The organism is Allochromatium palmeri (genome assembly GCF_009720725.1).
Taxonomy (GTDB): Bacteria; Pseudomonadota; Gammaproteobacteria; order Chromatiales; family Chromatiaceae; genus Thermochromatium; species Thermochromatium palmeri.
In genome coordinates, this window is record NZ_WNKT01000035.1 from 1 (window position 1) to 41,581 (window position 41,581).

The window sequence follows — 41,581 nt, forward strand, 5'->3', positions numbered from 1 at the left end:
GATGGCGCCTCCTATCATCGCGCCGGGGCCGTGCGCGAGCTCGCTCAGGAGCTGTCGATCACCCTCCAACCGTTGCCTGCCTATAGTCCAGACTTCATGCCGGTGGAAGCGCTGTGGCGATGGTTACGCGAGGAGGTCACCTACCATCATTGTCACGCCACGGCCGAGGAATTGGTTCAACGGGTCAACCACTTTGTTCACACCATCAATGCCGATCCCTTCGCCATCGCTGACCGACTCTGGACCAAAACTACGCTCGATCCAGAGGAAGAGAAATTACGCATCCCGGCCTAGTCGAGGTTTAGTTGCTCGCGCCATGTTGCTCAGCTTGCTTGTGTTTTGGCTGATGTTCGATGCTTGGTCGAGTCCGGCCCAAGCCGACTGGCGTCCGCAGACAGGCGAACCCTGGCCCGCGCCCGAAGCCCCCATCAGCCATCATGAACGCACCCTGGAGTCGTCGACGGGCCGCACCGTCCGAGCCCATCTGGCGCTGTTCGACTCACGCCGCTATCGGCTTGCTGTGCTCGATCTGGGGGCGGAGCTGGCGCCGGCCTCGGCCTGGCCGGAGCACATGCGTGCCGCCGGTCTACTGGCGGCGGTCAATGGCGGCTTCTTCCATGCCGACGGTCAGCCGCTCGGGCTGGTCATCGCCGAGGGCACGCGGCTCAACCGCTTCGAGACGGCCAAGCTCCTGAGCGGCGTGCTCTATGGCGACGCGCGCGGTATCCATCTGGAGCGTCGCGTGCGCTTTCAGCTACGCACAGGGATCGACGCTCTGGTGCAGTCCGGCCCCTATCTGGTCGAGCATGGTCGAGCGGTGCGCGGACTCTCGACGAACGATGTCAGTCGCCGCACCTTCATCGCCACCGACTGGCGCCGTCACTGGGTTCTGGGCGCTACGCGCGACGGCTTGACGCTCGCCGAACTGGCCGAGGCGCTGTCCACGCCCGGCGCGCTCGCGCCCTGGGCGGTGGAGCGCGCACTCAATCTCGACGGCGGCACCTCGACCGGTTTTTTGTTCGATCCCGGCGCCGGGCAGGCACCGATCCAAGTGCGCGCACGCCGTCCGGTGCGCACTCTCGTTGGAGTACGGGCGCGTTGATGGAACTACTGTGGTTGATTCCAGTCGTGCTGGTGGGGCTGGGCGTGGTGCTGTGGCGTCGCACCCGCGCCATGCACCGCTCTGGTCAGGACGGCGAGCGCCAGGTTGGAGCCGCCCTGGAACAGTTGTTTCCAGCGGTCGTCCATGACGTGATCCTGCCCACGGCGCGCGGCGGTCTGACTCAGATCGACCATATCGCTCTCACGCCCAAGGGGCTGCTGGTGATCGAGACCAAGCACTATCGCGGCACCATCCTGGGCAAGCCCGAAGACCGGCAGTGGGTTCAGCAGCGCGATGGCCGGCGCCGACTGTTCCAGAACCCATGCCGCCAGAACTATGCGCACCTCAAGGCTGTCGAGGCGCTGGAGCTCGGCGTGCCGATCCTGGAGCGGGTAGTCTTCACGGATTCAGCGCATTTCCCGAACGGACATCCAGACGGCGTGTCGCAACTGGCGACGCTGAAGGCCGACCTGGCTCCCTGGCGTCGCGGCCGGGTGTCGGCACGCTTGCGCCACGCCTGGACGCGCGTGCAGCAGGCAGTGCGTCAGGATGCCAAGGCCCGTCGCGCGCACCGACGTGGACTGCGTGCGCGTCATGGCTGGGATCGGCGTCTGGCGGCGGCGGGTGCCTGTTTCGTCCTGGCGGCTGTGTCGGCGCTCGGGTTATGGCAGTCGTCTGCCGGCTTGCCGGAGCCGATCAGACAGGTCAGTCACGGCTTGAGCGGTTCCGCGCTCAGCGAATGGCTGAGCCGCGCCTGGCCTGAGTCGCTGAGATTGGACGCTCAGCGCTGACGCCAGTGCGCCACCGCTACGGTTACGGACGTGCCATCAATGCCCTGATGGCGCTGCTTGGCGACCAGCAACTCACCGCCATCGGCCGCGAGCCGCGCGGCGGCTTCCGCGACGCTCGGGGTTCCGACCTCGCCGGCCACGCGCGCCGATGGCGTCGGGACCGCGACCCCGGCCAGTGCCTCGGGCGAATAGAACCGAAGCGGCCAGCCGCGTATTTGTGCCAGCTCCAGCAGGGCGGGTTCAGCGGATTTGCGCACATGACTGGCCAGACAGCGCACTACCACCGCGCCGAGCGGACTCAGGGCTGTGTCGATGGCACACTCCAGGGTTAGCCGTGCGATGCCTCGCTGACACCCCACGCCGATCGCAACCTCGATTCTCTCCGATAGACCTTCATCGCTAACCATGTCAGACCCTAATGTTCGTCATTGTCCCGCGCTCTTTCTCACCGCCTGCTCGTCCGGTCAGGGCAAGACCACGGTGGTCGCGGCGCTCGCCCGTCATCATCGCCGACTCGGACGACGGGTGCAGGTGTTCAAGACCGGGCCGGATTTTCTCGATCCGATGATTCTGGCACGCGCGAGCGGCGCGGAGGTCGGGCCGTTGGATCTGTGGATGGTGGGCGAGGCGCTGTGTCGGCGCAAGCTCTATGAGGCGGCGGGCGAGGCGGATCTGATCCTGGTCGAGGGCGCCATGGGGCTGTTCGACGGCTCACCCTCGGGCGCGGATCTGGCCGAGACCTTCGGGCTGCCGGTGGCGGCGTTGATCGATGCGCGCGGCATGGGTCAGACCTTCGGCGCGCTGGCGCTGGGGCTGGCGAGCTATCGGCCGTCGCTGCGCTTTGCCGGGATTGCGGCCAATCAGGTCGGCAGCGAGCGACATGCCGAGATGGTCGCCGCAGGGCTGCCGGAGTCGGTGCGCTATCTGGGGGCGATTCCGCGTCTGAGCGAGGCGGCGTTGCCGAGCCGTCATTTGGGCTTGGTCCAGGCCGCAGAGATCGCTGATCTCGACCGTCGGCTCGATGCGGCGGCTGATCGGCTTGCTGGGCTGGCGCTGGCGGAGATGCCTGAAATCGTGACCTTTGCGCCGCCGTTCGTGTCCGAATCCGGGTCCGCGTCCGAACCGCTGCAACCCTGGCTCGCCGGGTGTCGGATCGCCGTCGCGCGCGATGCGGCCTTCTCCTTCCTCTATGCCGACAATCTGCGTCTGCTCGAAGCGTTGGGGGCGGAGCTGAGTTTCTTCTCACCGCTGGTCGATTCGGGCGTCGACGCGGATGCCGTCTATCTGCCCGGCGGTTATCCCGAGCTGCATCTTCAGGCGCTTGCGGCCAATCATGCGATGAAGCGCGCCCTGCGCGCCCATGTCGACGCCGGTCGTCCGCTCTATGCCGAATGCGGCGGGATGCTCTATCTGCTGGAGCATCTGACCGACAAGACGGGGCAGGGCGCGGATCTGGCCGGACTGCTGCCGGGACATGCCCAGATGCAGGCGCGTTTGGCCGGACTCGGGATGCAGTCGCTCGACACGCCGCTCGGCTGTCTGCGCGGTCACAGCTTCCATCATTCGACCATGGAGACGCCGGTGGCGCCGGTCGCCTTCAGCCAACGCCAGCGTGACGGGCAGCCGGGCGAACCCGTCTATCGACTGGGATCGCTCCAGGCTAGCTATCTGCACCTCTATTTTCCGTCCGCGCCTCGGGCGGCGGCAGCGCTGTTTATTGATCAGCATTGAGAATGACGAATGACGCATGACCAAGTATCTCATGCGACTCGCTTTTTTGGCGCGTTGTGAATCAGGTAGACGGCTCCGGGAACAAACCCGGCAACCACCGACCGGCCAGATGCGCGGGAAACGCCAGTATCAGTGGGGCGCGACTCGTTTGGGCCGTCACGACGCCCGTGTCGATCAGCGCGGAGACGACCCGTCTCGCCTGCCGCTCCCCCGTGCCCACGAGGCCGGGCATCTCGCCGCGCGGCAGGGTGCCGCGATAAAGCAGCGCGTCGAGCACCAGACCGGCCTTGGGTGGCAAACGACCGAGCTGTATCGCGTCCCGCGCCCAGAGCTGGATGCGCTCGCGCAGTCTCTCGGGCTGGATCAAGCCGTCCATGAACTCCACCTGATCGATGCAGAGATCGAGGAAGAACACCGCGAAATCGGCTAGGGCCTCTTCGCTCAGATGTCCCCGGCCATCGAGATCATTGCGTCGCGGCAGGTCGCAAGCCGCGAGATGCTGTTTGTAGGTCTCGACATGGCGCGCCAGACCCCGCGCCACGGACCAGAGCGCGCCGCTGTCGAGTGCTTCGACCAGCACCGCATGGGACATCAGGCGGGCGACTCGGCCATTGCCGTCGATGAAGGGATGGATCCACAGCAAACGGTGATGTGCACAGGCCGCGGCCAGGATGGTGTCGGCGCGTCCCAGATTGGTGTAGACATGGGTGAAGCGATCCAGGAATCGGGGCACGGCACCGGGACTGACCGCGAGATGGCGACCGACGCGCACGTCCCGATCACGCCATCGCCCCGGTTCGACCCGGACGCGCGTCTCGCCATCCAGATCCCGAGTCCAAAGCAGCTCCTCCGGCAGTTCCATGCAGAACCGGCGGTGGATTTCTCGTATTCCCTCGGACGTGAGTGTGCGTTCTCGCAGTCCTCCTTCATCGATCCACTGCTGAACGGCGACATGCGCGCGTGCCTCACGCTGTAAGTCGCGCGTTTCGGGATCGCGGCTGTAATCCTCCCTGAGCGCTCGCTCGACATCGACTGGGTGTGTATTATGACCCTCGATCAGGTTGCTGTAGTAGCAGTTCATGGAACGCACGAGCGTGGCCAGCGACGAGAGCAGTCTCTCCGGCAAAGCACGCCGAAGGCCGGCGGCTTTTTGGGCGAGTTCAACCGTTCGGTCCAGGATCTCGCCGCGACGCCTGGCACCTTCGCGCAACAGCAACGGTTCCATCGAGACTGGGGACTCACCCCTGTCCAGAGTAATGACGTCCGCTTTTTCATCCGCTTTATTCATTGATATGAAAATTTATATATCAATATCTTGTGCTTAGATTCTAGCATGATTGAGTCCTGTACCATGTCCGCTTCGATCAGCCGCCCCGTCGCTATCCGGCCGCTGAGCATCACAGCAGCGGCAGCCGTCTATGTCAGTGGCGATTCGATCCAGGGCCGACTGCAACGGCGCTGTTCTCAGCCTGACAGCGCTGTGCGCAGTCGCAGACTGTTGGTGACGACAAACAGGCTCGATAGACTCATAGCGCCGGCGGCGAACATGGGATCGAGCTGCCAGCCGGTGAAGGGCCAGAACACCCCGGCGGCGAGCGGAATGAGCGCAACGTTGTAGCCATAGGCCCAGACGAAGTTGAGCCGGATGGTGCGCAGTGTCAGCCGCGCTAGTGCCACCGCATCGGCCACGCCGCGCGGGTCGCCACGCATCAGGACCACACTGCCGGACTCGATCGCAATGTCGGTCCCGGTGCCGATGGCGATGCCGACATCGGCCTGAGCGAGCGCCGGCGCATCGTTGATGCCGTCGCCGACGAAGGCCACGCGCCGTCCTTCGGCTTGCAGACGCGCGATCTCGGCGGACTTGTCGGCGGGCATGACCTCGGCCAGCACGCGCCCGATGCCGAGTTCGCGCGCGACCGACTCGGCAGTGGGGCGTCCGTCGCCGGTCAGCAGGGCGACGTCCAGACCCTGTGCGGCCAGTCGCCCGATGGCCTCACGGCTGCCGGGTTTGATGGGGTCGGATACGCCCAGTACCGCGATCAGCCGGCCATCGACGGCGATATGGATGAGGGTCGCCGTTGAGTTCTCACCGCTCACGCTCGCCGGTTCCAGATCCACCCCAAGCTGCTCCAGCCAGCGCCGCGCACCCACGACGATCATCTGACCATCGACACGAGCGCGGATGCCGAGTCCGGGATGCGCCTCGACCTCGCTGGGTTCAGTCAGACTCAGACCACGCGCCCGCGCCGCCGCGACGATGGCCGCGCCGAGCGGATGCTCGCTGTGCTGCTCGACCGAGGCGGCCAGCGCCAGCGCGGCATTCTCATCCAGATCGAAGGCCGTCAGCACGGTCAGCGCGGGTCGCCCTTCAGTCAGGGTGCCGGTTTTGTCGAACACCACCGTATCGACCCGCGCCAGCGTCTCCAGCGCCGCGCCCTGCCGAAACAGCAGGCCCAGACTGGCACCGCGTCCACTGGCGACCAGGATCGCGGTCGGAGTCGCCAGCCCCATGGCGCAGGGACAGGCGATCAGCAGCACACTGACGGCGGCGACGAAGGCTTGATTGAGCGCCGGCTCCGGTCCCAGCCACAGCCAGACGCCGAAGGTCAGGACCGCGATCCCCATGACGATCGGCACGAACACCGCTGCGATGCGGTCGGCCAGACGCTGGATCGGTGGTTTGCCGGACTGCGCTTCCTGCACGAGCTGGACGATACGCGCCAGCACCGAGTCAGCGCCGACATGCGTGGCACGATAGCGGAAGGCGCCGGTCTGGTTGAGCGTGCCACCGATGACCGCGTCCCCCGGTTCCTTGCGCACCGGAACCGGCTCGCCACTGATCATGGACTCGTCGACATGGCTCACGCCCTCAATCAGGGTGCCGTCGACCGGGAGGCGCTCGCCCGGACGCACCAGCAGCACATCGCCCGGCACCACGGCTTCAGCCGGAATCTCAGTCTCGCCCTCGGCCTCGAGCAGGCGCGCGGTCGGCGGCTGGAGATGGAGCAGACGCCGGATCGCCTGTGAGGTGCGGCCCTTGGCGATCGCCTCCAGATAACGCCCGAACAGGATCAGGGTGACGATGACGGCGGCGGCCTCGAAGTAAAGATGTGCGGTCCCGGCGGGAAAGAGCTGGGGCCGGGTCAGGACCAGCAGCGAATAGCCGTAGGCCGCGCCACTGCCGAGCATCACCAGGCTGTCCATGCCCGGACTGAACTGCGTGAGCTCCTTCACCCCCCGGCTGAAGAAACGCCGACCCGACCAGAACACGACCGGCGTGGCCAACAGCAGTTGCAGCCAATGCCAGACCGTCATGGGCGCCAGCCGCTCCATGAGGGCGTGCAGTCCGGGCAGGAGCATCGGCCCCATGCTGATGAGCAGCAGCGGCAGACTCAGGGCGGCGGCGAACAGCAGATCGCGCTTGAGCCGGCCGAGTTCACGTGCCTGCCGGGTCTCGTCGCTCTCCTGCGGCTGATCAGGCAGGCGCGCCTCGTAGCCCGCCGCACGGATGGTCTGGGCGAGGCGCTCGCGGCTCACCGTGGCCGGCAGATAGACGACGTTGGCCGACTCGGTGCTCAGGTTGACGTTGGCCTCCAGCACGCCCGGCAGTGATCGCAGCCGACGTTCGACGCCCGACACGCACGAGGCGCATTTCAACCCGCCGACGCCGAGCGTGACCGACTCGGTCACGGGCGTATAGCCGGCCGCACGCACCGCTTCCAGCAGCTCGGGCACCGAGGTCTGCTCGAAACGCACCAGGGCCAGCCCCGAGGCCAGGTTGACCTCGGCTGACTCCACGCCGGGATGATTGACGATGACACGCTCGACCCGCGCCACACAGGACGCGCAGTTCAGGCCACCGACACCGATTCGCAGTTCTTGAGTCATCAATCTCACTCCAATCATCGACGCACCTCAGCGACATCATCACCCGCTTGCCTTAAGGTTTTCTTAAGACGCGATGCATTAAGGTGATATCCGCTTGACCCAGCGACATCTCGCGCGACAGGCGCCGTGCTCCTAGTGGCTCGCTGCCGAGGCGGCTCAGTGCTCGACAGATTTGGCCTGACACGCGGGAAGCGGCAAGAAATTGATAAATAACTACGAAATGCGAACTCCGTCTAGCTAAAGCAAGTTTTTTATCACGATAATTGTCTGGCGGGACAAGGATTGATAATTATCATGGACTTTGCTGCGTTTGCAGCATGCTGGAAGCGCCGCTCGGCCGCGATGCGCGAGGAGTCTGCCTTTCTGCGGCCCCCCTAAATCCATGAGGAGGCACGCTAGATGAGCTGCGACGAAACCTTTACCGAATTCCTCACGCGCCGAGGTGTATCGCGCAGATCCTTCCTGGCTTTTTGCGCCACGACCGCCTCGGCGCTCGCCCTGCCCACCGAGGCGGCGCGACAACTGGCCGCCAATCTTGCGACAGCCAGGCGACCGAGCGTCATCTGGTTGTCCTTTCAAGAATGCACCGGTTGCACCGAATCCTTGACCCGCTCCGGCACGCCGACGGTGGAGGCGCTGATCCTGGATCACCTCTCGCTGGACTATCATCACACCCTGCAGGCGGCCTCTGGAGCGGCGGCCGAGCAGGCGCGACGCGACGCCATGGCGGCCAACTACGGAAGCTATGTCCTCGTGGTCGATGGATCCATACCCACGGCAGACGGCGGGGTCTGGTCGACGATCGCCGGTGTCACCAACCTGGAGATGCTCCGCGAGACCATGGAAGGGGCCGCCCTGGTGATCGCGGTTGGAACCTGCGCCGCTTATGGCGGTATTCCAGCCGCCGCTGCGGTCACTGCGCCCCGCCTGAATCAGAGCGGGGCAAGCAGTGTCGGCGATTTGATGGATGCCGGCACCATTCCGTCACTCCCCCTCGTCAACGTGTCGGGCTGCCCGCCGGTCCCGGACGTGATTTCCGGCACCATCGCTTACTTCCTCGCCTACGGGTCATTGCCCGAGCTGGACGATCAGAATCGCCCTCGGGCCTACTACGGCAAGACGGTGCATGATCAATGCCCGCGTCTCTCGCACTACCAAAATGGCGAGTTCGCCTTGGCCTTCGACGATGAGGGAGCGCAAAAGGGGTACTGCCTCTACCTGCTGGGCTGCAAGGGACCGGAGACCTACAACGCCTGCCCAACGGTGCGCTGGAATCTCAATACCAGCTTTCCGATGCACTCAGGTCACGGGTGTCTCGGCTGCTCCGAGGCCGCGTTCTGGGATCGTGCCCTGGCGGCGGACGGCAGCGGATTCACTGGAAGCTGCTTCTACCCCGACATCCGCCCCTGAGTCGACGGGGCTCCTGACTTCCAACCGCGCCGCCCGATTGCGTCCACGGGCGCGCGTGCCCGCCAGGCGCAAGGCGCTGGGCGGTCGTCATCGAACGGAGAGAATCCATGAGCACTATCGTCGTCGACCCGGTCACGCGCATCGAGGGTCATCTGCGTATCGAGGCGGAGACCGAGAACGGAATCATTTCCCGTGCCGCAAGCTCCGGCACCATGCTGCGTGGGATCGAAAATGTCCTCATCGGTCGCGACCCGCGCGATGCCTGGGCCATCGCTCAGCGTATCTGCGGGGTCTGTACCCTGGTCCACGGGATCGCCTCGGTGCGGGCAGTGGAAAACGCCCTGGCCTACCCCATTCCGCCCAACGCGGAGTTGATCCGCAACCTGATGATCGGCGCCCAGTTCGTCCACGATCATGTCATGCACTTCTACCACCTGCACGCCCTGGACTGGGTGGACGTGGTCTCGGCCCTGGACGCCGACCCGGAGGCGACCTCGGATCTGCAGAAGTGCCTGAGCCCCTGGCACAATTCGTCGCGGTCATACTTCGCGGATGTGAAAGAGCGCCTGAGCGGATTCGTCGGCAGCGGTCAGCTCGGTATCTTCGCCAACGGCTATTGGGGGCATCCCGAGTACAAGCTTCCCCCGGAGCTGAACCTTCTGGCCTTCGCCCACTATCTCGAAGCCCTCGACTGGCAGCGCAAGGCGTCTCGGCTGCATGCGCTCTTCGGCGGCAAGAACCCGCACCCGAACTTCATCGTTGGCGGCGCCCCCTGCGCGCTGGACGGCGAGTCAGGCGCGACCGCCCTGGATGCTCAGGGCCGCGCTTTGGTCGTGGAGGTCATTGCGGACATGCGTCGCTTCGTCGATGAGGTCTATGTCCCGGATACCCTGGCCATCGCGCGCTACTACAAGGATTGGGCCAGGCGCGGTGAGGGTGTTGGGAACTTCATGACCTACGGTGAGTTCCCTGACCCCTTCTTCGGAGCCGACGACACGAGCCGGCTCTTCGTCCCCCGTGGGGTCATTCTCAACCGGGATCTTTCCAACATCCATCCGGTGGATCTGGACGACGAGACTCAAGTGCAGGAGTACGTCAGTCACTCTTGGTACAACTACAGCGGCGGCCAGGAGCAACCGCTGCACCCCTATGCGGGCGAGACGCATCCCAATTACACGGGGCCCCAGCCGCCCTACGACAACCTCGCGATGGATCAGGCGTATTCCTGGCTCAAGTCGCCGCGCTGGAAGGGCAAACCGATGGAAGTCGGTCCCCTAGCGCGGGTGCTCATGCTCTATGCCTCCGGGCACGCCGAGACCCAGGCACTGGTGGACGGAACGCTCTCGCAACTCAAGCTGCCTCAGGGCGCGCTCTTCTCAACCCTCGGACGCATCGCCGCCCGCACCCTGGAGACCAAGCTGCTCGCCGACAAGATGTCGGTCTGGTACGACCAACTGCTGAGCAACCTCCAGGCGGGAGACAGGCGCACCCACAACGACGAGTTCTTCTATCCAGACACTTGGCCGACCAGTGCTCAGGGCGCCGGTTACACCGAGGCCCCACGCGGCGCTCTGGCTCACTGGGTCGTAATCGAGGACGGGCGCATCGCCAATTACCAAGCGGTGGTCCCCAGCACCTGGAACGCAGGGCCGCGGGATGCCCAGGGACAGGAGGGGCCTTATGAGGCCGCGCTGCGGGGGCATCGTATCCACGACGTTCAACAGCCGCTCGAGATCCTGCGCACCATCCACAGCTTCGACCCCTGTCTCGCTTGCGCGGTGCATCTGGTGGATCCGGATGGAGAGTCGCTGATGCGGGTCACGGTTACCTGAACCGCGTCCGGCATGGTCGGCGTGGTCTTGTGCTTTGACTATTTTCGAGACTCGATATGCCTCATTTAAAGATGCCCCATTCGATCAAGAAACCTTCGTGGGCGGTCCTGATGGTGCTGCTCTCAGTGTGCTCTGGATCCGGACCAGCGGTGGCCAGAAGCGCTAACAACTACGGTCCAGCCGTCGACACTTATTGCCAAAACTTGGACGGATCTACCCCATTTGCGACTCAAGGCTGTCTGCTCTGCCACGTGAACTCGAGTTACTCGACTCCCAAGGGCAGCACCTGGGATTGGTATGGGAGCGGCAATTTCAGCCCCTTCTGCACCGGCCCTGTAGCTAATCGCGTCCCTAACGGCACCATCACGAACCCGGCCTCCAACCAGCAGATTGCGGTTGGCGGCACCCTGATCTTCCAAGGTACGGGCTCGGATCCGGATGGCGACTCCCCACTGACCTATAGCTGGAACTTCGGCGTCTCCACTGCGACCGGCGCCGGCCCCCATGTGGTGTCTTATCCGAATGCAGGGATCTATACCACCACCCTGACGGTCTCTGACGGCGCGCTCTCGGATCCGACCCCGGCGACCAGGACCATCAGTGTTCAGGCGGCATGCGCCGGTGCGGATGCTGACGGCGATGGCTACTATGCCAGCGGTGTCAACTGCGGCCCGCTGGATTGCAACGACAGCGATCCAGCCGTGAACCCTGGCGTCGTCGAGATCTGCGGGGACGGCATCGACAACAACTGCGACGGCCTGGATGCCTCCTGCTCTGCGGCCTGTCTCGACAACGATGGCGATGGCTACAGCCCGGACGGCGGGATTTGCGGCCCCGAGGATTGTGACGATACCGACTCGAGCATCAATCCCGGCGCCATCGAGATCTGCGACGACCGTGTCGACAACGACTGTGACTGGGCCATGGATGAGAGCGACGAGGAATGCAACGGTCGGGACTGTTTTGGCGAGAATTTCCCTGTCTCGGACCTCGGGCTGCTCATCAGTCGGGATCCCTCGCACGACCCCGCCGAGCCGCTCGACGGACTCACCGTCTCCGGCGATATCTATGTCTTCATCCCTGATGTTTCGGGCACCATGGGGGTTCGCTATTACCTCGACGAAAGCCTTTACCGCAGCCTTTCCCGGGCGCCTTGGGACTTGGTGGATGGCGGGCAACCCTTCGACACCCGAGCCCTCGACAACGGTTGGCACTCGATCCGTGTTGAGGTCGACCTGAGTGGCCAAAGGACTGGTGATGACGACGACGACGATGATCGGGATGATGACAGTGATCGGAGCTACAGCCGCGAGCAAGACGATGACGGCGAGCGGAGTGCGAGGACTCAGACGACCAACGCCAGCTTCCTGGTCGAGAATCTAGCCCAGAATCAGGCGCCAAGCTGTGCCATCGACGCCCCGGCCGACAATAGGACGATCAGTGAGGGCGAAGCCCTTGACTTCGCCGGGACAGGAGCGGATCCCGACGGCAACCTGCCCTTGACCTACGCCTGGAGCTTCGACGGGGCTGCCTCCGCTTCCGGTGCCGAGGATCCAGGCGCGGTGACCTTTAACCAGGCCGGCAGCTACCAGGTTAGCTTCGTGGTCACCGACAGCGCCGGTCTACCCTGCCCGGAGCCCGCCACGCGATGGATTAGGGTCGAGGAGCAATCCGGCGAGGACGACTTTACCGCGCATGCCATCAGCACTCGCTATATCGAGGAAGGACACGAGGACGACTGGAAGCGTCGCTCTGATTTCTGCCGGACCTGCCATGGTGACGACCTCCGGGGAACCGCCGCGTCCACGACCTTTGCCGCCCGCGTCTGGCCCTCGAAAGATCGTCAGCCCGATGGCTCAAAGCTTAAGCACTATGCCAAGGGCGACATCGTCGGCTGTCTGGAGTGTCATCGGGCGCCGGAAGACGATGATGACGACGATCGAGATGACGATGATCAGCCTTCCACCTGTCCGCATGAGAGCACACTGAATTTGAACAGCCAAACCGTCGATGTTAGTCGAGATTTTAGAGCTTGTGACACGATTGCAGCCGGTTCGCGATTTATTATTACATCGACCGGACAAGTCGTATTCGAGGCTGGAACACGCATTTACTTGCAACCTGGCTTTCAGGTACAGGCGGGCGGGCGCTTCACAGCACGGATTAATCCATAGTTGTTGCGTCCCGTGTGATTATGTGCCGCGAAGGAGCTATCCGTTGTTCCTCGCCCGCGAGGTGCGCCAGCGACTTGTCAAGGAGCTTGAGAGCCAGCCGGCGCGTCGCGGTGAGCGCGAACTGGTGCGCTGGACACACGCGGAGTTGGCCGCCGAAGCCATTGAACGCGGGATCGTGACGTCGATTTCCGCCGACTCCGTTGGGCGCTTCCTGCGTGAGGTCGACATCAAGCCTCATCATGTGCGTGGTTGGCTCAACACGCCGCGCGATGAACAGTTCGATGAGAAGTGTCATGATGTCTGCGAGACCTACCGCCTGGCCCCCGAGCGGGCCAAGCAGGGCATCGAGACCCGGAGATCGCCTACTTCGATGTGGTCACCGGTCGCGTCTCCTACCACCTCGGCCCCACGCGCACCGAAGTGGATTTTGCCACCTGGTTGGCCACGATGCTGGCCGAGCGTGGTCCACACACGGCCTGGCATCTGATCATGGATAACCTCAACATCCATTGCTCGGAGTCGCTGGTGCGCCTGGTGGCTGAACACTGTGGACTCAGAGACTGTAGTAACTTCTCAATAAGTCGCGGCAGCCTTGGCTGAGAATATCCGTTAGAGTACCCCATCGCTTCCCCAATCGTTTCCCGTACATTGTCCAGCCGCTGGAACCGACCGGACTGCAGGGCGCGCAGCAGCGCCAAGCCCTGCGGCCAGGGACCGAATCCCGAGTCGACATTGATGTGTCCGGCCTCGCCGATGTCGATCACCGTGCTGCCCCAGAGTCCGGCCCAGTGCTCGACCGTCTCCAGACGCATCCAGGGATCGTTGCGGCTGGCCACCACCAGGCTGGGGAAGGGCAGGGGCGTGAACGGCAGATCGGCGGCCAGCGAGCGCCGGCTGTTGCGCCGTGTCCCGGTACGCACGCCGTGCGACGAGAAGCGTTGCGGGTCGGCCGGGGCCACCAGCAGCGCACCGGCGATGCGCCCGGCCAGTCCGACCCCGGCGCTCACCGCCGTGAGGCAGCCGAAGCTGTGCGCGACCAGCCACACCGGGTCGGGCGCGTCGAGGATCGAACGCCGCGCCGCCTCGGTCCAGCGGCTCAGGATGGGCGATTCCCAGTCGATGCCCGAAACGCGACGCGCGCCGGGCAGCCGCTCCTGCATCCAGGTCTGCCAGTGCGCCGGACCGCTGCCGTGATAGCCGGGGAGGATGAGCGTGGTCTGGTGCATGTCAGGACGCCTCCCGGACGCGCAGGTTCGCGACCGCGTGAAACAATTCGCCCTCGACCAGCTCGGCCCCCAGCGCCTGGGCGCGCTCCAGGGCCTCGGGCGTATCGATGCGCTCGACCCAGAGACCGATGCTGTGGCCCTGGGCCTGACGGCTCCAGTCCAACACCCCCTCCTGATCGTGACGCCAGATGTAGGGCGGCACGTCGGTCGCGACCCAACTCACACCGAGTTCGCGCAGTCCAGTCCAGTCCGTGTCATCGAGCGCCGATCGGGTCGCCAGCAGCCGATAGCCGTGACGCACGAAGCTGCGCGCCGCCGCTTGCACATGCGGATCCTGCTGGAGCGCGCGGCCGTTCAGGCGCAGCACGACCTGATTGGGTTCGAGTCCAAGGCGGTGGAGCAATTCCTGGAACACCTGGCCATGCTGTTCGGACAGGGCGCTGAGATGGCGCAGATGCACCCCGAGCACCAGCCAGGCGTCGGCATCACGGTCCTCGCTCAGATGATGCAGGGCATGGAAGGTGCGCAGAAAACGATCGAGGAAGAGTACGTCTGCGGCGTCCCAGGCATGGACGTAGAGCGCCTCCGGTTTCATTGGGTGCCCGCGACTGCTCTCGACCCGCAGCTGTGCGCTGTAGGCCGCCACCGCGCCATCGCCGGTCCGCACCACGGGCACCTGATGGGGTGTCAGTCGAAAGCCCGCGATACCCGCGCTGAGTCGGCCCTGGCGGTAGCGGAAGCCCGCCTGCTCGCGCAAGCGCGCGGTCGGGTGCAGTTGATGCAAGCGGTCGTTGAGATAGTCGACAACAGTGGTCAGCGGCATGGCCGGCCTCCCTCGATGAATGCGCCTGGGGAACCGCCACAGGGCGGATCGGGATGATTCGAGGGATGGACGATAGCGCCGCCGGAAGGTGACGTAAAAGAATATGAAATGCTTTTTTTATACGATTTGAGAATAAAAAAAGGCGCGCGGCGGAAGAGATCGCCGCGCGCCGAAGGGATGGATCAGTCAGGATCCATGCAAAGGCAACGGGTGTGATGCGCGATCATGCGCTCCTCGTCGGTTGGGATGATCCAGGCACCGACCCGACTGGCCTCGGTGCTGATCCGGGTGGAATGGGTCGCATTGGCGGCCGGGTCCAGCTCCAGGCCGAGCCAGGCGCACCCGGCCGCGACCGCCGCGCGGATCGGCGCGGCGTGCTCGCCGATGCCGGCAGTGAACACCAGATGATCGAGTCCGCCTAGCACCGCCGCCAGCGCCCCGATCTCGCGCACCAGACGATGCACGAAGAGTTCGATCGCCGCGCGCGCGCCGTCCTCGCGGCTGTCGAGCAGCACGCGCATGTCGGCACTGAGTCCGGAGACGCCGAGCAGGCCGGATTCGTGATAGAGCAGCCGCGCGACCTGTTCCGGCGTCAGTCCCTCCTGTTGCAGCAGATGCAGCACCACGCCCGGATCCAGATAGCCGCAGCGCGTCCCCATCGGTAGCCCGTCCAGGGTAGTGAAGCCCATGCTGGAGGCGATACTGGCCCCATCGCGCGTGGCGCACAGACTGGCCCCATTGCCCAGATGGGCCATCACCACCCGTCCGGTCTCGGCACGCCCGAGCTGCCGGGCCAGACGCCGGCTGACGTACTCGTAGGACAGGCCGTGGAAGCCATAGCGGACGATGCCGGACTCGCTCAGTCGCTGCGGCAGCGCGTAAGCCTGCGCAACCCAGGACTGGCCGCTATGGAAGCTGGTGTCGAAGCAGGCGACCTGCGGCAGTTCGGGACGCAGCGACGCCAGCAGACGCGCTGGCGCCAGACTGTGGGGCTGATGCAGGGGCGCCAGCGGGGTCAGGGCTTCGAGTCGGGTCAGGGTCGGGGCATCGAGCCGCACCGGCTGACGATAATCGCGTCCGCCATGCACCACGCGATGACCGACGGCCGCGATCCGCTCGAAACCGGCCTGTCCCTCCAGCCAGGCGAGCAGCCGTTGCAGCGCAGCGGCCTGGTCGAAGACCCTATCGGTCGCAAGCGCCTCGTCGGTCAGGGTGGCGCCGGCCCCATCGCGGATCAGCAGATGGGGTCGGGCACCGCCGAGGCCGGAGAAATGCCCCCGGGCGCGCAGGGCGAGGGCGTCCGGTTCGGCCTCGGCGCCCGGCGTGAAGACGGCAAACTTGAGGCTCGACGACCCGTTATTGATGACCAGCAACTCGCCGCTCATGGACCCTTCTTCAACTGGTATTGCGCCAGCAGCAGCGCCAGGGCGCAGGAGGCCAGACGGGTGATGGCGTCATCGGCGCGACTGGTCAGCACGATGGGCACCCGTGCCCCGACCACCAGACCGGCGCCGGTGGCATCGGCCAGATAGGTGAGCTGCTTGACCAGCATATTGGCCGCTTCCAGATCCGGCGCGACCAGGATGTCGGCGCGCCCGGCGACCTCGGAGACGATCCCCTTGGCGGCTGCCGCCGCCTCAGAGACGGCATTGTCGAAGGCCAGCGGACCATCGAGCCGGGCACCGCTGATCTGGCCGCGCTCGGCCATCTTGCACAGCGCGGCGGCCTCGACCGTCGAGCGGATGCGGGGATTGACGGTTTCGACGGCCGAGAGGATGGCGACCCTGGGTTGAGCGATACCGATCGCATGCGCCAGATCAATGGCGTTCTGCACGATGTCGATCTTTTCCTCCAGGGTCGGATCGATGTTGATGCCGGCGTCGGTGATCAAGAGCGGACGCGGATAGGTCGGCACGTCGAAGGCGCTGACATGGCTGATACGCCGCTCGGTGCGCAGTCCCGAGTTGCGGCGCACCACCTCGCGCAGCAGTTCGTCGGAGTGCAATGAACCCTTCATGATGGCGCTCACCGCGCCACTGCGGGCGAGCGCCACCGCCTGTTCGGCCGCCGCGTGGCTGTGGGGTACATCGACGATCTGGAACGCGCTGATATTCACCTCGGCCTCATCGGCCGCCTGCCGGATGCGCGCTTCCGGTCCCACCAGCACCGGGACGATGAGTCCGGCCTGGGCCGACTCGAAGGCCCCCTGCAGGGACTGTGCATCGACCGGATGCGCCACCGCCATCGCCACGGGTTCGGGCTGGGTCGCGGCGTCGAGCAGCTCGTGGAGCTGGGCCCGTTCGGCCAGGCGCACCCGCGGCAGGACGGTGCGTGCACGGCGGATTTTTTCAGTCGGTGCCAGCACATCGGCCACGCCCTCGATCACATGGCGGCCATCCTGATTGGTGCAGAAACAGTCGAAGGTGACGCGCTTTTTCTCGTCGTCCTTTTCGCGCACCTGGACCGTGACCTTGAGCACATCGCCCAGCCCGACCGGGGCGCGGAAACGCAGGGTCTGGCCCAGATAGATGGTGCCGGGGCCGGGCATCTCGGTACCGAGCACGGTGGAGATGAGCGCACCACCCCACATGCCGTGGGCGATGATCTCCTGGAAGCGGCTGCTCTTAGCGAAGTCCTCGTCGACATGGGCCGGATTGACGTCGCCCGACATCACCGCGAACAGCTTGATGTCGTCCATGGTCAGTCGGCGTTCGATGGTCGCGCTGTCCCCGACCGCGAGTTCATCGAAGGTCCGGTTCTCGATGAAGGTCTTTTCGTGATGGTTGTCCGTGACCATGGGTTCAGGCCCTCACGTTGACGCCGGCATCGACATAGGTCGTGCCACCGCTCAAGCCGCTGCCGGCCTCAGAGGCGAGGAACACGGCAGTGTGTCCGACGTCGTCGATGGTCGCCAGCCGCCGCAGCGGCGCACGGCTCTCGGCGCTCGCCAGCAGCTGGTCGAAGTCGGCGATGCCGGAGGCGGCACGGGTCTTGATCGGCCCCGGCGAGATGGCGTGGACACGGATGCCCTGTGGGCCGAGTTCGGTGGCCATGTAGCGCACCGATGCCTCCAGGGCGGCCTTGACCGGCCCCATGAAGTTGTAGTTGTCGACCACCTTTTCGGCGCCGTAGTAGGACAGGGTGATCAGGGTGCCGCCGTCCTTCAGCAGCGGCTCGGCGTGCCGGGCCAGCCGTATGAAGGAATGGCAGGAGATGTCCATCGCCAGCGCAAAGCCCTCGCGCGAGCAGTCCACGACCCGCCCGTGCAGGTCATCCTTGAGGGCGAAGGCCATCGAGTGGATCAAGAAGTCGATCTTGCCCCAGCGGGTCGCGGCGCGCTCGAAGAGGGCGGCGACCTGGGCGTCGTCCTGGACGTCGCACAGGAGTGCTTCGGAATCGCTGAGTTCGGCCGCCAGCGGCAGTACATATTTATCGGCCTTGGCGTTGCCGTAGGTGAGCAGCAGCTCGGCCCCGGCCTGATGCATGGCGCGTGCGCAGCCGTAGGCAATGCTGTCGGCATTGGCCAGTCCGGTGACGATGCCGGTCTTGCCGTGGAGCGAGAAGGGAGATGTCGACATAGAGGCTCTCGATGCGGGAAATGGGTTGATTAAGACCATTCGGTCCCCAATGAATTGTTGCGGTGCAGCACGTTTTCAAGTGTCTGTGGCAGCGGATCTCACTAGGATCTGGGGTGACAGGCGTCGGATGTATGAATGGCTGGGCCGAGGTATGACGGCGCGTGTCGGCTGTCGTTCGCAGGCCGCCCGCCTTGAAGGTGACCAGGATTCGGTGTCGAATGGAATCAGCACAGGGACTGCCGACTAGCTTGACTCAGGAGGCCAGAGACACGAACCAAGAAAATCTGATAAGGAAATCGGCCTCGGTCGATAATGAAACGACCCGCCGCGAGATCAGTCGACTACTCGACAAGGATGCGCGACCGATCTTGAAGGGTAAGCGGGTGACGGACATCGATTCCGTCGGTATCCGAGCGATCCTGACCAGCGCCAGAAAACGCGGGGCCAAGCGCGTGGTCTCGATGTTATATGTCTACCTGCATGCGGCATTCGCCAGCATGCGCCGTTCCCCGGACTTGGCGACCTGATCGATGGCTCAAAGTGCTCGAACGCGTGTCAGCCCGTGACCAAAGGCGCCCAACGTGCGTCTCGCCCGTTCCGGATTCCGCGCCTCGACCTCTCCGATCAAACAGAGCGGGCCGTTCGGATCGGTTTCACGCGCGACGATCATGCTGGCTCTGGTGACGATCGCCTGAGCGCGTTGACTGTGTTGATCGATGACCGTGCGCGCCTGACATCCGATCAACCAGGCACCGGCCAGGTCGGAATCGAAGTCATCCAGATCGAACAGCGCCGGCGCGATGTCGAGCAACCGCTCAAGTCCAGCCATCCGAAACGCATGGTCGAGCACGAACAACAGATCGCTGGCATCTTTGCGTGGCTGCGCCCAATGACGATCTTCCCAGGCAAACAGCTTGAGTAGCGCCAACATGGGGATCGTGATGACCGCAAGCGGCACGGTCCCCGGCAGCATGACGGTCGCTGTTACCGCGTTGGCTTCGGTATAGCCGATCACGGACATCACGGTTTCGTCCGGTGGCGGCCAGACGATCTGGGCCTCGGGAGACTCGACACCGCCGAACGGCAGGATGTCGACGACGGTTCCAATTCGATTGCGGAGACGGTGTTGAGCCCGCTCGTCCGGCTTGAAGCATCCGCTTTCGATCAGCCGCTTAGTCAACGCCATGTAGGCTGGCCAATCGGATACCGCGAAGGCGAAATCCACATCGGTTGTTTTACGCGGCGGCTCGACGCCGTGATAGTGCTGGAGCAACAGATCCCTTGCCGCTGCCCCAACCAGCATGAAATTGACCCCGGCGGAGTGGTCGCGGATGTCTCTGACGATGTCGCCGAGGGCACGCAGATCGTCCTTATCCTGAAAATCGATCAAGGAGTCGTCCCTCCATGTCCTGGGCTGCTTCGAGACAGCGCGCGTCGCCGGTCGCCAAGAGATCGGCGTAGATCAGCAACGGCGGGGCCAACTCCGGCGGGGCCGACTCGAAACCCCAGAATTTGCTGAGGATCTCGACATTGCCATCCGGGGCGGATCGCATGGGTTGCTTGGTCATGAACCGCAATGACGCGGCCTTGGTTCCGTAGAGTGTCACGGTTTGCGGCTCGATGATGCCGGTGATTCTGGCGGCGGCGGCCTCTCCGCCAAGAACCAGTCCGTCCTGCGCGAAATCGAGTTCGTGCCACCAGCTGAGTGTTGGAGCCTGGAAGAGGCGCAATCGCAGTTTTGGCCTCAGAGTCCGGGCATACGCCTCCACCCACTGGCGCAGCAGACGCTCGGGTTGGAGTAGCCGGCGCTGGCCGCCGATCTCGGCGAGGAAACCGAGCTGAGTCAGCTCAGCCATCACCCAGCCGACCGTGCCGTGCGCGACGCCGGCTTGATCGGCAATGGTTCGATAGGGCTGGCCCGCCAATCCCGGCACCGCCAGCAAGGCAAACAACACCCGCAGTCCGCTGGCCTTGAAGGCTCGACTGGGCGCCGATGGGTGAAGGCGTTCCGGCGGACGCTCACCCTTGACCCAAATCAGCAGGGCAGGGCGGGTCAGGAAGGCGTTGCCGGCGCTGTCGATAAATTGGAGACCGAGGTTCCGCAGTCGCTCAGCCAAGGGCGGGGACACATGATCGGTGACCAGCAGGGCGTCGGGGCCGAGTTCCTTGAGCCGTAGCGCGATCGCGCCAAGTGTCGCTGGTCGCAAACCGCGCTTCGCTGCGACGCGGTACAGTGCCGAACCGCCGCTCCAGTGCAGGCGCAAGCGGGCGTCCGCGCGGTCCAGCCGCTCGCGGGCGTCGAGGTTCGCCGTGATGTCGAACCGAGCGAGTTGCGCAACCGCCCCTTCGATCAGTTCCATGTCCGATGATGCCAGCGTGTCCACGGATATGTCGTGTCCATGTTTCATGGATATTGCGAGAAATTAGACGCAATGAGGCCGGCATGCAAGGCGTCACGTCCACGAAGATCTGGACACGCCCTTCTCGGGCGTCTGAACTCACCCCTGATCGGCGTTGTTTCGGGCCATATCCGCAAACGTGGGCGAGGCCCCAGGCTGGCGCGACCGGCCCGCACGTTGGAGATGGTGTTGCGTGCCACCCCGAGGAAGTCCGCCAGCTCCGTATCCGTTCTGAATCCACAGGCTGACTGGACCAGGTCAATGAGTTCGCCATCCGGTGTGGGAGTGGGTTGCGGACGCTGACGGGCATTCGCCTGTCGCTGGGCCAGCGCATGGCTGGAACGGCGAATGCGCTCGCTCAGTTGCTCGGGCAAGATGCTTTCCAGCCATTGGCGACTGTGCAGAAAGCCGATGCGATCCATGATCTTCAGGCGCTGCATGATCCCCGGTCGCGCCTTGCCGTGGCGAACACTATGTTTGATGGGGCACTCGGACGGAGACATCACGACGCACTACTCGGCACCGGAGATCGGCGAGTTGCTGAGAGCGGCGGAAAAAGTGGTAGATCGCAGTCGCGCTGAGACTCCTGTTCTCGGAGTCGTCAGGTCCGCCGCATGACGGAGTTGTCGGAAATGAAAAAGGGCTAGGTGAAAAAATCACCTAACCCTTTGGTATAATGGCGCGCCCGGAGAGATTCGAACTCCCGACCACCTGGTTCGTAGCCAGGTACTCTATCCAGCTGAGCTACGGGCGCTTTTTGATGTAGCGGTTTGTCGATATCTAATCAGTGATGGCTGATTTTTTGATCTCGAACAACCGAGACGCGTATTATTCATAAAGCGCCTGAGCCTGTCAACATCCAGGCGCTAATTTTTTCGCAGAGCCAATCCGGCAGCGGACGAACCTCAAGGCGCCAGCCGCTCGATCGACCACGCCTCGCCATCCTGCCTGACATAGCGGAAGCGATCGTGCAGCCGACTCTCACGCCCCTGCCAGAACTCGATCATGTTCGGCACGACCCGATAGCCGCCCCAGAAATCGGGCAGGGGAATCTCACCCTGCGAGAAACGACGCGCCATCTCAGCGACCTTCATCTCCAGCAGCGAGCGCGTGCCGATGACCTGGCTCTGGGGCGAGGCCCAGGCGCCGATCTGACTGCCGCGCGGACGAGTCGTGAAATAGGCCAGTGACTCAGCCGTTGAGATCCGTTCGGCACGTCCCCTGATCTGGATCTGTCGTGCCAGAGCCACCCAGGGAAACAGCATGGCCACCTGTGGGTTGACCTCGATCTCGCGCGATTTGCGGCTCTCGTAGTTGGTGAAAAAGACGAAGCCGCGCGCGTCGTAGAGTTTGAGTAGCACGGTGCGTGCCGAGGGCTGACCCTGCGCGTCGACAGTGCAGAGCGTCAGACCGTTCGGTTCTGGCAGATCGGTCGCGATGGCCAGTTCATACCAACGCTGAAACTGCCGGATCGGATCGCGATCGAGCTCGGAACGCGCGAGACCATGCGCCATCAGCTCGCGTCTCAGAACCTCCGGGTTGGCATTCATAGCCCCTCCGGATGCTGGCTGGCGCCGCATTGGCTGACGCTGGACATGAGTTCAACGCGCGCTCGATCGCCGGGCGAGTCGAAGCACACAGAAATAGTACCGAAATTCTTCATTGAGAATTATCAATCCAAATAAAGAAAATTAGGATAATTGACTCGTCAAATGCTGACAGTCTCGGTAGGTTTAAAGGTCAAGACCCAGCATCACGGTCAAACATAGCCTTGTCCAAACTCCCGGTCGACCCTAAATCTCGATCGCGGAACGCCACGATGAATCATGACGATCCGGACAAGGGCAGTCTTCAATGTCAGACAACCACTGAGGAATCGCGCCAAATGAACCGCCAAGATCAGATCCAGGCTATCGAACAGGACTGGGCCGAGAATCCACGCTGGACCGATGTCAAACGCGGCTACAGCGCCGCCGACGTAGTACGTCTGCGTGGCTCTGTCCAGCCTGAGCACACCTATGCCAAGCTCGGCGCCGAGAAGCTCTGGAAGCGGGTCCGTGGCGAGTCCAGGAAGGGCTATGTCAACTGCATGGGAGCCATCACCGGTGGTCAGGCGATGCAGCAGGCCAAGGCCGGCATCGAGGCCATCTATCTCTCGGGCTGGCAGGTCGCCGCCGATGGCAACACCTCCGAGACCATGTACCCTGACCAGTCGCTCTACGCCTATGACTCGGTGCCGACCATGGTGCGGCGCATCAACAACAGCTTCAAGCGTGCCGACGAGATCCAGTGGTCGCGCGGCATCGGTCCGGGCGACGAAGGTTACGTCGATTACTTCCTGCCGATCGTCGCCGATGCCGAGGCCGGTTTCGGCGGCGTGCTCAACGCCTTCGAGCTAATGAAGAACATGATCGCCAATGGCGCCGCCGGTGTCCATTTCGAGGATCAGCTCGCGGCGGTCAAGAAGTGCGGTCACATGGGCGGCAAGGTGCTGGTGCCCACGCGCGAGGCGGTGCAGAAGCTGATCGCGGCGCGTCTGGCCGCCGACGTCATGGGTGTGCCGACGTTGCTGCTGGCGCGCACCGACGCTGAAGCCGCCAACCTGCTCACCAGCGATGTCGACGACAACGACCGTCCTTTCGTCATCGGTGAGCGTACCGACGAGGGCTTCTACCGGGTCAAGAATGGTCTGGAGCAGGCCATCAGTCGTGGTCTGGCCTATGCGCCCTATGCCGATCTGGTGTGGTGTGAGACCGGCACGCCGGATCTCGGCTTCGCGCGTGAGTTCGCGCAGGCGGTGCTCGGTGAGAACCCCAACAAGCTGCTGGCCTACAACTGTTCGCCGTCGTTCAACTGGAAGAAGAATCTGGATGATCGCAGCATCGCGCGCTTCCAGGACGAGCTGGCCGACATGGGCTACAAGTACCAGTTCATCACGCTCGCCGGCATTCACAGCATGTGGTACAACATGTTCGATCTGGCCTATGACTATGCGCGTGGCGAGGGTATGCGCCACTATGTCGAGAAGGTCCAGGGGCCGGAGTTCGCCGCGCGCGACAAGGGCTATACCTTCGTCTCGCATCAGCAGGAGGTGGGCGCCGGTTACTTCGACGACGTGACCACGGTCATCCAGGGCGGTCAATCGTCCGTCACGGCGCTGACCGGCTCGACCGAGGAAGAACAGTTCCACTGAGTCGCGGTCTGAGCGGCCTGGTCTGATCCGGGCCGAGTCAGGAGTCGATCAACGAAAACGCGCGAGGGTGGAAATCCTCGCGCGTTTTTGCGTGCGTCGCTGGGACTACGACTACTGGCACGCCTCGCAGTCGGGATCCAGGATCGAGCAGGCACTCGGCGCGGTTGTCGCGGCGGCCGGTGCGTCATCAGCCGTGTCACTCGGCTTGGCGACCTGTCGCCCGAGATAGTTGCCGCCGACCGCGCTCAGTCGATTGGCGCGGCCGGTGTCAGCCATGGTGGACTTCTCGACATGGGTCGCGCCCATCGAGCGCAGATAATAGGTCGTTTTCAGTCCGCGCACCCAGGCGAGCTTGTAGAGGTTGTCGAGCTTCTTGCCGCTGGGTTCCTGCATGTAGAGATTCAGGCTCTGGGCCTGGTCGAGCCACTTCTGACGGCGGCTGGCGGCCTCGACCAGCCAGCGCGGATCGATCTCGAACGCGGTGGCATAGAGTTCCTTGAGCTCGTCCGGAATCCGGTCGATGGGCAGGAGCGAGCCGTCGTAGTACTTGAGGTCGTTGACCATGACCGCGTCCCACAGACCGCGCTCCTTGAGATCGGCGACCAGATAGGGATTGACGACCGTGAACTCGCCCGAGAGGTTGGATTTGACGAACAGGTTCTGATAGGTCGGTTCGATTGACTGGCTGACCCCAACGATGTTGCTGATGGTCGCCGTCGGGGCGATGGCCAGACAGTTGGAATTGCGCATCCCGACGGTCTTGATCCGCTCGCGCAGGCGATCCCAATCCAGCGTGTGGCTTGAGTCCATCTGGAGATAGCCGCTGCGTCCCTGTTCCAGCAGCCGGATACTGTCGATCGGCAGCACGCCCTGGCTCCACAGCGAACCCTCGAAGCTCGGATAACGCCCGCGTTCGGCGGCTAGATCGGCGCTGGCCTCGATGGCGTAATAGCTCAGATATTCGGTGCTCTGATCGGCGAAGGCCACGGCTTCCTGACTGGCGTAGGGGAGGCGCAGCCGGTAGAGCGCGTCCTGAAAGCCCATGAGTCCCAGACCCACCGGACGATGACGCAGGTTTGAGGCGCGCGCCTGGGGGACGTTGTAGAAGTTGTAGTCGATGACGTTGTCGAGCATGCGCATGGCGGTGCGCACGGTCCGACGCAAGCGTTGGGTGTCGAGTCCCTTGGCGGTGATGTGCGCAGCCAGATTGATCGACCCAAGATTGCAGACTGCAACCTCTAAGTCATTGGTATGCAAGGTAATTTCTGTATTTTTTGTGATCATTCCGTTGACTGTCCAAGCATGGGTTTCGGACTCGACCGTCAGGCAATAGGCATCCTCATTCGGTAGCTCAACGCAGCGGACGAAAGTAGCCCAAAGCTTTTGGGCATAACCGGGTTTTTCGATGTTGCGCAGATAATGGGCAGCCGCATCCGATTTTTTATTTACAGCAAGGTGTGTAATCTCTTCGGCAATCCGGCATCCCTTGACGGACGTAATCAATAACCGGTAGAGGGGGTTACTCCAATACTCCTTGCTTCCACCATGTCCATCTGGCATGGGTTTCAATTCCCGTTCCCGCATTTGATTGATGGATGCCTTAACTCCAAAATTGGCCCACAAGATTTGAATTTCCTGGATAAATTCAAGGTCTTTTGAAGCGAGTACCAAGCTTGTGATTTCCGGGCTGCTTTGGATATGCCCATCCGCTTGGTAAAGGCCGCGCAAATATGCAGCGACAGTCTGTCTATCGCCCTTCCAGACTAGTTCCGGTACCCGTGTTTTGCTATCAGGAGTGAAACCGTGCTCAGCCAGAATTCGCCTCAGTGGTGCGGACGCAAGACGAGCCTTTTTTTGCTCTAGGTCAAAACGAAATTCAGGTTTGTTGGTTGACGTTGTATGTAGGACCGTGTTCCCGTCGAGCAAAAAATGAACAGTCTCCTGTATTTGCTCGATAACGCCGAAGTCATTTTTCCATATATCGATAAAAACATTGCTTTTCCCAAAGGTTCCATCACCTGCGATCAACCCCATGAGATATGAAAGATCTGGATTATGTTGTTGCCCCCAAAGTCCTTCGAGCTGCTGAATAAGCAGCTTATCTCCAGGTTTTAGATCCTGCGCTTCGGTCCAGCCTCTATCTTTGACCCATACTTTGTGATCCGGAGTTACTTTGTGCGTATAGCCTTCTTGAGTTTCAATGCGAACAATTGGTGCATCTGGTCTCGGAAGAAGCATCTCTGATGCCGAATAAACGCCGTCGAGTCCAACGACTTTATTTTGGCCTCCAAGCGCGTATAGCTCACCAACTGTAAGTAGACCGCGGTCTGTCACAACACGCTGATCCGCTGCAATACAACATAAGTTTGATGAATGCACCACGCCGACATGCTGATTGGTATAGCGCAGATTGCAGGGATCCTTGAACGCGATCCAGGGATGCCCGGTCTCGAACAGCATGGCCAGCATCTTGCGCCACAGATCCACGGCCTTGAGGCGCTTGCCGATCTTCAGTTCGCCGCGCGCGGCGCGTTCCTCATAGGCGACATAGGCGTGCTCGAACGCCTGCCCGGTGAGGTCGTGCAGATCCGGCGTCTCGTCGGGCGAGAACAGTGTCCAGTGCCCATCCTCGGCCACGCGCTTCATGAACAGATCCGGCACCCAGTTGGCAGTGTTCATGTCATGGGTGCGGCGGCGGTCGTCGCCCGTGTTCTTGCGCAGATCGAGGAATTCCTCGATGTCGATGTGCCAGGTTTCGAGATAAGCACAAACCGCGCCACGTCGGCGCCCGCCTTGGTTCACAGCTAGTGCAGTGTCATTGGCGACCTTGAGGAACGGAATCACGCCCTGGCTCTTACCATTGGTCCCCTTGATATGCGCCCCCATGCCGCGCACGCGCGTCCAGTCGTTGCCCAGCCCGCCAGCGAACTTGGACAGCAGCGCATTGTCCTTGATGGCGCTGTAGATGCCGTCGAGATCGTCCGGGACCGTGGTCAGGAAACACGAACTCAACTGCGGACGCGGCGCCCCCGAGTTGAACAGGGTCGGCGTCGAGCACATGAAATCGAAGCTGGAGAGCAGCTCATAGAACTCGATGGCCCGCTCCTCGCGCTCGATCTCGTTGATCGCCAATCCCATCGCCACGCGCATGAAGAACGCCTGCGGCAGCTCAAAGCGGATGCCGTCGGCGGTATGGATGAAATAGCGGTCGTAGAGCGTTTGCAGCCCCAGATAGGTGAACTGGAGATCGCGCTCGGGTTTGAGCGCCGCGCCGAGCCGCTTGAGATCGTAGCGCGCGAGCTGACCGTCGAGATGCTCCAGGTCGGCCGCGCGCTTAATGTAGGCCGCGAAATAATCGCCATAGCGCTCGGCCATATCCGCCTGGGTCTCGACCCCGACCGCCAGATCGAGAAATCCGAGCGCCTCGCGCCGCAGGATGTCGAGCAGCAGACGCGCGGCGGCCTGGCTGTATTGCGGCTCGCGCTCGATCAGGGTCCGCGCCGACATCACCAGCGCCTGCCGCACATCCGCCTCGCGCACGCCATCGAAGAGATTGCGCAGAGTGTCGCTGAGGATGGCATTGGGATCGACTGCGTCGAGATCACGGCAGCTCTCCTCCAGCAGCCGCGCCATGTGCGCCACGTCCAGCGGACGGGTTGAGCCGTCGGCCAGGGTGACGTTGAGCGGATGGGGTTCGCGCAGCACGGCCGTCTCAGCCGCCGACTTGACGGCACGCTCACGAGCACGCGCCTCGCGATAGAGCACATAGTCGCGCGCGATCCGATGCTCACCGGCGCGCATCAGCGCCAGCTCGACCTGATCCTGAATGTCTTCAATATGCACGGTGCCGCCGCCGGGCAGCCGGCGGGTGAGGGCACCGACCACCTGTTCGGTCAGCTCGGCGACCCGGTCATGAATGCGTCTGGAGACCGCAGCCGAATCGCCCTCGACCGCCAGAAACGCCTTGGTCATGGCGACCATGATCTTGCTCGGATCGAAGTGCGTCACCTGACCATTGCGCCGGATGACCTGGACCTGGCCGGGGACGTGACCAGTACTCTCGGCGCTGTCCGGAGCGAACGTCTGGGGCGCGCTCGGGTCGGCGTGGCGAGCCTGGGCGGGGTGCTGATGGATCACGGTCAGGCGGCTGGCGGACATGGCTCCTCCGGGAGATGATGGGACTGACACTGCTCTTGAGTCGACGGGCGGCATCTTGGAAGCGCGTCAATATATACGCCCAAAAGACTGAGTCAACCCCAGCATATTGTGTCTATATCGCCATACTGAAACCCCGCTTGGAGTATTCAGATGCATTCAATACACTCCAGGAAGCACCACGACAAGAACAGGGACCGCCGAGTCCCGCCTGACATCCTGGAGGAGCCCAATGTATCGTCTTGCAACCGCCTTCATCACCCTGGGCCTGCTGACCACTGCCCCGAGCGCCGGCGCCAACGAGCCTCATGGCGACTCCGCCGAACTCGCCAAGCGCGAATACGAGCAGGTCATGGCCCTGACGCCCAACATCGACAACGGCCGCCGGGTCTATCTGACCTGTGCCGTCTGTCATCGCCCTGAGGGCTGGGGCACGCCCGATGGCACCTATCCGCAGATCGCCGGTCAGTGGCGCGAGGTCATCATCAAGCAACTGGCCGATATCCGTGCCCGCCATCGCGACAACCCGCTCATGTATCCCTTTTCGCTGACGCGCATCCTGGGCGGACCGCAGAACATGGCCGATGTCGCCGCCTATGTGGCCGCGCTGCCGATGACGGCCAACAATGGCGTCGGGCCGGGCGTGGATCTCGAACTCGGCGCGCGCCTGTATGCCAAGCATTGTGCCGACTGCCATGGCGAGCGCGGCGAGGGTAAGCCCGCCAAGCCGACCCCGGCTATCGCGGCCCAGCACTTCCCCTATCTGATGGGGCAGTTCGAGGCCATTCGCGACGGGCGGCGCAAGAACGCCAATCCCGAGATGATCGAGCAAATCGCCGGATTCACACCGCGCGATCAGGCCGCTGTGCTCGATTACACGTCTAGACTCAAGCCGGCGCCCGAGAAGCTGGCCACCGAGAGCTGGCTCAATCCCGACTTCCCCAACTATGTGCGCGAGACCATGGGGATGCCACCGCTGCCGCCTCCACCACCCGTCATGCCGCGCATGCCGGTGCCTCCGTCATTGCCGGCCGCGTCGGCGCCGTCATCCGTGGCGGAGTGAGGACTTGTGGACTTGGGTGATTTCCGAAGCGGCATGGGTGTTGAAAGGGGCACAGATGCTCAAGCTTGAGGACATCAAGAAGGACGCGCAGGTCAGGGGCCTCCAAACCGACGAGATCGTGCGCATCGTCACGGTTGAGCCGGTCGGCGATGACGCCATCACGGTCTACTTCAAGGACAGCCAGGGCCGGCTGGGTGAGCAGATGCTGTTCCGCTCGGATGAGTCGCGCCTGGAGCTGGCACACGCCCGCAAGCCGTGGGCGTTCGATGCACCGGGCGCCGACTTCAAGCTGGCCCTGGAGGCCTACCGCATCCATCTAGCCCACCTGTTCGACCCGATGATGGCGGTGCACACATCCAACGTCGAGCCACTGCCCCACCAAATCTCCGCCGTCTACGAAGCCATGTTGCCGCGTCAACCGCTGCGCTTCGTGCTGGCCGATGATCCGGGCGCCGGCAAGACCATCATGGCGGGGCTGCTGATCCGCGAGCTGCTGATGCGCGCCGATGCCAAACGCATTCTGGTCGTGTCTCCCGGCGCGCTGACCGAGCAGTGGCAGGACGAGCTGCTGGAGAAGTTCGGCGTCAAATTCGAGGTCTTCAGTCGCGAGAAGCAGGAACACTGCGCCTCGGGCAACTACTTCGAGGAAACCAATCGGCTGATCGCTCGCCTCGACCAGCTCTCGCGCCGCGAGGACTATCAGCAGAAGCTCAAGAACACTGAGTGGGATCTGATCATCGTCGACGAAGCCCATAAGCTCTCGGCCAACTACTTCGGCAGCAAGGTCAACAAGACCAAGCGTTTTGAGTTGGGCGAGCTGCTCGGCTCGATCACCCGCCACTTCCTGCTGATGACCGCTACCCCGCATAACGGCAAGGAAGAGGACTTTCAGATCTGGCTGTCGCTGCTGGATGGCGACCGCTTCTACGGCAAGTTCCGCGAGGGCGCGCACAAGGTCGATGTCTCCGACATGATGCGGCGCATGGTCAAGGAGGAACTGCTCAAGTTCGATGGCACGCCGCTGTTCCCCGAACGCCGCGCCTACACGGCCAACTACGAACTGTCCGACCTGGAAGCGGCGCTCTATCACGCGGTCACCGAGTATGTGCGCAACGAAATGAATCGGGCCGACACCCTGGGCGGCAAGCGCAAGGGCACGGTCGGCTTCGCCCTGACCCAGCTGCAACGGCGCCTGGCCTCCAGTCCCGAGGCCATCTACCAGTCGCTCCAACGGCGGCGCAAGCGCCTGGAACAGCGCCTGGAAGAGACCAGACTGTCGCTGCGTGGCCAGGGGGTGGCCGCGACGCTGGGCGAGTACTCCGTCAAGAAGCAGATCGAGCTGCCCGACAACCTCGACGATCTGGACGCTGAACTCAACGCCGACGAGTATGAGCGGTATGCCGAGCAGGTGGTCGATCAGGCCACGGCCGCCGAAACCATTCCCGAGCTCGAAGCGGAAATTGCCTCGCTCAAGGCGCTGGAGAGCCAGGCGCGGACCCTGGTGCAGTCCGGCAAGGACCGCAAGTGGGAAGAACTCTCCGGCCTGTTGCAGGACGCCCCCGAGATGTTCACCAGTCGCGGCCGCCGCCGCCGCAAGCTGATCATCTTCACCGAGCACCGCGACACCCTGAACTATCTGGCGGCCCGTATCGGCAACATGCTCGGCCAGCCGGAGGCGGTGGTGACCATCCATGGCGGCACCAACCGCGACGAGCGACGCAAGATCCAGGAAGAATTCCGCCACAACCCCAGCGTACTGGTGCTGGTCGCCACTGATGCCGCCGGCGAAGGCGTGAACCTGCAAAACGCCAACCTGATGGTCAACTACGACCTGCCCTGGAACCCGAATCGTCTGGAGCAGCGTTTCGGCCGTATTCACCGGATCGGTCAGACTGAGGTCTGCCACCTGTGGAACATCGTCGCCAATGAAACCCGCGAAGGCGCGGTGTTCCAGAAGCTGTTTGAAAAGCTGGACATCGAGAAGCAGGCGCTCGGGGGCAAGGTCTTCGACGTGCTGGGTGAGGCCTTCGACAACATCTCACTCAAGGATCTGCTGATCGAAGCCATCCGCTATGGCGATGCCCCGGAAACTCGCGCCAGGCTGACCCAGGTGATCGACGGCGCGCTGGATACCGAACACCTGCGCGAAATCCTCCGCCGCAACGCCCTGGTCGAGCAGCACATGAGTCTGGCCGACCTCTACGCAGTCAAGGAAGAGATGGAAAAGGCCGAGGCCCGCAAGCTCCAGCCCTACTTCATCCGCGCCTTCTTCACCGAAGCCTTCACCACCCTCGGCGGCGAGATGCGTCCCCGCGAAGCCGGGCGCCATGAAATCCGCCATGTGCCGGCGGCCTTGCGCGAGCGTGATCGGGTGATCGGCGAAACCCGCACGCCGGTGCTCAAGCAGTACGAGCGTATCTGCTTCGAGAAGGCGCCTGTCCGCCTGCACGGCAAGCCGATGGCCGACCTGATTCACCCTGGTCATCCACTGATGATGGCCACCACCGACCTGATCCTCTCGGCCCACCGCCGCAAGCTCAGGCAGGGGGCGGTGTTGGTCGACCCCAACGACGACAGCACCGAGCCGAAGGTGCTGTTCATGATCGACCACAGCGTGCGCGAGAACCCCACCCAGGACCACGCCCCGGCCAAGGTCGTCTCACGCCGTCTGCAATTCGTTGCGATCGATCCGCACGGGCAAAGCCGGCACGCCGGCTGGGCACCACATCTGGATCTGCAACCCATCGACGAGAGCGACCTCAATTGCGTCGGCGATGTGCTCAACGCGCCCTGGATCACCCAGAACCTCGAAGCGCTGGCCGTGCAGCAGGCCTCGGCCCAGCTGGTGCCCCAGCACTACCAAGAAGTGAAAGTCCGCCTGGAACGCCAGGCCGATAAGATCCTGGCGGCCGTCAACGAACGGCTGGTCAAGGAGATCAACTACTGGTCGGATCGCTTCATCAAGCTCAGCGACGATGTCAGTGCTGGCAAACAGCCGCGCATGCAGCCGGAAAATGCCCGGCGCCGCGTCGATGAGCTCACGGCGCGTCTCAGCCGGCGCAAGCAGGAACTGGAGGCTATGAAAAACGTGGTCTCCAGCACGCCGGTGGTGCTCGGTGGTGCGCTGGTGATTCCGGCCGGCCTGCTGGCCCAGCGCCAAGGCGACAGCGGCTTCTGCGCCGATGCCGAGGCGCGCTCACGCATCGAGCGGGTCGCCATGCAGGTGGTGATGCAGGCTGAACAGGCGTTGGGCCATCAGGTGTTCGATGTCTCCGCGCAGAAATGCGGCTGGGACATCACCGCCCGCCCTCCGCTTGGCCCGAACAACGCCATCCGCGATGATCGCCATATCGAGGTGAAGGGCCGCGCCAAAGGGGCTACGACCGTCACTGTGACCAAAAACGAGATCTTCTCCAGCTTCAACCAGGGCGAGAAATTCATCCTGGCCATCGTGCTGGTGGATGGCGATCAGGCGGATGGTCCGCACTACATCAAGTATCCGTTCAAGACGGAACCCGAGTTCGGCGTGGCCAGCGTCAACTATGACCTGCAAGAGCTGCTGTCGCGGGCCATCAGGCCAGAGGAAAGCCTGTGAAACTGGATCTGTTGCGACTGGAAAACTTCCGTTGCTTCGCCGAGCTGGACGTCCCTTTGCACCCACGGTTGACCGTATTGGTGGCGGAGAATGGCCAGGGCAAATCGACCCTGCTCGATGCCCTGCGCATCGCACTCTGGCCCTTTGTCAGCAGCTTCGATCTGGCGCGCAATGCCTTCAATGATCCGGGGAATGCGATTGCCATCGATGACGTGCGCCTGCAGCGCCTGGTCAACGGCGATATGGCTCGCCAGCTGCCGTCGCGCGTGATCATGACCGGTGATTTTGGTCCCGGATCCGTCAAGACCTGGATTCGTTACCGGGACCGGGAAACCAGAGCGACCAAGACCAAGGACGATGGCGATACCGGGTTCCTGCGCCAATGGGCCGGAGCGGTTCAGAAACAGATTCGAGACCCGGCGCTGCCGACGCTCGACCTGCCGGTATTCGGCTACTACGGCACAGGGCGGCTGTGGGCGCAGAAGCGCCTGACTGAAAACCTGAAAGGCAAGGACGACACTCAGGAGACCGATTTTTATGTGCGTACCTTCGCCTACCTGAATTGCCTGGATCCGGCTTCGTCCTACAAGCACTTCAAGGAATGGTTTGTCTGGGCGTTCCAAAGCCTGCGCGAACAGCAGATCCGCCAGATCGAAGGGCGCGCGCGTGACGAAGAGTTGCGGGCGGCTGAGGATCGCATTCGTGTCGTCCAGCAGGCCATCGACAGCTTCCTGCATCCGACGACCGGCTGGCATCGGCTGGAATACAGCGTGAGCCAGGATAAATCGCTGGTACTCAGCCACGACCTCTACGGCACGCTGGATGTCGATCGACTGAGTGATGGCATCCGCAGCGTGCTGGCCATGATCGGCGACATCGCCTACCGCTGTATCAAGCTCAACCCGCATCTGGGCGCCGAAGCTGCCCGTCAGACTGGCGGTGTGATCCTGATCGATGAGGTGGACATGCACCTGCATCCAGGCTGGCAACAGATCATCCTGGCCCAGTTGCAGGCGGCCTTCCCGCACGTCCAGTTCATCGTCACCACCCATAGCCCTCAGGTGCTCAGCAGTGTCGATGCGTCGTGCATCCGGTTGTTACATCAGGCCACGGATTCCGAAACCGGCCGATCATTTAGCGTGGCCGAGTCTGTCGGAACTCAGACTCGTGGCGTATCCAGTGCCGACCTACTGGCCCGGATCATGGATGTCGATCCCGTGCCTGGGGTGCCGGAGGCGCAGATGCTGTCCGACTACCAGGCGCTGATTCAGCAGAACCTGCATGAAACACCTGTAAGCCAGGATCTGCGTGCTCGACTGGAGCAGCACTTCGGCGCTGATCACCCCGTCATGCACGAATGTGATCGTTTGATTCGCCTGCAAGGTTTCAAGCAGCGTCTGCCCCGCGCCCTCGGTCAGAGGGAGGATTGACATGCACCGATTGCATCGCGATCCGGCCCCGCCAGCCGGCCTGGGCAACTATCGACACGGGCAAAACGCCTGGTCGAATACCTGCCCGACGCCAGATGAGCGCAAAGCCATCTGGGGCAAGCTCGACGCCATGCAGGGCGAACGCTGCGCCTACTGTGAAGGACCGATGGGGATTGGCAATCGCCACATCGAGCACTTTCGCCAGCGTGACCGTTACCCGCAGGGCACATTCGATTGGCCTAACCTCTTTGGCTCGTGCAACCGGCCCGGCACCTGTGGCGATCACAAGGACAAGTGTGGTCATTACCCGCATGCAGACCTGATCAAGCCCGATGCCGAAGACCCTGAAGCCTTTATTGTGTTCACCCCAACAGGCGCCATCCGCCCACGGGCGGGCCTATCGCCTCACGACCAGCACCGAGCGAAAGAGACCATCCGCATCCTGGGCCTTGACGGCGCCCTGAACCAGATCCGTCGTACTGAAGTGTCCGGCTACATTCAAACGGCCGAAGTCTTCGCCGAGATGGCCGAGAGTTTCAGTGAAGCAGAGTGGCTGCCGCTACTACAGGAAGAAATCCAGAACATCGCACATTTGCCCTTTGCCACCGCTATCAAGCATGTGCTGACACGACAGAGCGAAACTGTATGACACCCATCAAGACCCCCAAGAAACTCATCGAAGTCGCCCTGCCGCTGGATGCGATTAATGTTGCTGCTGCCCGCGAAAAGTCGATCCGCCACGGCCATCCGAGCACGTTGCATCTGTGGTGGGCGCGGCGGCCGTTGGCGGCGGCGCGGGCGGTGATCTTTGCGCAGATGGTCAATGATCCCGGTTACGAGCGTCATTTGGGGCGTGGGGTGAACAAGGAGAAGGCGGCGGCCGAGCGCGAGCGGCTGTTCAAGATCATCGAGGATCTGGTGTTGTGGGAGAACACCAACAACGAGGAGGTATTGGAGCGAGCACGGGCGGAAATCTGGAAGAGCTGGCGGGAGACCTGTGCGCTCAACAAACACCATCCGCAGGCGTCTGAGCTGTTCGACCCGGAGACGCTGCCGGGCTTCCATGATCCCTTTGCGGGTGGTGGGGCGCTGCCGTTGGAGGCGCAGCGTTTGGGGTTGGAGAGCTATGCGTCCGATCTCAACCCGGTGGCGGTGACCATCAACAAGGCGATGATCGAGATTCCGCCCAAGTTTGCCGGTCGGGCGCCGGTCTTTGGGAGCGCCGGCGTCTCGCCGGCAAAAAATTGGTTCTCTCGCGGCTATCTGCCACACCTTGACCACCCTGGGTTGATTCAATTTATTACCTTTCGTCTCGCCGATGCAATACCGCATGACGTACTGAAACGCTTAATCGAGGAAGAAGCAGACGATCTTGAGCGTAGTCGATCGCTCGAAAAGCTGCTCGATCATGGATATGGCGAATGTCAATTAGCTGATCCAGCAAACGCTGAAATCGTTCAAAGCGCCTTACTGCATTTCAACGAACAACGGTATCGCCTGCTTGCCTGGGTGATCATGCCCAACCATGTTCATGTGCTGATCGAAACGCTTAAAGGGCATGGTTTGTCGGAAATTGTGCATTCATGGAAATCGTTCACGGCTAAAGAAATCAATCGTCGTCTCGGCAGGACGGGGGAGTTTTGGCAGCGTGAATATTTTGATCGTTATATTCGCGATGAGCGACACCTGAACGCGACAGTTCATTACATCGAACAGAATCCGGTCAAGGCTGGACTCGTGCGACGTGCTGAGGAATGGAGATATTTGGGGGTGTATTGGTATCGGGAGAGTGCCGGCGAGACGCCGGCGCTCCCAGGTCTAGAGGATTGGTCTGGGGCCAGGGGGCTGGCTGAGGATGTGCGTCGCTATGGGGCCTGGATGCGCGATCAGGCACCGAGCTGGGCAACCGCATGATCGGCTCCGGCACAAACGCCCTGGCCTCCAGCATCGTCCTCGTCTGCCGCCAACGCGCCGCTGATGCACCAACCGTCTCGCGCCGCGACTTCATCCGCGAACTCAACGCCACCCTGCCCGAAGCACTGGCCGAAATGACCCGCGGCGGCATCAATTCCCCAGTCGCCCCGGTGGACTTATCCCAGGCCATCATCGGCCCCGGCATGGAAGTCTTCAGCAAATACAGCGCCGTACTGGAAGCCGACGGCTCGCCCATGAGCGTGCGCACCGCCCTGCAACTGATCAACCGCTTCGTGGCTGAGGATGACTTCGACCACGACACCCAATTCTGCCTCGCCTGGTTCGAGCAACACGGCTGGGCCGAAGGCAAATATGGCGATGCCGACGTCCTCGCCCGCGCCAAAGGCACCAGCGTCGGTGGCCTCGTCGATGCCGGCGTGGTCGAAAGCGGCGGCGGCGATCTGCGCCTGCTCAAATGGGCGGAAATGCCCCGCGACTGGTCGCCCGAAACCGACAGCCGCGTGCCGATCTGGGAAGCCCTGCACCAACTGATCCGCGCCCTCAACCAGGACGGCGAAACCGCCGCCGGCCGCCTGCTGGCACGCATGCCCGACAAGACCGCCGGCATCACCGCGCTGACCTACCGCCTCTATACCCTCTGCGAACGCCAGGGCTGGGCCGAAGAGGCCCGCGCCTACAACGAACTGCAAGGCGCCTGGTCCGGGATCGAACAGGCCGGCCAGGAAGCCGGCCATATCGGCAGTCAGGTTGGAATGGATTTTTGAGGAGGAAGAGTGATGCGTATCGAGTCCATCCGTCTGAAGAACTACAAAAGCTTTCGCGAAGCCAGTATTTCCGACATCCCCAGCCTCTGTGTAGTGGTGGGAGCCAATGGCACGGGCAAGAGCACCCTGTTCGGCGTGTTCGGGCTGCTCAAGGACTGCCTGCTGTTCAATGTGCGCCAGGCGTTGCAGCAGCGTGGCGGATTCCGTGAGGTGCTGTCACGCGGAGCCGATCCGGCCGAAGGCATCGAGATCGAAATCAAATTCCGCTTGAAGATTTCAGGTATCGACCGACTGGTGACCTATGCGCTGCACATAGGAGAGGAAAAAGGCCGCGCTGTGGTGCTGCATGAGGTACTGCGCTACAAGCGTGGCCGTCACGGGTCGCCATTCCACTTCCTGGATTTTCGTCGGGGTGTCGGTTATGCGATCAATAACGAAGAGGATTTCAACCGACCGGATGAAGAGCTGGAGTGCGAGGAGCAGAAAGTCGCTCCAGATGCACTGGCGATCAGCGGTTTAGGTCAGTTCGAGCGTTTCAAGGCGGCCAATGCCTTCCGCCAGCTGATCGAGAACTGGCATGTATCGGACTTCCATATCAGCGCCGCACGCGGCAGTAAAGACGCTGTCGGTGTGGACGATCACTTGTCGGTGACCGGCGACAACCTGCAATTGGTGGCGCGCAACATCTATGAGAATCACCCGGAGGTGTTCAAGCAGATTTTGATGCGCATGCGCTCCAGAGTTCCGGGTATCAATGAGGTGATACCCAAACTGACGGAAGACGGGCGCCTGCTGTTGCAGTTCAGTGACGGGGCTTTCAAGGATCCGTTCATCGACCGCTATGTATCCGATGGCACCATCAAAATGTTTGCCTATCTGGTGTTGTTGCACGACCCCAATCCTCACCCGCTGCTCTGCGTGGAGGAGCCGGAGAATCAGCTCTATCCGTCACTGCTTGGCGAACTGGCCGAGGAGTTCCGTGACTATGCCTTACGCGGTGGGCAGGTGCTGGTCTCGACCCACTCGCCGGATCTGCTCAATGCCTTGCAACTGGGTGAAGTCTTTTGGCTGGTCAAGGAACACGGGTATACCCGAATCAACCGTGCACGGGATGATGCGCAGATCGCCGCTTACATGAAGGAAGGCGACCAGATGGGCTATCTGTGGAAGCAGGGCTTTTTTACCGGAGTCGATCCGGAATGACGACACTGGCGTTCTGTCTGGAGGAAGCATCGGCCAAAGCGATGTTGCAGGGCGTTCTACCGAGGCTGTTGCCTAACGATATCGCGGTGCACTACATCGTCTTTGAAGGCAAGCAGGATATGCACAAGCAGTTGGTCAAGCGCTTGCGGTTTTGGCAGAAGCCCGATACTCGTTTTGTGGTGATGCGCGACCAGGATAGCGGCGATTGCCGGATCGTGCGGCAGGAGTTGCTGGAGCTGTGTCGCGAAGCTGGGCGCGAGGATGCGCTGGTGCGCGTGGCCTGCCGCGAACTGGAGAGTTTTTATCTGGGGGATCTGCAAGCGGTCGAGTCCGGTCTTGCGATCAAGGGCCTGGCACGCCAGCAGGGCAATCGCAAATTTCGTGATCCGGATGCACTGGTCAATGCGTCCGAAGAACTGGGCAAGTTGACCGGCAAGCGTTACCAGAAGCTCGGCGGCTCACGCCGTATTGGGCCGCATTTGAACTTGGATGACGGCATGAATACCTCCCGCAGTTTCAAGGCGCTTATCGAAGGCGTGCGTAGAGTCAGCAAGGAGACATACAGTGACGCTGAAACCCTGGCGTGAGATCGCCGAACCCCATGAAGACGTTCGCCGCGGCACCTTCGTCCAGGCGGAGTTCGCCGCCGACATCACCCGCGTGCACACCGGCACCGCCACCGCCGAGTACCAGAACCCGACGCTGTTCTTCGAGCGCACCTTCATCACCGAGGGTATGCGGTTGCTGCTGGATTCGGTCGTGAAGCGCCTGTGCGGCCAGGGCGGCGATCCGGTCATCCAGCTGCAAACCGCCTTTGGCGGCGGCAAGACCCACACCATGCTGGCGGTCTACCACCTAGCCGGCGGCCAGGTACCGGCCAGCGAGATGCCGGGCATCCCGAACATCATCGACCAGGCCGGGGTCAGCGAACTGCCGCGTGCGCGCGTGGCCGTGATCGATGGCATCAAGGCCTCACCCAACCAGCCGGTGCCGCATGGCGCCATCCAGGTGCATACCCTGTGGGGAGATCTGGCCTGGCAGCTCGGGGGTGAGGATGGCTATGCCCTGGTGGCCGAGGCCGACCGCTCCGGCACCTCGCCGGGCAAGAGCGTGCTGGAAACCCTGCTTGCGCGCTATGCGCCCTGCGTGATTTTGGTCGATGAGCTGGTGGCCTACATTCGCCAGTTCGAGGAGGGCAAAAGCCTCAGTGGTGGCAGCTTCGATTCCAACCTGACCTTTATCCAGGGGCTGACCGAGGCGCTCAAGGCTGTGCCCACCGCGGTGATGCTGGCCTCGCTGCCGGAGTCGGAGAAGGAAGCCGGCAGTCAGCGCGGCGTGCGGGCGCTGGAGTCGTTGTCCCACTACTTCGGGCGGGTGCAGGCGCTCTGGAAGCCGGTCGGCACAGAGGAAGCCTTCGAGATCGTGCGGCGCCGACTGTTCAGCCACATCACCGACACATCGGCGGCCGAGACGGTCTGCCGGGCCTTTGCCGACTCGTACATCGCCCAGAACGCCGACTTCCCCGCCGAGACACAGGAAAGCCGCTACTACGAGCGGCTGCTGCACGCCTATCCGATCCATCCGGAGGTGTTCGACCGCCTGTACGAGGACTGGTCGACGCTGGACAACTTCCAGCGCACCCGTGGCGTGCTGAAGCTGATGGCGAAGATGATCTTCAGCCTGTGGAAGGACGGCAACAACGACCCGCTGATCATGCCCGGCAGCCTACCGCTAGCCGATCCGGACTCGCGCAACGAGATCACCAACTACCTGCCGCCCGGCTGGGATCCGGTGATGGAGCGCGACATCGATGGCCCGCGCGCGGAAACCGTGGCCATCGAGAACCACAATGCCCGCCTGGGCAGCGTGCAGGCCTGTCGGCGAACCGCGCGCACCATCTTCCTCGGCAGTGCGCCAACGACCCCCAGCCAGTTGGTGCGCGGCATCGAGCTGGAGCGGATCCTGCTCGGAACCGTGCAGCCGGGCCAGCCGGTCGGCCTGTTCAAGGACGCGCTGCGCAGTCTGGCGGACAAGCTGCATTACCTCAACAGTGCCAACAACCACTACTGGTTCGACACCCGCCCCAACCTGCGCCGCGAAATGGAGGAGCGCAAGAAGCGCTTCAAGGACAAGGAAGACCTGTACCCGGTCATCCGCAAGCGCGTGCAGGAGAGTTTCGCCAGCGGGGTGTTCGGCGGCATCCATGTGTTCACCGAGAGCCTGGACGTGCCGGATGACTGGCGGCTGCGTCTGGTGGTGTTGGCCCCCGACGCCGGCTACAGCAAGAGCGGCCCAAGCCGAGCCATCGCCAAGGCGACGGAGATCCTCAAGAGCCGTGGCGAGCAGCCGCGGCAGAAGCAGAATCGCCTGATCTACCTCGCCGCCGATCAGGACAACGTCAGTCGCCTGAAGGATCAGGTGCGCACCCTGCTGGCCTGGGAGTCCATCGTCACTGACTACAGGGACAACCGCATCACCCTCGACAACCTGATGGCCAAGAATGCCTCAGCCAGTTTCGAGCAGGCACGGGACGCCCTGAAGCGGATGATCCGCGAGACCTACAAGTGGCTGCTGGCACCGGTACAGACGGCTGTGCCGGGCCGTGGTCTCTCGGAGATCCAGTGGGAGCCGTTCCCGGTCAATGCCGGTGCGGCCAACCTGTCCCAGGAAATCGAGCGCGTACTCAAGGACAACGAACTGCTGATCACCGAGTGGGCGCCCTATCACCTGGCCAACGTGCTGAAACGCTGGTTCTGGAAGGATGAGGTCAAGGACGTCGGCGCGCTCGATGTCTGGCAGAAGAGCGGCTGCTACCTGTATCTACCGCGTCTGCGCGATGACGCCGTATTCATTCGCACCCTGAGTGTGGGCGTCGAGGGACAGGACTTCTTCGCGATTGCGCAAGGCAAGGAGGGTGACCGCTATCTGGGCTTCAGCTTCGGCCGGCCGACGGCGATCTTCCTCGATGATTCATACCGGCTGATTGAGCCGGCCACGGCGGCTGCTTACGCCGCCGCGTTGCGCGCCAAGGAAGCAGAGGAACGTGCCGTGCGTGAGGGCAACGACACGCCCGCCGGCACGCACGGTGAGACCGTCGAGGTGACTGGAACGGAGACACCAGGAGGCGGCACGCCCGTTGAAGTTGTCGAACCCAAGAAAGCCCGGCCGACCCAGTTCTATTGGACTTTGGACAAAAACACGCTCCTTCCCAGTGCCCAGTAGGCCTTCTTGAAACTTTTCGTGGTATGCATCCGATCAAGCCGTCGCGGTGAGCCTCGGTTGGCGC

Annotated in this window: 32 protein-coding genes, 1 tRNA gene and 1 pseudogene; 19 read left to right on the forward strand and 15 right to left on the reverse strand. The window is 62.9% G+C overall.

All coding sequences use genetic code 11. The features are described 5' to 3' along the window. From GJ668_RS14295 to GJ668_RS14305, 3 genes are all read left to right on the forward strand, one after another. A partial coding sequence (locus GJ668_RS14295) for a transposase (RefSeq protein WP_186343029.1) occupies nt 1-294 on the forward strand: 294 nt, incomplete at its 5' end. Between the two features lie 52 nt (nt 295-346). Continuing rightward, the gene (locus tag GJ668_RS14300; RefSeq protein WP_246194905.1) at nt 347-1,102 is read left to right on the forward strand and encodes a phosphodiester glycosidase family protein; all 756 of its coding nucleotides are present in this window, start codon (nt 347-349) and stop codon (nt 1,100-1,102) included. Further along, complete coding sequence (locus GJ668_RS14305; protein ID WP_155450819.1) at nt 1,102-1,893, forward strand: nuclease-related domain-containing protein; 792 nt, start codon at nt 1,102-1,104, stop codon at nt 1,891-1,893. Before GJ668_RS14300 ends, GJ668_RS14305 begins: the two co-directional genes overlap by 1 nt. Here GJ668_RS14305 and GJ668_RS14310 read toward each other — a convergent pair. After that, on the reverse strand, nt 1,884-2,252 hold the full coding sequence (locus tag GJ668_RS14310) for a cobalamin biosynthesis protein (protein ID WP_343032225.1): 369 nt from the start codon (nt 2,250-2,252) through the stop codon (nt 1,884-1,886). The two genes, GJ668_RS14305 and GJ668_RS14310, sit on opposite strands and share 10 nt — an antisense overlap. A 46-nt stretch (nt 2,253-2,298) precedes the next feature. Here GJ668_RS14310 and GJ668_RS14315 point away from each other — a divergent pair, with 46 nt between their 5' ends. After that, nucleotides 2,299-3,624 carry a cobyrinic acid a,c-diamide synthase CobB gene (locus tag GJ668_RS14315; RefSeq protein ID WP_155450821.1) on the forward strand — a complete coding sequence of 442 codons (1,326 nt, stop codon included), beginning with the start codon at nt 2,299-2,301 and terminating at the stop codon, nt 3,622-3,624. A 61-nt stretch (nt 3,625-3,685) separates the two neighbouring features. Here the strand turns inward: GJ668_RS14315 and GJ668_RS14320 are convergent, their stop codons facing one another. Further along, nucleotides 3,686-4,849: a Fic family protein gene (locus GJ668_RS14320; protein ID WP_246194907.1), complete on the reverse strand. Its 1,164-nt coding sequence runs from the start codon at nt 4,847-4,849 to the stop codon at nt 3,686-3,688. Nucleotides 4,850-5,088: 239 nt separating this feature from the next. Beyond that, complete coding sequence (locus GJ668_RS14325) at nt 5,089-7,515, reverse strand: heavy metal translocating P-type ATPase (RefSeq protein ID WP_155450823.1); 2,427 nt, start codon at nt 7,513-7,515, stop codon at nt 5,089-5,091. Between the two features lie 399 nt (nt 7,516-7,914). Between GJ668_RS14325 and GJ668_RS14330 the strand changes: the two genes are divergently transcribed. The 3 genes from GJ668_RS14330 to GJ668_RS14340 all read left to right on the forward strand — a co-directional run bounded on the left by GJ668_RS14330 (nt 7,915) and on the right by GJ668_RS14340 (nt 12,931). Continuing rightward, nucleotides 7,915-8,925: a hydrogenase small subunit gene (locus tag GJ668_RS14330; protein ID WP_155450824.1), complete on the forward strand. Its 1,011-nt coding sequence runs from the start codon at nt 7,915-7,917 to the stop codon at nt 8,923-8,925. A gap of 107 nt (nt 8,926-9,032) precedes the next feature. Continuing rightward, entirely contained in the window at nt 9,033-10,757 is a 1,725-nt protein-coding gene (locus tag GJ668_RS14335; protein WP_155450825.1) for a nickel-dependent hydrogenase large subunit, read from the forward strand. Between the two features lie 56 nt (nt 10,758-10,813). Further along, nucleotides 10,814-12,931, forward strand: a complete 2,118-nt coding sequence (locus GJ668_RS14340) for a PKD domain-containing protein (protein ID WP_155450826.1) — start codon at nt 10,814-10,816, stop codon at nt 12,929-12,931. On the opposite strand, the gene GJ668_RS14345 is transcribed toward GJ668_RS14340, so the two are convergent. Then, entirely contained in the window at nt 12,921-13,226 is a 306-nt protein-coding gene (locus tag GJ668_RS14345; protein WP_155450827.1) for a hypothetical protein, read from the reverse strand. The two genes, GJ668_RS14340 and GJ668_RS14345, sit on opposite strands and share 11 nt — an antisense overlap. Before the next feature lie 125 nt (nt 13,227-13,351). Between GJ668_RS14345 and GJ668_RS21115 the strand changes: the two genes are divergently transcribed. Next, nucleotides 13,352-13,531, forward strand: a complete 180-nt coding sequence (locus GJ668_RS21115; RefSeq protein WP_425482498.1) for a transposase — start codon at nt 13,352-13,354, stop codon at nt 13,529-13,531. Nucleotides 13,532-13,626: 95 nt separating this feature from the next. On the opposite strand, the pseudogene GJ668_RS14355 reads toward GJ668_RS21115, so the two are convergent. The 5 genes and pseudogenes from GJ668_RS14355 to fabI form a co-directional block, all read right to left on the reverse strand. Then, nucleotides 13,627-14,157: pseudogene (locus GJ668_RS14355) on the reverse strand (RBBP9/YdeN family alpha/beta hydrolase); the annotation flags it as partial. Nucleotide 14,158: 1 nt separating this feature from the next. Continuing rightward, entirely contained in the window at nt 14,159-14,980 is an 822-nt protein-coding gene (locus tag GJ668_RS14360) for an EAL domain-containing protein (protein ID WP_155450828.1), read from the reverse strand. A 182-nt stretch (nt 14,981-15,162) separates the two neighbouring features. After that, nucleotides 15,163-16,365, reverse strand: a complete 1,203-nt coding sequence (locus tag GJ668_RS14365; RefSeq protein WP_155450829.1) for an acetate/propionate family kinase — start codon at nt 16,363-16,365, stop codon at nt 15,163-15,165. Beyond that, on the reverse strand, nt 16,362-17,777 hold the full coding sequence (locus GJ668_RS14370) for a bifunctional enoyl-CoA hydratase/phosphate acetyltransferase (protein WP_155450830.1): 1,416 nt from the start codon (nt 17,775-17,777) through the stop codon (nt 16,362-16,364). The genes GJ668_RS14365 and GJ668_RS14370 overlap by 4 nt, the downstream gene beginning before the upstream one ends. A 4-nt stretch (nt 17,778-17,781) precedes the next feature. Further along, entirely contained in the window at nt 17,782-18,558 is a 777-nt protein-coding gene (fabI, locus tag GJ668_RS14375) for an enoyl-ACP reductase FabI (RefSeq protein WP_155450831.1), read from the reverse strand. A gap of 218 nt (nt 18,559-18,776) precedes the next feature. Between fabI and GJ668_RS14380 the strand changes: the two genes are divergently transcribed. Beyond that, nucleotides 18,777-19,085: a hypothetical protein gene (locus GJ668_RS14380; protein WP_155450832.1), complete on the forward strand. Its 309-nt coding sequence runs from the start codon at nt 18,777-18,779 to the stop codon at nt 19,083-19,085. 8 nt (nt 19,086-19,093) lie between these two features. Here the strand turns inward: GJ668_RS14380 and GJ668_RS14385 are convergent, their stop codons facing one another. The 5 genes from GJ668_RS14385 to pdxH all read right to left on the reverse strand — a co-directional run bounded on the left by GJ668_RS14385 (nt 19,094) and on the right by pdxH (nt 22,507). Then, nucleotides 19,094-19,948: a hypothetical protein gene (locus GJ668_RS14385; protein ID WP_155450833.1), complete on the reverse strand. Its 855-nt coding sequence runs from the start codon at nt 19,946-19,948 to the stop codon at nt 19,094-19,096. After that, on the reverse strand, nt 19,929-20,918 hold the full coding sequence (locus GJ668_RS14390; protein ID WP_186343120.1) for a type IV toxin-antitoxin system AbiEi family antitoxin: 990 nt from the start codon (nt 20,916-20,918) through the stop codon (nt 19,929-19,931). The genes GJ668_RS14385 and GJ668_RS14390 overlap by 20 nt, the downstream gene beginning before the upstream one ends. Before the next feature lie 44 nt (nt 20,919-20,962). Continuing rightward, complete coding sequence (locus GJ668_RS14395; RefSeq protein WP_155450835.1) at nt 20,963-21,397, reverse strand: helix-turn-helix domain-containing protein; 435 nt, start codon at nt 21,395-21,397, stop codon at nt 20,963-20,965. A gap of 237 nt (nt 21,398-21,634) precedes the next feature. Next, nucleotides 21,635-21,711: transfer RNA gene (locus GJ668_RS14400), tRNA-Arg, on the reverse strand. Between the two features lie 151 nt (nt 21,712-21,862). Further along, nucleotides 21,863-22,507 (reverse strand): pyridoxamine 5'-phosphate oxidase, encoded by a 645-nt coding sequence (gene pdxH / locus GJ668_RS14405; protein ID WP_155450836.1) that lies wholly within the window; start codon nt 22,505-22,507, stop codon nt 21,863-21,865. A 335-nt stretch (nt 22,508-22,842) separates the two neighbouring features. Between pdxH and aceA the strand changes: the two genes are divergently transcribed. Further along, nucleotides 22,843-24,150, forward strand: coding sequence for an isocitrate lyase (aceA, locus tag GJ668_RS14410; RefSeq protein ID WP_155450837.1), 1,308 nt, complete (start codon nt 22,843-22,845; stop codon nt 24,148-24,150). Nucleotides 24,151-24,261: 111 nt separating this feature from the next. Here the strand turns inward: aceA and GJ668_RS14415 are convergent, their stop codons facing one another. Then, on the reverse strand, nt 24,262-28,362 hold the full coding sequence (locus GJ668_RS14415) for a ribonucleoside-diphosphate reductase subunit alpha (protein ID WP_425482496.1): 4,101 nt from the start codon (nt 28,360-28,362) through the stop codon (nt 24,262-24,264). Between the two features lie 175 nt (nt 28,363-28,537). Between GJ668_RS14415 and GJ668_RS14420 the strand changes: the two genes are divergently transcribed. From GJ668_RS14420 to GJ668_RS14460, 9 genes are read left to right on the forward strand one after another with little or no spacing between them, the layout of a single operon-like run. Then, a complete protein-coding gene (locus GJ668_RS14420) occupies nt 28,538-29,368 on the forward strand; it encodes a c-type cytochrome (RefSeq protein WP_155450839.1) in 831 nt (276 codons plus the stop codon). Between the two features lie 55 nt (nt 29,369-29,423). Continuing rightward, nucleotides 29,424-32,963 carry a helicase-related protein gene (locus tag GJ668_RS14425; RefSeq protein WP_155450840.1) on the forward strand — a complete coding sequence of 1,180 codons (3,540 nt, stop codon included), beginning with the start codon at nt 29,424-29,426 and terminating at the stop codon, nt 32,961-32,963. After that, entirely contained in the window at nt 32,960-34,393 is a 1,434-nt protein-coding gene (locus GJ668_RS14430; protein ID WP_155450841.1) for an AAA family ATPase, read from the forward strand. The genes GJ668_RS14425 and GJ668_RS14430 overlap by 4 nt, the downstream gene beginning before the upstream one ends. A 1-nt stretch (nt 34,394) precedes the next feature. Continuing rightward, nucleotides 34,395-35,042, forward strand: a complete 648-nt coding sequence (gene ptuB / locus GJ668_RS14435; RefSeq protein WP_155450842.1) for a retron Ec78 anti-phage system effector HNH endonuclease PtuB — start codon at nt 34,395-34,397, stop codon at nt 35,040-35,042. Next, nucleotides 35,039-36,307, forward strand: coding sequence for an REP-associated tyrosine transposase (locus GJ668_RS20640; protein ID WP_246194908.1), 1,269 nt, complete (start codon nt 35,039-35,041; stop codon nt 36,305-36,307). Before ptuB ends, GJ668_RS20640 begins: the two co-directional genes overlap by 4 nt. Continuing rightward, complete coding sequence (locus GJ668_RS14445) at nt 36,304-37,092, forward strand: hypothetical protein (protein WP_222930797.1); 789 nt, start codon at nt 36,304-36,306, stop codon at nt 37,090-37,092. The genes GJ668_RS20640 and GJ668_RS14445 overlap by 4 nt, the downstream gene beginning before the upstream one ends. 12 nt (nt 37,093-37,104) lie before the next feature. Then, nucleotides 37,105-38,295 carry an AAA family ATPase gene (locus tag GJ668_RS14450; protein ID WP_155450843.1) on the forward strand — a complete coding sequence of 397 codons (1,191 nt, stop codon included), beginning with the start codon at nt 37,105-37,107 and terminating at the stop codon, nt 38,293-38,295. Next, nucleotides 38,292-38,882, forward strand: coding sequence for a DUF4276 family protein (locus GJ668_RS14455; protein ID WP_155450844.1), 591 nt, complete (start codon nt 38,292-38,294; stop codon nt 38,880-38,882). The genes GJ668_RS14450 and GJ668_RS14455 overlap by 4 nt, the downstream gene beginning before the upstream one ends. Continuing rightward, nucleotides 38,860-41,517: a DUF499 domain-containing protein gene (locus GJ668_RS14460; protein WP_186343121.1), complete on the forward strand. Its 2,658-nt coding sequence runs from the start codon at nt 38,860-38,862 to the stop codon at nt 41,515-41,517. The genes GJ668_RS14455 and GJ668_RS14460 overlap by 23 nt, the downstream gene beginning before the upstream one ends. Nucleotides 41,518-41,581 lie beyond the last annotated feature (64 nt).

Coding starts and splice junctions, on each gene's coding strand:
- GJ668_RS14380 (WP_155450832.1), top strand. CDS start 18,777: ATGGAATCAGCACAGGGACTGCCGACTAGCTTGACTCAGGAGGCCAGA.
- GJ668_RS20640 (WP_246194908.1), top strand. CDS start 35,039: ATGACACCCATCAAGACCCCCAAGAAACTCATCGAAGTCGCCCTGCCG.
- GJ668_RS14305 (WP_155450819.1), top strand. CDS start 1,102: ATGGAACTACTGTGGTTGATTCCAGTCGTGCTGGTGGGGCTGGGCGTG.
- GJ668_RS14455 (WP_155450844.1), top strand. CDS start 38,292: ATGACGACACTGGCGTTCTGTCTGGAGGAAGCATCGGCCAAAGCGATG.
- pdxH (WP_155450836.1), bottom strand. CDS start 22,507: ATGAATGCCAACCCGGAGGTTCTGAGACGCGAGCTGATGGCGCATGGT.
- GJ668_RS14320 (WP_246194907.1), bottom strand. CDS start 4,849: ATGGAACCGTTGCTGTTGCGCGAAGGTGCCAGGCGTCGCGGCGAGATC.
- GJ668_RS14360 (WP_155450828.1), bottom strand. CDS start 14,980: ATGCCGCTGACCACTGTTGTCGACTATCTCAACGACCGCTTGCATCAA.
- GJ668_RS14445 (WP_222930797.1), top strand. CDS start 36,304: ATGATCGGCTCCGGCACAAACGCCCTGGCCTCCAGCATCGTCCTCGTC.
- GJ668_RS14395 (WP_155450835.1), bottom strand. CDS start 21,397: ATGCAGCGCCTGAAGATCATGGATCGCATCGGCTTTCTGCACAGTCGC.
- GJ668_RS14365 (WP_155450829.1), bottom strand. CDS start 16,365: ATGAGCGGCGAGTTGCTGGTCATCAATAACGGGTCGTCGAGCCTCAAG.
- GJ668_RS14335 (WP_155450825.1), top strand. CDS start 9,033: ATGAGCACTATCGTCGTCGACCCGGTCACGCGCATCGAGGGTCATCTG.
- GJ668_RS14420 (WP_155450839.1), top strand. CDS start 28,538: ATGTATCGTCTTGCAACCGCCTTCATCACCCTGGGCCTGCTGACCACT.
- GJ668_RS14450 (WP_155450843.1), top strand. CDS start 37,105: ATGCGTATCGAGTCCATCCGTCTGAAGAACTACAAAAGCTTTCGCGAA.
- GJ668_RS14390 (WP_186343120.1), bottom strand. CDS start 20,918: ATGGAACTGATCGAAGGGGCGGTTGCGCAACTCGCTCGGTTCGACATC.
- GJ668_RS14425 (WP_155450840.1), top strand. CDS start 29,424: ATGCTCAAGCTTGAGGACATCAAGAAGGACGCGCAGGTCAGGGGCCTC.
- GJ668_RS14330 (WP_155450824.1), top strand. CDS start 7,915: ATGAGCTGCGACGAAACCTTTACCGAATTCCTCACGCGCCGAGGTGTA.
- GJ668_RS14325 (WP_155450823.1), bottom strand. CDS start 7,515: ATGACTCAAGAACTGCGAATCGGTGTCGGTGGCCTGAACTGCGCGTCC.
- aceA (WP_155450837.1), top strand. CDS start 22,843: ATGAACCGCCAAGATCAGATCCAGGCTATCGAACAGGACTGGGCCGAG.
- fabI (WP_155450831.1), bottom strand. CDS start 18,558: ATGTCGACATCTCCCTTCTCGCTCCACGGCAAGACCGGCATCGTCACC.
- ptuB (WP_155450842.1), top strand. CDS start 34,395: ATGCACCGATTGCATCGCGATCCGGCCCCGCCAGCCGGCCTGGGCAAC.
- GJ668_RS14340 (WP_155450826.1), top strand. CDS start 10,814: ATGCCTCATTTAAAGATGCCCCATTCGATCAAGAAACCTTCGTGGGCG.
- GJ668_RS14315 (WP_155450821.1), top strand. CDS start 2,299: ATGTCAGACCCTAATGTTCGTCATTGTCCCGCGCTCTTTCTCACCGCC.
- GJ668_RS14300 (WP_246194905.1), top strand. CDS start 347: ATGTTCGATGCTTGGTCGAGTCCGGCCCAAGCCGACTGGCGTCCGCAG.
- GJ668_RS14370 (WP_155450830.1), bottom strand. CDS start 17,777: ATGGTCACGGACAACCATCACGAAAAGACCTTCATCGAGAACCGGACC.
- GJ668_RS14345 (WP_155450827.1), bottom strand. CDS start 13,226: ATGACACTTCTCATCGAACTGTTCATCGCGCGGCGTGTTGAGCCAACC.
- GJ668_RS14415 (WP_425482496.1), bottom strand. CDS start 28,362: ATGCCGCCCGTCGACTCAAGAGCAGTGTCAGTCCCATCATCTCCCGGA.